The organism is Streptomyces corynorhini (genome assembly GCF_003346515.1).
GTDB lineage: Bacteria > Actinomycetota > Actinomycetes > Streptomycetales > Streptomycetaceae > Streptomyces > Streptomyces corynorhini.
Genome location: NZ_QQNA01000054.1, coordinates 1 through 55,657, shown reverse-complemented (window position 1 = coordinate 55,657; position 55,657 = coordinate 1). Strand labels below are relative to the sequence as shown.

The 55,657-nt window shown below is 72.4% G+C and carries 51 protein-coding genes, 7 tRNA genes and 1 pseudogene (1 of these 59 cut by a window edge); 26 read left to right on the top strand and 33 right to left on the bottom strand.

The genetic code is table 11. The features are described 5' to 3' along the window. Together DVH02_RS08765 and DVH02_RS08760 are read left to right on the top strand one after the other, a co-directional pair. On the top strand, positions 1–264 hold the end of the coding sequence (locus tag DVH02_RS08765) for an elongation factor G-like protein EF-G2 (protein WP_114623159.1). It extends 1,959 nt beyond the left edge of the window; only the last 264 of its 2,223 coding nucleotides appear in the window; its start codon lies off the left edge, out of view; it ends in the stop codon at positions 262–264. Between the two features lie 228 nt (positions 265–492). After that, a complete protein-coding gene (locus tag DVH02_RS08760) occupies positions 493–2,148 on the top strand; it encodes a hypothetical protein (RefSeq protein WP_114623157.1) in 1,656 nt (551 codons plus the stop codon). Between the two features lie 58 nt (positions 2,149–2,206). Here DVH02_RS08760 and DVH02_RS08755 read toward each other — a convergent pair whose 3' ends face one another. Continuing rightward, complete coding sequence (locus DVH02_RS08755; RefSeq protein WP_114623155.1) at positions 2,207–2,770, bottom strand: HIT family protein; 564 nt, start codon at positions 2,768–2,770, stop codon at positions 2,207–2,209. Between the two features lie 65 nt (positions 2,771–2,835). Between DVH02_RS08755 and DVH02_RS08750 the strand changes: the two genes are divergently transcribed. After that, positions 2,836–3,555, top strand: a complete 720-nt coding sequence (locus tag DVH02_RS08750) for a potassium channel family protein (protein ID WP_114623153.1) — start codon at positions 2,836–2,838, stop codon at positions 3,553–3,555. A gap of 39 nt (positions 3,556–3,594) precedes the next feature. Here DVH02_RS08750 and thrS read toward each other — a convergent pair whose 3' ends face one another. Next, on the bottom strand, positions 3,595–5,574 hold the full coding sequence (thrS, locus tag DVH02_RS08745) for a threonine--tRNA ligase (RefSeq protein ID WP_114623151.1): 1,980 nt from the start codon (positions 5,572–5,574) through the stop codon (positions 3,595–3,597). Between the two features lie 223 nt (positions 5,575–5,797). On the opposite strand from thrS, the gene DVH02_RS08740 reads away from it, so the two are divergent. Then, a complete protein-coding gene (locus DVH02_RS08740) occupies positions 5,798–6,544 on the top strand; it encodes a 3'-5' exonuclease family protein (RefSeq protein WP_114623149.1) in 747 nt (248 codons plus the stop codon). Positions 6,545–6,597: 53 nt separating this feature from the next. On the opposite strand, the gene DVH02_RS08735 is transcribed toward DVH02_RS08740, so the two are convergent. Both DVH02_RS08735 and DVH02_RS08730 read right to left on the bottom strand, forming a co-directional pair. Next, positions 6,598–6,669: transfer RNA gene (locus DVH02_RS08735), tRNA-Val, on the bottom strand. A 145-nt stretch (positions 6,670–6,814) separates the two neighbouring features. Then, positions 6,815–6,886, bottom strand: a tRNA-Val gene (locus tag DVH02_RS08730). A 335-nt stretch (positions 6,887–7,221) separates the two neighbouring features. On the opposite strand from DVH02_RS08730, the gene DVH02_RS08725 reads away from it, so the two are divergent. Continuing rightward, positions 7,222–7,635, top strand: a complete 414-nt coding sequence (locus tag DVH02_RS08725; protein ID WP_003959770.1) for an SsgA family sporulation/cell division regulator — start codon at positions 7,222–7,224, stop codon at positions 7,633–7,635. 215 nt (positions 7,636–7,850) lie between these two features. Further along, positions 7,851–8,411 (top strand): CGNR zinc finger domain-containing protein, encoded by a 561-nt coding sequence (locus DVH02_RS08720; protein ID WP_114623147.1) that lies wholly within the window; start codon positions 7,851–7,853, stop codon positions 8,409–8,411. 145 nt (positions 8,412–8,556) lie between these two features. Here DVH02_RS08720 and DVH02_RS35070 read toward each other — a convergent pair whose 3' ends face one another. Together DVH02_RS35070 and DVH02_RS08715 are read right to left on the bottom strand one after the other, a co-directional pair. Further along, the gene (locus DVH02_RS35070; RefSeq protein ID WP_158575851.1) at positions 8,557–8,724 is read right to left on the bottom strand and encodes a hypothetical protein; all 168 of its coding nucleotides are present in this window, start codon (positions 8,722–8,724) and stop codon (positions 8,557–8,559) included. 161 nt (positions 8,725–8,885) lie between these two features. Continuing rightward, positions 8,886–9,338, bottom strand: a complete 453-nt coding sequence (locus DVH02_RS08715; protein ID WP_114623196.1) for a hypothetical protein — start codon at positions 9,336–9,338, stop codon at positions 8,886–8,888. Positions 9,339–9,538: 200 nt separating this feature from the next. Here DVH02_RS08715 and DVH02_RS08710 point away from each other — a divergent pair, with 200 nt between their 5' ends. Then, the gene (locus tag DVH02_RS08710; protein ID WP_114623145.1) at positions 9,539–10,063 is read left to right on the top strand and encodes a DsbA family protein; all 525 of its coding nucleotides are present in this window, start codon (positions 9,539–9,541) and stop codon (positions 10,061–10,063) included. Positions 10,064–10,131: 68 nt separating this feature from the next. Here DVH02_RS08710 and DVH02_RS08705 read toward each other — a convergent pair whose 3' ends face one another. The 3 genes from DVH02_RS08705 to DVH02_RS08695 form a co-directional block, all read right to left on the bottom strand. After that, positions 10,132–10,971, bottom strand: a complete 840-nt coding sequence (locus tag DVH02_RS08705; protein ID WP_114623143.1) for a GNAT family N-acetyltransferase — start codon at positions 10,969–10,971, stop codon at positions 10,132–10,134. 65 nt (positions 10,972–11,036) lie between these two features. Further along, positions 11,037–11,858 (bottom strand): aminotransferase class IV, encoded by an 822-nt coding sequence (locus DVH02_RS08700; RefSeq protein WP_114623141.1) that lies wholly within the window; start codon positions 11,856–11,858, stop codon positions 11,037–11,039. Further along, entirely contained in the window at positions 11,855–12,952 is a 1,098-nt protein-coding gene (locus tag DVH02_RS08695) for a chorismate-binding protein (RefSeq protein WP_114623139.1), read from the bottom strand. Before DVH02_RS08695 ends, DVH02_RS08700 begins: the two co-directional genes overlap by 4 nt. Positions 12,953–13,109: 157 nt before the next feature. Between DVH02_RS08695 and DVH02_RS08690 the strand changes: the two genes are divergently transcribed. From DVH02_RS08690 to DVH02_RS08670, 5 genes are all read left to right on the top strand, one after another. Then, positions 13,110–13,182, top strand: a tRNA-Gly gene (locus DVH02_RS08690). 37 nt (positions 13,183–13,219) lie between these two features. Beyond that, positions 13,220–13,290, top strand: a tRNA-Cys gene (locus DVH02_RS08685). Positions 13,291–13,294: 4 nt separating this feature from the next. Beyond that, positions 13,295–13,366: transfer RNA gene (locus DVH02_RS08680), tRNA-Val, on the top strand. A gap of 19 nt (positions 13,367–13,385) precedes the next feature. Further along, positions 13,386–13,457, top strand: a tRNA-Val gene (locus DVH02_RS08675). Positions 13,458–13,493: 36 nt separating this feature from the next. Next, a tRNA-Val gene (locus DVH02_RS08670) sits at positions 13,494–13,565 on the top strand. 195 nt (positions 13,566–13,760) lie between these two features. Here the strand turns inward: DVH02_RS08670 and DVH02_RS08665 are convergent. Continuing rightward, the gene (locus DVH02_RS08665; RefSeq protein ID WP_114623137.1) at positions 13,761–13,967 is read right to left on the bottom strand and encodes a hypothetical protein; all 207 of its coding nucleotides are present in this window, start codon (positions 13,965–13,967) and stop codon (positions 13,761–13,763) included. Between the two features lie 582 nt (positions 13,968–14,549). Between DVH02_RS08665 and DVH02_RS08660 the strand changes: the two genes are divergently transcribed. After that, positions 14,550–15,821, top strand: a complete 1,272-nt coding sequence (locus DVH02_RS08660) for a serine/threonine-protein kinase (RefSeq protein ID WP_199566209.1) — start codon at positions 14,550–14,552, stop codon at positions 15,819–15,821. A gap of 52 nt (positions 15,822–15,873) precedes the next feature. Here the strand turns inward: DVH02_RS08660 and DVH02_RS08655 are convergent, their stop codons facing one another. The 10 genes from DVH02_RS08655 to DVH02_RS08610 all read right to left on the bottom strand — a co-directional run bounded on the left by DVH02_RS08655 (position 15,874) and on the right by DVH02_RS08610 (position 28,914). Further along, the gene (locus tag DVH02_RS08655; RefSeq protein WP_114623133.1) at positions 15,874–16,719 is read right to left on the bottom strand and encodes a TrmH family RNA methyltransferase; all 846 of its coding nucleotides are present in this window, start codon (positions 16,717–16,719) and stop codon (positions 15,874–15,876) included. 119 nt (positions 16,720–16,838) lie between these two features. After that, on the bottom strand, positions 16,839–18,068 hold the full coding sequence (gene cobA, locus DVH02_RS08650; RefSeq protein WP_114623132.1) for a uroporphyrinogen-III C-methyltransferase: 1,230 nt from the start codon (positions 18,066–18,068) through the stop codon (positions 16,839–16,841). Between the two features lie 220 nt (positions 18,069–18,288). Beyond that, entirely contained in the window at positions 18,289–21,852 is a 3,564-nt protein-coding gene (gene cobT / locus DVH02_RS08645) for a nicotinate-nucleotide--dimethylbenzimidazole phosphoribosyltransferase (protein WP_114623130.1), read from the bottom strand. Positions 21,853–22,133: 281 nt separating this feature from the next. Next, positions 22,134–23,354 (bottom strand): precorrin-6y C5,15-methyltransferase (decarboxylating) subunit CbiE, encoded by a 1,221-nt coding sequence (cbiE, locus tag DVH02_RS08640; protein WP_114623128.1) that lies wholly within the window; start codon positions 23,352–23,354, stop codon positions 22,134–22,136. A 115-nt stretch (positions 23,355–23,469) separates the two neighbouring features. Then, positions 23,470–24,108, bottom strand: coding sequence for a GNAT family N-acetyltransferase (locus DVH02_RS08635; protein ID WP_114623126.1), 639 nt, complete (start codon positions 24,106–24,108; stop codon positions 23,470–23,472). A gap of 146 nt (positions 24,109–24,254) precedes the next feature. Then, complete coding sequence (locus DVH02_RS08630) at positions 24,255–25,079, bottom strand: MetQ/NlpA family ABC transporter substrate-binding protein (protein ID WP_114623124.1); 825 nt, start codon at positions 25,077–25,079, stop codon at positions 24,255–24,257. Positions 25,080–25,113: 34 nt separating this feature from the next. Continuing rightward, positions 25,114–25,947: a MetQ/NlpA family ABC transporter substrate-binding protein gene (locus DVH02_RS08625; protein WP_114623123.1), complete on the bottom strand. Its 834-nt coding sequence runs from the start codon at positions 25,945–25,947 to the stop codon at positions 25,114–25,116. Positions 25,948–26,042: 95 nt separating this feature from the next. Continuing rightward, positions 26,043–26,780, bottom strand: a complete 738-nt coding sequence (locus DVH02_RS08620; protein ID WP_114623122.1) for a methionine ABC transporter permease — start codon at positions 26,778–26,780, stop codon at positions 26,043–26,045. Further along, positions 26,777–27,820, bottom strand: a complete 1,044-nt coding sequence (locus tag DVH02_RS08615; protein ID WP_114623121.1) for a methionine ABC transporter ATP-binding protein — start codon at positions 27,818–27,820, stop codon at positions 26,777–26,779. Before DVH02_RS08615 ends, DVH02_RS08620 begins: the two co-directional genes overlap by 4 nt. A gap of 446 nt (positions 27,821–28,266) precedes the next feature. Further along, the gene (locus DVH02_RS08610) at positions 28,267–28,914 is read right to left on the bottom strand and encodes an HAD family hydrolase (RefSeq protein ID WP_114623120.1); all 648 of its coding nucleotides are present in this window, start codon (positions 28,912–28,914) and stop codon (positions 28,267–28,269) included. An 83-nt stretch (positions 28,915–28,997) separates the two neighbouring features. On the opposite strand from DVH02_RS08610, the gene DVH02_RS08605 reads away from it, so the two are divergent. Then, the gene (locus tag DVH02_RS08605; protein WP_114623119.1) at positions 28,998–29,357 is read left to right on the top strand and encodes a hypothetical protein; all 360 of its coding nucleotides are present in this window, start codon (positions 28,998–29,000) and stop codon (positions 29,355–29,357) included. A gap of 4 nt (positions 29,358–29,361) precedes the next feature. Beyond that, a complete protein-coding gene (locus tag DVH02_RS08600; protein ID WP_407697605.1) occupies positions 29,362–29,814 on the top strand; it encodes a hypothetical protein in 453 nt (150 codons plus the stop codon). Between the two features lie 150 nt (positions 29,815–29,964). On the opposite strand, the gene DVH02_RS08595 is transcribed toward DVH02_RS08600, so the two are convergent. The 3 genes from DVH02_RS08595 to DVH02_RS08585 form a co-directional block, all read right to left on the bottom strand. Then, the gene (locus tag DVH02_RS08595; RefSeq protein ID WP_114623118.1) at positions 29,965–30,468 is read right to left on the bottom strand and encodes a GNAT family N-acetyltransferase; all 504 of its coding nucleotides are present in this window, start codon (positions 30,466–30,468) and stop codon (positions 29,965–29,967) included. A gap of 36 nt (positions 30,469–30,504) precedes the next feature. Then, positions 30,505–31,095: a sigma-70 family RNA polymerase sigma factor gene (locus DVH02_RS08590; RefSeq protein WP_114623117.1), complete on the bottom strand. Its 591-nt coding sequence runs from the start codon at positions 31,093–31,095 to the stop codon at positions 30,505–30,507. 74 nt (positions 31,096–31,169) lie between these two features. Then, a complete protein-coding gene (locus DVH02_RS08585; protein ID WP_114623116.1) occupies positions 31,170–32,333 on the bottom strand; it encodes a glycerophosphodiester phosphodiesterase in 1,164 nt (387 codons plus the stop codon). Between the two features lie 171 nt (positions 32,334–32,504). On the opposite strand from DVH02_RS08585, the gene DVH02_RS08580 reads away from it, so the two are divergent. Continuing rightward, positions 32,505–33,242, top strand: a complete 738-nt coding sequence (locus DVH02_RS08580; RefSeq protein ID WP_199566208.1) for a lysophospholipid acyltransferase family protein — start codon at positions 32,505–32,507, stop codon at positions 33,240–33,242. A 124-nt stretch (positions 33,243–33,366) separates the two neighbouring features. Here DVH02_RS08580 and DVH02_RS08575 read toward each other — a convergent pair whose 3' ends face one another. The 3 genes from DVH02_RS08575 to argH form a co-directional block, all read right to left on the bottom strand. Further along, the gene (locus DVH02_RS08575) at positions 33,367–34,920 is read right to left on the bottom strand and encodes an MFS transporter (protein WP_114623114.1); all 1,554 of its coding nucleotides are present in this window, start codon (positions 34,918–34,920) and stop codon (positions 33,367–33,369) included. Beyond that, positions 34,917–35,465, bottom strand: coding sequence for a TetR/AcrR family transcriptional regulator (locus tag DVH02_RS08570; RefSeq protein ID WP_114623113.1), 549 nt, complete (start codon positions 35,463–35,465; stop codon positions 34,917–34,919). Before DVH02_RS08570 ends, DVH02_RS08575 begins: the two co-directional genes overlap by 4 nt. Before the next feature lie 86 nt (positions 35,466–35,551). Then, positions 35,552–36,979 (bottom strand): argininosuccinate lyase, encoded by a 1,428-nt coding sequence (argH, locus tag DVH02_RS08565; RefSeq protein ID WP_114623112.1) that lies wholly within the window; start codon positions 36,977–36,979, stop codon positions 35,552–35,554. Positions 36,980–37,418: 439 nt separating this feature from the next. Between argH and DVH02_RS08560 the strand changes: the two genes are divergently transcribed. From DVH02_RS08560 to DVH02_RS08535, 6 genes are all read left to right on the top strand, one after another. Further along, entirely contained in the window at positions 37,419–38,273 is an 855-nt protein-coding gene (locus tag DVH02_RS08560; protein WP_114623111.1) for a hypothetical protein, read from the top strand. 74 nt (positions 38,274–38,347) lie between these two features. Then, entirely contained in the window at positions 38,348–38,929 is a 582-nt protein-coding gene (locus DVH02_RS08555; RefSeq protein WP_114623110.1) for a pyridoxamine 5'-phosphate oxidase family protein, read from the top strand. 156 nt (positions 38,930–39,085) lie between these two features. Then, the gene (locus tag DVH02_RS08550; RefSeq protein WP_233518102.1) at positions 39,086–39,856 is read left to right on the top strand and encodes a L,D-transpeptidase family protein; all 771 of its coding nucleotides are present in this window, start codon (positions 39,086–39,088) and stop codon (positions 39,854–39,856) included. A 147-nt stretch (positions 39,857–40,003) separates the two neighbouring features. Next, positions 40,004–41,371, top strand: coding sequence for a ferredoxin reductase family protein (locus tag DVH02_RS08545; protein WP_233518104.1), 1,368 nt, complete (start codon positions 40,004–40,006; stop codon positions 41,369–41,371). 8 nt (positions 41,372–41,379) lie between these two features. Further along, on the top strand, positions 41,380–42,339 hold the full coding sequence (locus tag DVH02_RS08540) for an FMN-binding protein (RefSeq protein WP_114623109.1): 960 nt from the start codon (positions 41,380–41,382) through the stop codon (positions 42,337–42,339). Next, a complete protein-coding gene (locus DVH02_RS08535; protein WP_233518101.1) occupies positions 42,339–43,118 on the top strand; it encodes an FAD:protein FMN transferase in 780 nt (259 codons plus the stop codon). The genes DVH02_RS08540 and DVH02_RS08535 overlap by 1 nt, the downstream gene beginning before the upstream one ends. A gap of 209 nt (positions 43,119–43,327) precedes the next feature. On the opposite strand, the gene DVH02_RS08530 is transcribed toward DVH02_RS08535, so the two are convergent. From DVH02_RS08530 to DVH02_RS08505, 6 genes and pseudogenes are all read right to left on the bottom strand, one after another. After that, complete coding sequence (locus DVH02_RS08530; protein WP_114623108.1) at positions 43,328–43,864, bottom strand: arginine repressor; 537 nt, start codon at positions 43,862–43,864, stop codon at positions 43,328–43,330. 7 nt (positions 43,865–43,871) lie between these two features. Next, complete coding sequence (locus DVH02_RS08525) at positions 43,872–45,029, bottom strand: acetylornithine transaminase (protein WP_233518103.1); 1,158 nt, start codon at positions 45,027–45,029, stop codon at positions 43,872–43,874. Positions 45,030–45,067: 38 nt separating this feature from the next. Further along, complete coding sequence (argB, locus tag DVH02_RS08520) at positions 45,068–45,973, bottom strand: acetylglutamate kinase (protein ID WP_114623106.1); 906 nt, start codon at positions 45,971–45,973, stop codon at positions 45,068–45,070. After that, entirely contained in the window at positions 45,970–47,136 is a 1,167-nt protein-coding gene (gene argJ / locus DVH02_RS08515) for a bifunctional glutamate N-acetyltransferase/amino-acid acetyltransferase ArgJ (protein ID WP_114623105.1), read from the bottom strand. Before argJ ends, argB begins: the two co-directional genes overlap by 4 nt. Continuing rightward, positions 47,133–48,170: an N-acetyl-gamma-glutamyl-phosphate reductase gene (gene argC / locus DVH02_RS08510; RefSeq protein WP_114623104.1), complete on the bottom strand. Its 1,038-nt coding sequence runs from the start codon at positions 48,168–48,170 to the stop codon at positions 47,133–47,135. The genes argJ and argC overlap by 4 nt, the downstream gene beginning before the upstream one ends. Before the next feature lie 254 nt (positions 48,171–48,424). Then, a pseudogene (locus tag DVH02_RS08505) lies at positions 48,425–48,646 on the bottom strand (CGNR zinc finger domain-containing protein); the annotation flags it as partial. Positions 48,647–48,778: 132 nt separating this feature from the next. On the opposite strand from DVH02_RS08505, the gene DVH02_RS08500 reads away from it, so the two are divergent. Both DVH02_RS08500 and gap read left to right on the top strand, forming a co-directional pair. After that, positions 48,779–49,735, top strand: coding sequence for a GlxA family transcriptional regulator (locus DVH02_RS08500; RefSeq protein ID WP_114623103.1), 957 nt, complete (start codon positions 48,779–48,781; stop codon positions 49,733–49,735). Positions 49,736–49,847: 112 nt separating this feature from the next. Then, positions 49,848–50,846 carry a type I glyceraldehyde-3-phosphate dehydrogenase gene (gap, locus tag DVH02_RS08495; protein WP_114623102.1) on the top strand — a complete coding sequence of 333 codons (999 nt, stop codon included), beginning with the start codon at positions 49,848–49,850 and terminating at the stop codon, positions 50,844–50,846. Between the two features lie 97 nt (positions 50,847–50,943). On the opposite strand, the gene DVH02_RS08490 is transcribed toward gap, so the two are convergent. Further along, complete coding sequence (locus tag DVH02_RS08490; protein ID WP_114623101.1) at positions 50,944–51,747, bottom strand: alpha/beta fold hydrolase; 804 nt, start codon at positions 51,745–51,747, stop codon at positions 50,944–50,946. A 269-nt stretch (positions 51,748–52,016) separates the two neighbouring features. Here DVH02_RS08490 and DVH02_RS08485 point away from each other — a divergent pair, with 269 nt between their 5' ends. Beyond that, positions 52,017–53,507, top strand: coding sequence for an FAD-dependent monooxygenase (locus DVH02_RS08485; RefSeq protein WP_114623188.1), 1,491 nt, complete (start codon positions 52,017–52,019; stop codon positions 53,505–53,507). 166 nt (positions 53,508–53,673) lie between these two features. Further along, positions 53,674–55,656: a DNA helicase RecQ gene (recQ, locus tag DVH02_RS08480; RefSeq protein WP_114623100.1), complete on the top strand. Its 1,983-nt coding sequence runs from the start codon at positions 53,674–53,676 to the stop codon at positions 55,654–55,656. Position 55,657 lies beyond the last annotated feature (1 nt).

The following is a 55,657-nucleotide window of genomic DNA, read 5'->3' as shown; positions in this document are numbered from 1 at the left end:
GAGTTCGTGGGGCCGGTGATGAGCGATCTGTCGGTACGGCGCGGCCGGGTGGTGGGCACCGAACAGGCCGGGGCGGGACGGACCTTGGTCAGGGCCGAGGTGCCGGAGCTGGAGATCGGCCGGTACGCGGTGGATCTGCGGTCCGTCTCGCACGGCACCGGGCGGTTCGGCCGTTCGTACGCGCGTCACGAACCGATGCCGCGAGGGGTGGCGGAGCGGCTGCCGGTGGAGCGGCGCCAGGGTGATCAACGTATCGGCGCCTGACCGGATCCTGAGGGGATAACGCCTGGTCGGCCGGGCCGCCCCGGGCGCCCTCCCGATTCCGGGCGGCTCCGGGGCACAGGTCGTGGACATGTGGCGTAGACCCGCCGACTCCCCTGACGCGGACGGCATCGCACGGTTACTCTGGGGTGCCCAGCTCCGGTAGGTGTGCGGGGCACGCGGGCCGGGAAGTGACCGCGGCAGCGGAACCGTGCGGTGAGGGGGCGGCAAGTGGCCAACGACGTATTCGACTTCAGCCCGGGGGCGCAGATCCCGCTCCAGGGTTCGGCGGGGCAGACGGCGGCCACTCAGGCCCTCGCCTCGGCGGCGTATCGGGACAGCCCGATGGAGGAGATCCTCAAGGCCGACAACGACTGGCACAAATCGACGGTCTCGAAGGGGAAGTTCAGCCTCTTCGAGCCGAATCTCGGCGAGGCGTTCTCCCGCGCCGTGCAGCTGCGGACGCTGGGCGGCGGCCGGGGCGCCCTCATCCAGTCCTTCGGGATGGCGCCGCAGACGGTCGTCGAGCACTGTCTGGCGGCGATCCACATCCGCAAGGAGCGGGACACCCGACTCACGGTGGTGACGCTGGTGGCCGGGGTGCTCTTCCTGCCGGGGCTGCTGGTCTGGCTCGGCGTGTTCCAGCTGCGCCGCACGCTGGCCGGGGCGAAGGACCGGCGGGCCGGCGCGATCGGCACGGCGCTGCTGGCGGCGGTCGCCGTGCTGGCGGTGCTCATGCTGATCAAGCTGCCGCTCCACGGAGTGCTGAACTGGTATCTGCGCGGGATGATCGTCGTCCCGGTCATCGGCTGGTGGCTCGCCAAGCGCACCTGCGAGGCGGCGGCACAGGATCTGCGCGACCGCTGGAACTCCCTGCTCTCGGGCGGCGGCACCGGCGCCAAGATCCCCGAGGCGGTCCCGGGCAATCCCGGCGACTCGACCCGTGAGGAGCTGCGCCTCGGTCTGGAGAAGCTCAGCGCCGAGCAGCAGTCCAATGTGGTCTTCTACGCGGGTCCCAAGGGCATATTGGGCATGGGGACGCGCTGGGGCAGCTGGCAGCTCGCCGAGGAGCTGATCCCCAAGGACCCCGGCAAGGAGATCCACCAGTTCCGCAGCTATGACGTGATACGGGCGATCCACGACCAGATGAAGCTGCTGGAGCGCGGCCCGCTCAACTCCGGTGGGTTCCCGACCCCTTCGGTCAAGCACTGGATCGTCGTACCGGTCGGTGAGGGCGCCGGGTCCGTCTCGCGGCCGGACGGCGCGGAGGTCGAGGCGTACCAGGTCAAGAGCCACGAGATCCAGCGGATCTGCAACCACCAGCAGTTCGGAAGCGGTAACCGCCACTATCTCGGGGTGCAGTTCACGCTCTGGGACAGCCAGTTGGTCATCACGATGATGATCTCGGTGACCGTGCTGCACGAGACGCTGCGCATCGAGGTCTCGGGCTACGCCCTGGGGCCGGTGCACTCGTTGTTCTTCTCGAAGCCCTCGCCCAAGAGCGTCACGCGCGCCAAGACGGTCCGTTTCTGGGAGACCACTTCCCGGAATCTGCCGCTGGTGGAGCCCCGCGAGGCGGTCCGGCTCGCGGTGCGCGCGCCCTTCACCTGGTATCCGCCGATCCTCGACTTCCTCGGCGGCAAGATGTCGCTGCCCGAGCCGTTCGGTATGCGGCACGCCTGGGCCGAGCAGCCCTGGCGTCACCGCTTCATGGCCGACGACGCGATGCGGGCGGCCACCCCGGTGCTGCGGGTCGCGCACAACGCGGCCATGCGGGTGCTGGACGAGCACGGGGTGAGCACGGCCGGCTTCAGCAGCCGCTCGTCCTCGCTGATAGGAGCCGTGCAGGACCCCTCACCGAAGAAGATCGACGCCTACGACGCGTAGCGCGCGACGCGCGGGCGGCGGCGGCGGTGACCGCTGCCGCCGCCGCACCGACCGGCTGTCACGGCTGGTGCGGCCAGGCGTCGGCGAGCATCGCGCGGGTGTCCGCGAGGAGTTGCGGCAGCACCTTCGTATGGCCCACGACCGGCATGAAGTTGGTGTCGCCGCCCCAGCGCGGCACCACGTGCTGGTGCAGATGCGCGGCGATACCGGCACCCGCCACCGAGCCCTGGTTCATCCCGATGTTGAAGCCGTGCGCCCCGGACGCCTTGCGGAGCGCGGTCATGGCGTGCTTGGTCAGCAGCCCCAGCTCGGCGGTCTCCGCGTCGTCCAGCTCCGTGTAGTCGGCGACGTGCCGGAAGGGCACGACCATGAGGTGCCCGCCGTTGTACGGGTACAGGTTCAGCACCGCGTACACCCGCTCGCCGCGGGCGATGACCAGTCCGTCCTCGTCGGACTTGGCCGGGATGGAGCAGAAGGGACAGCCGTCGCCCTCGCCCGGCCCGGTGGGCTTGTTCTCGCCCTGGATGTAGGCCATCCGGTGAGGCGTCCACAGGCGCTGGAACGCGTCCTGGGTGCCCACTCCGATCTGCTGCTCCGGCTCACTCGTCATGCTGAGCAGCATATGACTTGCCTCCCCCGGAGCGTGTCGGCGGCCCGGTCCCGGTGCCCCACCACGATGCTGGGGCGATGCATGTCCGCAACGGCCCCGCCCGGCAGCGTGCGTGGGAGCGGCGCCTGGAGCTGCCGCTGCTCATCGCCTCGCCCCTGTTCCTCGCCTGCTACGCGGTCCTCGTGCTGGTCCACCGCGCCGACCCCGTATGGCACGACGTCGCGCTGGCCTGGCTGCTGCTGATCTGGACCCTCTTCACGGTGGACTACGGCGTGCGGCTGCTGCTGAGCGGGCAAGGCCCCCGCTTCGTACGGACGCACTGGCTGGACACGATCGTCCTGGTGCTGCCGCTGCTGCGCCCGCTGCGGATCGTCAACACCTACGTGGCCCTGCAACGGCGGCGCGGTCGCCCCCGGCTCAGTCTCTACGGGCGGGTGATGGCGTACGCCGGGGTGACGGCCGCGCTGCTCACCTTCGCCGCCGCCCTCGCCGTACTCCAGCAGGAGCGGGACGCGCCGGGCGCCACCATCCGTACCTTCGGCGACTCCGTCTGGTGGGCCTGCTCGGCGATCACCACCGTCGGCTACGGGGACGTGACGCCGGTGACGCCGTGGGGGAGGACGTTCGCGGTGGCGCTGATGATCTGCGGGCTGGCGCTGCTCGGGGCGGTGACGGGTTCGTTCTCGTCCTGGCTGATCCAGGTCTTCGGCCGGGAGGACCAGGAGCGGGCCCCGGACACCGGGAAGGGGTCCCCGGGGAGCGAGAACTCCCCGGGAACCCCTTCGCGCAGGCCCTGAGCGCCCGTGGGACCGCGAGGTCCCACGGCGGCGGGCCCGTCAGACCTGGACGCGGTCCTCGACGGCCTTCGCGATCTTCGCGACGGCGTCGTCGACCGGGATGCCGTTCTCCTGCGAGCCGTCGCGGTAGCGGAAGGAGACGGCGCCGTTGGCCATGTCCTCGTCACCCGCGATGATCATGAAGGGGACCTTCTGCTTCTGCTGGTTCCTGATCTTCTTCTGCATCCGGTCCGACGACGCGTCCACCTCGACCCGCAGCCCCTGCTTCCTGGCCTTGGCGGCGAAGTCCTGGAGGTAGGGGATGTGCGTGTCACCGATCGGGATGCCGACGGCCTGGACCGGCGCCAGCCAGACCGGGAAGGCTCCCGCGTAGTGCTCGAGCAGCACGGCGAAGAACCGCTCGATGGAGCCGAACAGCGCGCGGTGGATCATGACGGGCTGCTGCTTGGAGCCGTCGGCCGCCGTGTACTCCAGACCGAACCGCTTGGGCTGCTGGAAGTCGACCTGGATGGTCGACATCTGCCAGGAGCGGCCGATGGCGTCGCGGGCCTGTACGGAGATCTTCGGGCCGTAGTAGGCGGCGCCGCCCGGGTCGGGGACCAGCGGAAGGCCCTGCTTCTGGGCGGCCTCGCGCAGCGTCTCGGTGGCCTCCTCCCACTCCGCGTCCTCGCCGATGAACTTGTCGGACTCGGGGTCGCGGGTGGACAGCTCCAGCTCGAAGTCGGTCAGACCGTAGTCGCGCAGCAGATCCAGTACGAAGGTGAGCAGCGAGTCCAGCTCGTCCGCCATCTGCTCCTTGGTGCAGTAGATGTGCGAGTCGTCCTGGGTGAAGCCGCGGGCACGGGTCAGACCGTGCACGACACCGGACTTCTCGTACCGGTAGACCGTGCCGAACTCGAAGAGCCGCAGGGGCAGCTCACGGTAGGACCGGCCGCGCGCCTTGAAGATCAGGTTGTGCATGGGGCAGTTCATCGCCTTGAGGCGGTAGTTCTGCCCGTCGAACTCCAGGGGCGGGAACATCCCCTCGGCGTAGTTGGGCAGGTGCCCCGAGGTCTCGAACAGCCCCTCCTTGGAGATGTGCGGGGTGTTCACGAACTCGTAGTCGGCGTCCTCGTGGCGGTGGCGCGAGTAGGTCTCCATCTCCCGGCGGATGATGCCGCCCTTGGGGTGGAAGACCGCGAGGCCCGAGCCGATCTCCTCGGGGAAGGAGAAGAGGTCCAGCTCGTTGCCGAGCTTGCGGTGGTCGCGCTTCTCGGCCTCGGCGAGGAACTCCAGGTGCGCCTTCAGCTCGTCCTTGGTGGGCCAGGCGGTGCCGTAGACGCGCTGGAGCTGCTTGTTCTTCTCGCTGCCGCGCCAGTAGGCGGAGGCGTTGCGCATCAGCTTGAACGCCGGGATGTTGCGGGTGGTGGGCAGGTGCGGGCCCCGGCAGAGGTCCTTCCAGCACAGGTCGCCGGTCTTCGCGTCGAGGTTGTCGTAGATGGTCAGCTCGCCGCCGCCCACCTCGACGTCCGCGCCGTCGTCCGACGAGGCGGATCCCTTGAGGCCGATCAGCTCCAGCTTGTACGGCTCGTCGGCCAGCTCCTCGCGGGCCGCCTCGTCCGTGACGACGCGGCGTGAGAAGCGCTGTCCGCGCTTCTGGATCTCCTGCATCTTCTTCTCGATGGCCTTGAGGTCATCGGGGGTGAAGGGGGTCGCCACGTCGAAGTCGTAGTAGAAGCCGTCCTTGACCGGCGGGCCGATGCCCAGCTTGGCCTCGGGGTGCAGCTCCTGCACGGCCTGCGCCATGACGTGCGCGGTGGAGTGGCGCAGGATGTCCAGGCCGTCCGGGGAGGAGATCTCGACGGGCTCGACGACCTCGCCCTCGGCGACGCCGTACGCGAGGTCCCGCAGTTCGCCGTCGACGCGCGCGGCGACGACGGTGCGCTCGCCGGGGAAGAGGTCGGCCGCCGTAGTGCCCGTCGTCACCACGCGCTCTTCCCGCTCGGAATCGCGTTGGATGATCACACGGACGTCTGACACCGGTCTCTCCTGACCTACGGGGCGCGACAGCGGATACTGCGCGTGCTGAATCGTACCGAGCCCGCGGGACCGCTCGCGAAACGGTTTCCCGGCGTCCGGCCGCCGGGACGTCACACACGGGGCGTACTCCACCGTAAACGACGCATACCGTACGACCTGTCCGGGTAGCACCGATTCGGGCAGGGGGAGCGCCATCTGCCGCCGACGCACGAGGAGTTCGCGGATGACGTGTTGGTTCGAAGGGCCGCTGGCCGCGTTCGGGACCGGGGCGACGGGGACGGACGTCGAGGAGGACCGGATCCTCTCGGGCGCCCTGGTCGTGCAGGAGACGGCGGGGGCGCGGCCCCGGGTGACGCGCTGGCTGGTGGACCCGGGGGTGCCGGTGCCCGAGGCGGCCATCGCCGCGCACGGCCTCACCGAGGACCTGCTGCACCGCAACGGGCGCTGGCCGGCCCCCGTGATGGCGGAGATGGCGGGAGCGCTCGGCAGACAGTGCGCGTCGGGCCGTCCGCTCGTGGTGATGGACGCGCCGTTCGGTCTGACGCTCCTCGACCGCGAGCTGCGCCGCCACCGGGCCTCGTCCCTCCCCGCACACCTGGAGGGGGCCCCGCTGTGCGTGCTGGACCCGCGGGTCCTCGACGGGCAGCTGGACCGCTACCGCAAGGGCCCGCGCGCCCTCCGGGACCTGCGGGACCACTACAAGGCCGAGGCGGCGGGCCCGGACGATGTGGACGGCGTCGAGCCGACGGCGCTGTCTGCGCTGGCGGCCCTGGAGGTGGTGCGCGCGGTCGGCCGCAGGTTCTCCGCGCGGCTGGAGCGGCTCAGCGCGCGGGAGCTGCACGGGCTCCAGACCCGCTGGCACGCGGAGCTGGCGCGCGGGCAGCAGTCCTGGTTCTCGCGGCCCGCGGAGAGCGGACCCGAGGCGGCCGCGTGGCCGCTGCGGCCACCGCGCTCCGCGGCGGCGGCCTGACGGCCGGAACACACGAAAGCCGGTCCGTCGACGACGGACCGGCCTCTCCCGGGTGGGCGATACTGGGTTCGAACCAGTGACCTCTTCGGTGTGAACGAAGCGCTCTCCCACTGAGCTAATCGCCCGGGAACGCCTGAACCATACAGGCCCCGGCACGTTTCCTTCAAACCCGTTCCCGGGCGGAACACCCGGGCGGGAGACGGGGAACGAACGGCGCAACGGGCGGGGCCCCGAAAACCTGTCGGTAGGTCTTCGGGGCCCCGGTCCGGGTGGGCGATACTGGGTTCGAACCAGTGACCTCTTCGGTGTGAACGAAGCGCTCTCCCACTGAGCTAATCGCCCGGACGCACCGCATACGTTACCCCATGTCAGCGGGTACCCCGTCACCCGCCGGTCACCGGCCGGTCACCCGCGGGGACCCGCGCTCGGCGACCCGGCGCGGATGGATGGAAGACGCGCGGACGGCGGGCGGACCGCGGGCGGACGACAGGCGCGGAACGCGACGTTCCGCCGCATCACCTCAATGGCGGTACAACCCGAAGTAACACACCGCCATACGAGTTACCCGAAGGGCCACAAAACAGACAGAGGGGTTTACAACGGCACCGTAGGTGGCATCTCGATTTCGCCGACGTGCGAATCCCCGAGCGCACACTGAGCGAAAGGCCCTGGCGCTTATGAACACCACGGTCAGCTGCGAGCTGCACCTGCGCCTCGTTGTATCGAGCGAGTCCTCACTGCCTGTACCCGCGGGCCTCCGGTATGACACGGCCGACCCCTACGCCGTGCACGCCACCTTCCACACGGGAGCCGAAGAGACGGTCGAGTGGGTCTTCGCCCGCGACCTGCTCGCCGAGGGGCTGCACCGGCCCACCGGCACCGGCGACGTCCGGGTCTGGCCGTCCCGCAGCCACGGTCAGGGCGTCGTCTGCATCGCCCTCAGTTCACCGGAGGGCGAAGCTCTGCTGGAGGCCCCGGCGCGGGCCCTGGAGTCGTTCCTCAAGCGGACCGACGCCGCGGTGCCACCAGGCACCGAGCATCGTCACTTCGATCTCGACACGGAGCTGTCGCACATCCTGGCCGAGAGCTGAGCCAGGCAGAGACTGCACGGCGCCGTCCGACTCGGGGAGACGGCGCCGCGCGGACAATCGCATACGGAGGACACCGTCGCCGTCACCGCGGACCCACCGCGGCGACGGCGACGGCGCGTTCCGCCCCGGCACGGCGGACCCCCGCCGCCCGGCCAGCGGCTAAAGTCGGCGGGATTCTGCGGGCACCGGCCCGTGGGCAGTCCAGGGAGCGGACCGTGCTGATTCCACACGACACCCGGATCGCCCTCGACACCGTCGTCGATCTGGTCAACACCGCGCCGGAGGCCGGCGGCGCGACCGACCGGCTCGCGGGTGTCGAGGCGCTGTACGACTTCGTACGGGACCACAACATCAGCGGGGTGCGGGAGCTGGGCGCGCGGGATCTGCGGGCCCTGCTGGACGTGCGCGACCGCTTCACGGAGGTCTTCGCGACAGCTGACCCGCGGGCGGCAGCCGACCTGATCAACCGGCTGGTGGCGGGCGCGGGGACGACTCCGCAGCTCACCGACCACGACGGCTACGACTGGCACGTCCACTACTTCGCGCCGGGTGCCTCCGTCGCCGACCACCTCGCGGCCGACTGCGGCATGGCGCTGGCCTTCATGGTCGTGGCGGGCGAGCAGGAGCGGCTGCGGCGCTGCGAGGCCCCGGACTGCGGGCACGCGTTCGTCGATCTGTCGCGCAACCGCTCCCGCCGCTACTGCTCCAGCCGCACCTGCGGCAACCGGCTGCATGTGGCCGCGTACCGGGCACGCCGCAAGGAAGCGGGCGGTTAGGGCCTCTCCTGTGGCTCTCGCCCGGCCCGGGGGCCGGTACGCGGGACCCGCACGTCCGGATCCGGTATGCCCGGATCCCGTACGCCCGGGGCCGGTACGCGGGGCCGGTACGCAGACGCGGGGCCGGTACGCGGACGCGGGGCCGTCACAGCAGGAACAGATCGTGCAGCGCCGCCATCAGCAGCAGGGCACCGATCACGGTCAGGAAGATCATCAACGGCGGCTGGGAGAGCGCGTACAAACAGCCGCGCGGCTCCTCGGTGGGTGCGGGGGTCTCCCCCTGGGAGGTCTCGAACATCTCGGAGCCGATCATGGCGCACCCCGAAGGCCGCTCCCGACCAACCAGGGCGATCAGCCCCGGAGTTCATCATTTCCCGTGGTTTGGATCCCGGAAAGCCAGCCGAATCAGGGCTGACCTGGGATGCTGCCGCACCTCCGGAACACGGGCACCGCCCGTCCCCCGGAGCGCCGGGATCAGATCCCGTGCTTCTTCAGAATGGCCTCGATGTCGCTGAAGTCGTCCCCGGGACGCTCCTCGCGCGGCTTGCCCTCGGGCCGCGCCACCGGCCGGGCGCCGGCACCGAGCGCGGGCCCGGAGGCCGCGGGCTCGACCGGGCCACCGCCCTCCCGCGCCGCCCTGGCGGCCGCCTTGCGCTCCTTGCGCGAGCCACCGCCGCGCCGCTCCACCGCGCGCGTCGTCATGAAGAGCAGCCAGGCCACCCCGAGGACCGCGAACCCCGCCCAGGCCGTCGGGCTGAAGGCCGTGTTGGCGAGCCACTTCACCGCGCCCACCATCACCAGCCCGACCGGGACCAGCGCGTACGCCGCGATCCTGGTGGCGGCGAGGAAACGCTTGCGGTACGCGGTGATGGCGGCGATACCCAGGCCCGCTGCTGACACCGCTGCGCACATGGTCTCGGCAATCATCAGGTCCTCCAGGCAGAGCGCGTCATCGGCCGAACACATCTTCCCCTCCATCCTGCACCTGACCACCCCGTCGGGGCCACGGTGCGGGGCCGTGGCGGGCGGATCTGGGGGAGATCTCGGGGACGGGGTCCTCCCCAGGTCCCGGTCCGCGCGGCGGAGCAGGGGGCATCCGGGGGCCGCCGTCCTGGGAGACTGGTCCCATGAGCGACTCCACCACCACGCGCCCCGTCGTCCTCGACGTCTGGTGCGAACTCCAGTGCCCCGACTGCCGCACCGCCCTGGACGACGTACGCGCGCTGCGCGCCCGCTACGGCGACCTGCTCGAACCGCGGCTGCGCCACTTCCCGCTGGAGAAGCACCGGCACGCCTACGCCGCCGCGCAGGCCGCCGAGGAGGCGGCCGAGCAGGGCGCGGGATGGCCGTACGTGGAGGCCGTCCTGGCCTCCACCGAGGAACTCGCCGCCAGGGGCGAGCCGTTCCTCGTCGAGACGGCGCGCGCTCTGGGCCTGGACGCCGAGGAGTTCGACACCGCCCTGATCGACGGCCGGCACTTCCTGACCGTCGACGCCGATCAGGCCGAGGGCAAGGCCATCGGCGTGACCGGCACCCCGACCTATGTGATCGACGGCGAGCGGTTCGACGGCGGCAAGAGCCAGGAAGGGCTGCGCGAGCGCGTCGAGGCCGTCGTGGACCGGCTGCTGGGCCGGGCCCCGTCTTCGAAGTAGTCCCGCCCGCCCGCGAGGCGAGTGGGACTATGGAGACAGGGCCCAGCCCAGGGCGCGGCCGGAGCGGGTCAGAGCAGCCGTTTGACGAAGTTGCGGTGGACCGTGACGTACCGGAGCGACTCGTAGAGCCGGACCGCGGGGGTGTTGTCCGTGAAGACGTGCAGCCCGAGCAGGTCCGAGCCGGACGCGTGGGCGACTTGCTCGGCGAGCAGCATGAGGGCGCGCCCGAACCCCCTGCCGCGCATCTCCTCGGTCACGGCCACGTCGTACACGTACGAGCCCCAGCGGCCGGGACGGACCTCGTGACGCGACACCCAGAGATGGCCGACGGCGCTTCCGTCGTGGACGAGGACGCGGAACGTGACGCCGGGGGTGGCCAGGCCGTCGGGGAGGTTCTCCCGGTGGCTGCGCTCCGACTTGGCGCGGGCGGTCCCGGGCGGGGTGCCGCGGTCGATCCACTCGCGGGCGAAGGCGTCGATGCCGTCCGCCAGCCAGGTCGCGTACTCGGCGTCGCTCATGGGACGGGCCTCGACGCCCTCGGGGAGGGACGGCGGTTCGGGCGCCAGCTCCTTGTCCATGGTGCGGCTGCGCTCGGTGTAGCCGAGGGATGCCAGCAGGCGCGTCGCGCCGCTCGCGCCGGGCTCCACGGAGGCCAGCGCCTGTTCGCAGCCCCAGTCGCGCAGCACCTCCTCGGCGGCGAGTACGGCGACGGTGGCGCGGCCCCTGCGCCGGTCGGGCTCCGCGACGCGCAGCCCCTGGAGGATCCCGGCCCGGTGGCCGAAGGCGGCGTCGGTGGCTATGTCCAGCGCGCCGACGGGGCGGCTGTTCACGCAGACCTCGTAGGAACGTGACTTTCCGCCGTCGGCGGTCTGCTGAAGCGGTCCCGTGGGCCGCAGGGTGGTGGTCATCAGAGGAGTTGTACCCGCGACGCGGCGCCCGGTCATCCGTTTTACGGGTCGCGGGCGGCGCCGGTTTACGGGTCGCGGGCGGCGCCGGAACGCTCGTCGAAGACGCGCATGGTCTTGGCGGTGACGGGGCCGGGGGCGGTCGGCAGCGCGCGCCCGTCCATCCGGTGGACGGCCTGGACGTCGCGCAGGGTCGAGGTCAGGAAGATCTCGTCGGCGCGGTCCAGGATGTCGAACGGCAGCTCGGTCTCGCGGGCGCCGCTCCACTCGGTGACCAGGGCGCGGGTGATGCCGGCGAGGCAGCCGGAGGCGAGCGGCGGGGTGTGGAGTTCGCCGTCGAGGACGACGAAGACGTTGGAGCCGGTGCCCTCGCAGAGCGCGCCGACGGTGTTGGCGAACAGCGCCTCGGTGGCGCCTTGTCCGGTCGCGCGGGCGAGCGCGACGACGTTCTCCGCGTACGAGGTGGTCTTGATCCCGGTCATCGCGCCGCGCTCGTTGCGGGGCCAGGGGACGGTGACGGCGGCCGTGCTGTCGGGGCGGCGGGTGGTGGCGCCGAGGGCGACGACGAGGGTGGGTGGTGCGTCGCCGCGGTCGGAGCCGAGCGGGGAGAGCCCGCCGGTGAAGGTGATCCGCAGCCGGGCCAGGTCCGCCGGGTTGGCGTCGAGGACGGCCGCGCAGGCCCGCCGTATCTCGTCGGCATCCGGCTCGGCCAGGCCGAGGCCGCGGGCGGAGCGGGCCAGCCGGTCCAGGTGGCGGGTGAGGGCGAAGGGCCGTCCCCGTACGGCCTTGACCGTCTCGAAGACGCCGTCGCCCACGGTCAGCCCGTGGTCGAGCACGGAGACCAGGGCGGTCTCGGCCGTGCGCAGTCCGCCGTCGACCCAGATTCTCATCGCGTGATCCCTCCGTTCACCGACCGGGCTTCCGCCGGTTCCCGGCCGGGCGTCCCGTGCGCCGCCGACGCGATCGCCAGCAGCCTGGACGCCTTCAGTTCGGTCTCCCGCCACTCCCCCTCCGGGTCGGAGCCCCAGGTGATACCGGCGCCGGCGCCGAAGCGCAGCAGGGGGCGGGCGGGTGTGGTGCGGTCGATCCAGAACGTACGGATGCCGACGGCGAGTTCGGCCGTGCCCCGGTCGGCGTCGACCCAGCCGAGGCCGCCGCAGTAGGGGCCGCGCGGCGCGGTCTCCAGCTCCTCGATGATCGTCAAAGCGCTGGCCTTGGGGGCGCCGGTGACCGAGCCGGGCGGGAACGTCGCGCTCAGCAGCTCCGGCCAGCCGGAGGCGGCGTCGAGTTCGCCCCGTACCGTCGAGACGAGGTGGACCAGGCCGGGGTGCGGTTCCAGGGCGCAGAGCGCGGGGACGGTGACGGTCCCGGGGGCGCAGACCCGGCCGAGGTCGTTGCGGACCAGGTCCACGATCATCACGTTCTCCGCGTGGTCCTTGGCCAGCAGCTCCCCGGCGGTGCGGGCGGTGCCCTTGATCGGCCCCGACTCGACGGTGCGGCCCGTGCGGCGCAGATACAGCTCGGGAGAGGCGGTGGCGATCTCCACGCCGTGCGCGGGCAGCCGGATCGTCCCCGCGTACGGCGCCGGGTTGCCCAGGGCGAGCAGCGCGGTCAGGGCGTCGACGTCGGTGGCGGCGGGGTCGGGGTCGGGCAGCGGCGCGGAGAGCACCCGGCAGAGGTTGACCTGGTAGACGTCGCCGGAGGCGATGTACGCGCGGATCCGCCGTACCCCCTCGGTGTAGGCGGCGCGGTCGAGCGAGGAGGTCCACTCCCCCGGTCCTGGCCCCACCCAGCGGCCCGGCACGGGCGCCGGGACCGGCTCGGTGCGTACGTCCTCGAAGCGGGCGCAGGTCAGACGGCCCTCGAAGTCCGCGGCGACGGCCCAGAACCCGGCGGAGCCGAGCGCCTCGGGATCATGGGTGACATCCCGCAGACCGGAGGCGACGAGGCCGCCGAAGCGGGCCAGCGCAGGCAAGTCGTACACGTTTGCGAGTCTAGAACAGACCCCTGTCCACCGCGTCGCGCCGAACGGACGGCGAACGCACCGCAGCACGCTGCGGAAACGCGTTTTTGTGCTGGCCCCGGAATCCGCTAGAGTTCAACACGTCGCCAGGGCCGCCACAGACGGCCGGAAACGATATGCGGACGTAGCTCAGTTGGTAGAGCGCAACCTTGCCAAGGTTGAGGTCGCCAGTTCGAACCTGGTCGTCCGCTCGATTGTGGGGGATATCTTCCCGGCCCCCGCACTCCTGGTGGAGTGGCCGAGAGGCGAGGCAACGGCCTGCAAAGCCGTCTACACGGGTTCAAATCCCGTCTCCACCTCTGCGGACGATTAGCTCAGCGGGAGAGCGCTTCCCTGACACGGAAGAGGTCACTGGTTCAATCCCAGTATCGTCCACTGGACCCCAGAGGTTCCCGCGCGATTAGCTCAGCGGGAGAGCGCTTCCCTGACACGGAAGAGGTCACTGGTTCAATCCCAGTATCGCGCACGCAGTACGAGTACGCGGAAAACGCGGGTCCCACCCGCGCGATTAGCTCAGCGGGAGAGCGCTTCCCTGACACGGAAGAGGTCACTGGTTCAATCCCAGTATCGCGCACTGCCTCAAGCCCCCGGTCGCTTCGGTGACCGGGGGCTTTTCCGTGGTGCGGGCACCGTACCCGGACAGCGCGATGGCCGGTCAGCTCCCCAGCTGACCGGCCAAACGCTGCCGTCCGCCGCACCCCCGTCCCCACGGGGTTGTTGGCCGGATGTCCCCGACCCGGGCCGCTCTCCCGGGTCCGGGGCGCCATGTTCAGCGCCCCAGCATCACGCCCACGGACGACGCCTGTGTGACCACCGCTTCCCAGCCGCCGAAGACGACGACCAGCAGGGCCGCGAGGGGAAGGACCATGGCCGTCGCCACCAGCGGGTGGCGCGTCCCGGGCCGGGGAGCGCCGAAAGCGGCGATCGCCTTGCGTCCCTGGGCGCGGATCGCTGCTCGCGATGCCGTCTCCGCCATGGTCCCTCTCCTGTCATGTCCGACAGCGGCGAGTGTCTGACCTCGGGGGACGAGTGCTGCACTCGCCGCTTGACCTCAACACTAGGGACGGGACGACACCTGGTCGTCATGCCCGCGTACCCATTGCCGGGCCTCCCGGAGGATGAGCGCGCGGGGGCGGCGTACTCCCCTGGGTGGAGAGCCGGGCCCCGGGGGTCTGAGGGTCTTCCCGGAGAGCGCGCGGGAGGGGACCGGCCGCGAGCCGGTCACGGGTGACTTCGCTCACTTCCGTATCACCGGCAGGTGGCCGCCCTGCCCCCGTTGACCTGCCGGGACGGCGCCGGGAGTACGGGTGCGCGCCGGGGCGGCGCCGGGCCGGGCCGCTGTCTCCGGGTGACCCCCCATCGACCAATCCCCCATCGGCGAGGGAGCTTTGGGATCAGGCCGGAGTCCGGCCGCGGGCGGAGCCGTTCACCCTGACCACTCCTCAAGTTTGCTGCCCGGCCCGGAGAATCGGTCCGTTCGCGAGGGCGCGGCCTATGAGCGCACCGGGGCCCGGGTACGTAAGCTGTGCCACGGCACACGGACGACCGGGCAGCGGGGATGGACATGGCGATGATGCGGCTCCGGCGGGAGGACCCGCGTGTCGTCGGTTCGTTCAGGCTCCACCGGCGGCTGGGCGCGGGCGGGATGGGCGTCGTCTATCTGGGCTCGGACCGGCGTGGCCAGCGGGTGGCCCTGAAGGTGATCCGTCCCGATCTCGCCGAGGACCAGGAGTTCCGGTCCCGGTTCGCCCGCGAGGTCTCGGCCGCGCGCCGCATCCGCGGCGGCTGTACGGCGCGGCTGGTGGCCGCCGATCTCGACGCGGACCGGCCGTGGTTCGCCACCCAGTACGTGCCGGGGCCCTCGCTGCACGACAAGGTGAACGAAGAGGGGCCGCTGTCGGCCGCCGAGGTCGCCTCGGTCGGCGCGGCGCTCTCCGAGGGGCTGGTGGCGGTGCACGAGGCCGGGGTGGTGCACCGCGATCTCAAACCGTCCAACATCCTGCTCTCCCCCAAGGGCCCGCGCATCATCGACTTCGGCATCGCCTGGGCGACCGGCGCGAGCACCCTGACCCATGTCGGCACGGCGGTCGGGTCGCCCGGCTTCCTCGCCCCGGAACAGGTACGCGGGGTCGCGGTCACCCCCGCCACGGACGTGTTCTCGCTCGGCGCCACGCTGGCGTACGCGGCGACCGCCGACTCGCCGTTCGGGCACGGCAGTTCCGAGGTCATGCTCTACCGGGTGGTCCACGAGGAGGCGCAGCTGTACGGGATGCCCGACGCGCTGGCGCCGCTCGTACGGGCCTGCCTCGCCAAGGACCCCGAGGACCGTCCCAGCACGCTCCAGCTGTCGATGCGGCTCAAGGAGATCGCCGCCCGGGAGGCCCAGGGCCTGATCGACAGCCGGCCGCCCGCGCAGCGGACCCGCGGCGGGCAGGAGATCTCCACGGGGCGGCTCACCGAGCGGTACACGGAGCGCGACGCGGTACGCGACACCGCACGCGACGCGGCGCGCACGGTCGGCGGCCCCGGCTCCCCGGGCCGTACGCCGGGCACGGCGGGCGGGCCGGGACCCGGTCCCCGGCCGGGCCGGATGCGGCCGGGGACCGGCTCCTCGTCCCGTACCGGAGGCGGGTCGCCGCGCACCGGCGGCTCCCGCCCCCCACGGTCCCGCGACGCCGCGCGGACGGGCGGCCGGCCGAAGCCGGGCCCGCGCACCACCCCGGGGAAGCTGCGCCCCGCCAATCCGCGGCTGCTGCGGCAGCGGCTCATCGTCTTCGTCGTCGTGACGCTCATCGTGGCGCTCGGGATCGCCGCCGCACAGCAGCTCTGAACGCCTCGGCGGTACGGGCGACGCCCGTGGTGTGCCGGGCCGGCTCGGGCGCTCAGCTCGGCCGGGGGCGCGTCGCGTAGAAAGCCACCGCCGACGCCGCCGCCACATTGAGCGAGTCGACACCCGCGTCCATCGGAATACGGACGTGCGCGTCGGCGGCGTCGAGGATCCCCGGTGTGAGCCCGGCGCCCTCGGTGCCGAAGACCAGGGCCAGCCGCTCGTCGTCCCGCGCGGCCAGTTCGTCCAGGGTGATCGCCCGGTCGCTCAGACAGAGCGCGGCCACCGTGAACCCCGCGGCGCGCAGCGTCGCGACCTCGCCGGGCCAGGACTCCAGACGGGTCCACGGCACCTGGAACACCGCGCCCATCGAGACCTTCACGGACCGCCGGTAGAACGGATCGGCGCAACGCGGGCTGAGGAGTACGGCGTCCACGCCCAGGGCCGCGGCGTTCCTGAAGGCGGCGCCCAGGTTGGCGTGGTCGACGATGTCCTCGAACAGCGCGACGCGCCGCACCGCGGGCTCCTCCCCCGCCCCGCCCCGCCACGCCGTGCGCAGCACCTCGTCCACCGGGGGCAGCGGCTTGCGCGCCATCGACGCGAGGGCGCCGCGGTGCACGTGGTAGCCGGTGACGCGCTCCGCCAGCTCCGGGTCGACCACGTACACCGGGGCGCTCGCCGCGTCGATGACGTCGCGCAGCGGGCCGACCCATTTCGCCGAGAGCAGCATCGACCGCATCGCGTAACCCGCCTGCTCCGCGCGGCGGATGACCTTCTCGCCCTCGGCGATGAACAGCCCCTCGGCGGGCTCCCGCCTGCGCCGCAGCTCGACATCCGTCAGTCCGGTGTAGTCGCGCAGGCGCGGGTCCTCGGGGTCGTCGACGGTGATGGGTTCGGCCACGGGTCTGCCCTGTTCGGTGGAGGGTGGGGGTCGCGTGCGGTGCGGTGTCGGGTTCAGTGCGGTGCGGTGTCGCGTGCGGTGCGGTGTCGGGTGCGGTGGGTGGTGCGGTGTCCGGTGCGCTATCCGCCGTCGCCGAGCGCCACCACGTCGCCGATCACGATGACCGCCGGGGGCCGTACCTCCTGCGCCCGTACCACCTCCGCGACCGTCGCGAGCGTCGCGTCCACCCGGCGCTGAGCCGCCGTGGTGCCCTCCTGGATCAGGGCGAGAGGGGTCTCGGGCGCCTTGCCGTGCTCCATCAGCGCGCGGGCGATGGAGCCGATCTTGTCCACGCCCATCAGCACGACGATCGTGCCGCGCAGCTTGGCGAGCGCCGCCCAGTCGACCAGCGAGCGCGCGTCCTCGGGCGCCACATGGCCGCTGACCACGGTGAACTCATGGGCCACCCCCCGGTGTGTCACCGGGATCCCGGCGGCGCCCGGCACACTGATCGAGCTGGAGATGCCCGGTACGACCGTGCACGCGATGCCCGCCGCCGCGAGCGCGTGGACCTCCTCCATCCCCCGCCCGAACACGAACGGGTCGCCGCCCTTGAGGCGCACCACGGCCTTGCCCGCCCTCGCGTGCTCGATCAGCGCGTCGTTGATCGCCTCCTGCGCCATCGCGCGGCCGTACGGGATCTTGGCCGCGTCGATCAACTCGACGTGCGGCGGCAGCTCGTTCAGCAGGTCGCGCGGGCCCAGGCGGTCGGCGATCACCACGTCCGCCTCGGCGAGCAGCCTGCGGCCGCGCACCGTGATCAGGTCCGGGTCGCCGGGCCCGCCGCCGACGAGCGCGACTCCGGGCGTACGGGCGCGGCTGCGGTGGTGCGGCGCGGCGAGCGTGCCGTCGCGCAGCCCCTCCACGACGGCGTCCCGCACGGCGGCGGAGCGGCGCGGGTCCCGGCCGGTGAGCACGGCGACGGTGACGCCCTCGCTGCGACCGGTCGCGGGCGTCCACGCGGTGGCGGCCTCGGCGTCGTCGCTGCGTACGCACCAGATCCTGGAGCGTTCGGCCTCGGCGGACGCGGTGCGGTTGGCGTCGGGGTCGCTGGACGCGATCAGCGCGTACCAGGCGTCCTGGAGGTCGCCCTCCCGGTACCCGCGGCGCTCCCAGCGGATCTCCCCGGCCGTCGCCATGGCCTCGACGGACGCCTTCGCCGACGGTGAGACCAGCACCACGTCGGCGCCCGCCGCGACGAGCGCGGGCAGCCTGCGCTGGGCGACCTGACCGCCACCGACGACGACAACGCGCCGCCCGGAAAGGCGGAGTCCGACGGGGTAGGCGTGGTGCTCGACGTGCTGGGCCATGTCGGTGGGGACTCCTTGGGGCGGTGGGACGGGGTTCTGGGTCCCGTGCCCACTTTACGTGGGTCAGGGGCGGGGGGTGCGGTGCGGTGGGGCATCCGGCGACGGCCCGCGCACGGGCACCGGCCCACGCCGGCAACACACCCCGGCCCGCCCCGGCGGCGCCCCGCACCCGACACCCGGCCCAGCCAGAAACGCGCCCCGCCGTCGCCGGACGGCGCCGCTACTTCTCCGTTACCCCCGCCGAGTCGAACGTCGCCACCTCGTGCATCGCGCGCGCCGCGCTCTGGATCACCGGGAGCGCCAGGAGCGCCCCGGTGCCCTCGCCCAGGCGCAGGTCGAGGTCGACGAGCGGGCGCAGACCGAGCTTGTTGAGGGCGGCCACGTGGCCGGGCTCGGCGCTGCGGTGGCCCGCGATGCAGGCGGCGAGCGCCTCGGGGGCGACCGCGCGGGCGACCAGTGCCGCCGCGCCCGCGCTCACGCCGTCGAGCAGGACCGGCGTACGCATGGACGCGCCGCCCAGCAGGAAGCCCACCAGGGCGGCGTGTTCGAGGCCGCCGACCGCCGCGAGCACGCCGATGGGGTCGGCGGGGTCGGGCCGGTGGAAGTCGAGGGCGCGGCGTACGACGTCGACCTTGCGGGCGTGCGTCTCGTCGTTGATGCCCGTACCACGTCCGGTGACCTCCGCCGGGTCCTGGCCGGTGTAGACGGAGATCAGCGCGGCCGACACGGTGGTGTTGGCGATGCCCATCTCACCGGTGAGCAGGGCCTTGTTACCGGCGGCCACCAGGTCGCGCGCCGTCTCGATGCCGACCTCGATCGCCGCGAGGACGTCCTCGCGGGTCATGGCGGGGCCCGTCGTGAAGTCGGCGGTTCCGGCGCGGACCTTGCGGGGCAGCAGGCCCGGGGTGGCGGGGAGGTCGCTCGCGACGCCGACGTCCACGACGCAGACCTCGGCGCCCACCTGGTTGGCGAACGCGTTGCACACCGCGCCGCCGCCCAGGATGTTCGCGACCATCTGGCCGGTGACCTCGCGCGGCCACGGGGTGACGCCCTGGGCGTGCACGCCGTGGTCACCCGCGAAGATCGCGACGGCGGCGGGCTCGGGGATCGGCGGCGGGCACATGCGTGACAACCCGCTGAGCTGCGCGGAGATGATCTCCAGCATGCCGAGCGCGCCGGCGGGTTTCGTCATGCGCTTCTGACGTTCCCACGCCTCGCCCAGCGCCTTGGCGTCCAGCGGACGGATCCCGGCGACGGTCTCCTGGAGCAGGTCGTGCGGCTCCTCGCCCGGCAGGGCCCGGCGGCCGTACGTCTCCTCGTGGACGACCCAGGAGAGCGGGCGGCGCTTCGCCCAGCCCGCCTGCATCAGCTCGGGCTCCTCGGGGAATTCGTCGACGTATCCGACGCAGAGGTACGACACGACTTCGAGGTGTTCGGGCAGCCCCAGCGCGCGGACCATCTCGCGCTCGTCGAAGAAGCTGACCCAGCCGACGCCGAGTCCCTCGGCGCGGGCGGCGAGCCAGAGGTTCTCGACGGCGAGCGCGGAGGAGTACGGCGCCATCTGCGGCTGGGTGTGCCGGCCGAGGGTGTGCCGGCCCCCGCGCGTGGGGTCGGCGGTGACGACGATGTTGACCGGGGTGTCGAGGATGGCCTCGATCTTCAGTTCCTTGAACTGCTTGGCCCGCCCCTTGGGCAGCGACGTGGCGTACGCGTCGCGCTGCCGCTGGGCCAGTTCGTGCATGGCCCGCCGAGTCTCGGCGGAGCGGATGACGACGAAGTCCCAGGGCTGCGAGTGGCCCACGCTGGGCGCCGTGTGCGCGGCCTCCAGGACGCGCAGCAGCACCTCGTGCGGGATCGGGTCGGAGCGGAAGCCGTTACGGATGTCCCGGCGCTCGCGCATCACACGGAGGACGGCGTCGCGCTCGGCGTCGTCGTACCCGGAGGCGGCGGCCGTGCCCTCGGCGGGCGGCTCGGCCTCGGCCTCGGCGACGGCCTGCTCGGGGACCACCTGCTCGGGATCCGCGCTCTGCTCCGGGGCGGCGGTCTGCTCCGGGGCCACTGCCTGGTCGGGGGCCACTGCCTGGTCGGGCTCGGGAGCGGCCTGTGCCGACGCGGCGGGGGCGGGGGCGGGCTCGGGTTCCGCTACGGCTTCCGGTACAGGTTCCGGTACGGGCGCGTCCTGTGCGGCTAGGGGCTCGGGCGACGGCTCCGCCGGGGCCTGTGCCTCGGCCACCGGCTCGACGGTGGAGGGAGCATCGGCGGCCACCGGCGCCGGGGCGGGCTCGGGCTGAGGCGCGGCCTCGGGCTCCACGGCGGCCTCGGGCGCTGCCTCCTGCCCGGGGTGCGGGAGTTCCGCCACGACGACGAATTCTGCGGCGGGTTCGGCGACAAGTTCCGGTGCTGACCCGGTTTCGGGTTCCGGGGCGATCGGCTCGGCCTGGACCTCGGCCTGGACCTCGGCCTCCGGTTCCGGCGCGGGCTCCGGCTCGGGGGCGGGTGCCTGCGCCACCGGGGCCTCCTCGGGAGCGGTCGGGGCCTCCGCCTCTGGCTCGGCTTCCCGCGCCACCGCCACCGGCTCCGCTTCGGCCTCCGCTTCCGGGGCGTCCTCCGGCGCCGGGGCGACCGTTTCTGCTGAGGGTTCCGGGGCGGCGGCCGCCTCGGGCACGGCCGCCTCGGGCACCGACTCCGGCTCCGGCTCCGGCACAACGGGCTCCGACACGACCGCCTCGGGCATGACCGTCTCCGACACGACCGCCTCGGGCACGGCTTCCGGCTCCGGCGCGGCCTCCTCGGCCGTCATCTCGGCCTCGGCCTCGGCCACCGGCTCCGGCTGAGCCGGGAGGTCGGGGATCTCACCGAGCTGCGGGCCCGGCAGAACGGCCGGGTCCTCGACCGGGGCCTCCGCCGCCTGCGGCTCGGCGGCCACGGGCGGAGCCTCCGTCCGGACCTGCGGCTGGACCTGAACCTGCGGCTGCGTACGGACGGCCTGGGTCCGCGCGCCCGCAGGACCCCGGTCGGCCAGCGAGCGCACCACGCCGCCCGTCGGGTCGGGCACCGGCGGGCCCATGTGCAGCGGTCTGCGCGGCGGAGCGGGCGCGGCGGCGGGGGCCGTGGCCTGCGGCCGCGCGGCGGCCTGGGCGGGGGGTGGGATACGGACGCCGTTGAGGTCCACCGAACCGGTGTCGCGGCCCCCGGCCTCGTGCGCGCCCGGCTGGTGCGGGGCCCGCTCCGGGTCGGCGGGGGCGGCCTGCTGCTGCTCCGCGGCGACCGCCACCGGCTCGGCCACGGCCTCGGCGACGGGCTCGGGCGGCGCCTCGTACACGTCCGGCGCCTGCGGCTGGACCTCCGCCTGGGCCGGCGGGACCGGCTCCGCCGTCGGCGCCGGCTGTTCTATGGGCGGTGCCTGCGGCACCTGGGGCCGCACACCGGGCTGTTCGGGGGCCGCGTACGCCTCGGCGACGGGTGCCGCGTAACCCTCTGGGGCCTGTGCGTACCCCTCGGGGGCCGGGTAGCCCTCGGGCGCCGCGTACCCCTCGGGGGCCGGGTAACCGTCCGGCACGGCGTATCCGGCGGGTGCGGCGTAGGCCGCCGTCTCGGCGGGGATCACCTGCGGGTTGTTCCAGCCACCCTGCACGCTCGGCATCAGCAGGATGCCCTCGTCCTCGGGGACGGGCTCGACGGAGTCCAGGTAGGTGTACGCGCCGGGAGCCGGGGTGTCCGGCCGCTCCACCATGCCTGCGTTCTCCGGCAGTCCCTCGCCCGGGACCTGGCCGGTGTCAGTCATGCGTACCCCTCGCCCATGTGAATCTGCTCCTTCGGCCCATCAACCGGGGCGCCCGATCCGCGACGCTTCGGGCGTCCGTCATCAACAACGAGCGTGGGCGCCGTGCGGCACGCACGACAGCCTGCTGTGGGCTGCGCCACGTCGCGCGTCCCCCCGGTTACCGCCGTACCACATCAGCACCCAAAACGGGCCCCTTTTCCGGACATTGACGAACGAAGCGACGAACGCCCGGCTGCGGTACAACGATCGGCCAGCCTACCTCGCGCGGCCCGGCGGCGGGGTCAGGGGGCGTTCTCGGGTCGCCGTCCCGAGACCAGGAAGACGACGGAACGCTCGCGTTCCGACCAGGCTCCGGTGTCCAGTTCGACGGACTGGAGCAGGGTGCACTCCACCGCGTAACCGCCCTCCGCGAGGGCCCGTCCGACAGCTTCCGCCTCGTCCCTGGTCGCCGCGTGGGTGACGATGCGTTCCGGCCTGCGGTCGGCGCAGGCGACGACGACGTCGATACCGCCGCCGCCGATCCGTACGACGTCGGGTTCCGGCAGCCGTTCCAGCACGTGCGGGGCGCGGCCCTGGACCACCTGGAGCTGGACGCCGGCGCGGCGGGCGGCGGCGGCCGTGCTGGCGCAGGCGCCCGCCTCGCCGTCCACGGCGATCACGGCGGCGCCGAAGCGGGCGGCCTCGGCGGCGAGGGCACCGCTGCCGGAGCCGATGTCCCAGATGAGGTCGCCGGTCCTGGCGCCGATCCTGGCGAGCTGGGCGGCGCGCAGCCAGGTCGACTCGCCCTCGTCCAGGTCGATGCCGTACTCCGCGGTCGGCAGCGCCCAGCCGCGCACGGCCGGCGGATAGCCGGGGTCGCGCCCGGCGATCCAGCCCCCGGACGGGGAGACGGCGGCGCCGATGCCGCCGATGACGATCACGACGTTGGGGTCGCGCCAGACGTGGTCGGCGGCCTTGTCCGAGGTCAGGACGGTGACCTGTTCGCGGTCGGTGCCGGGCTCCTCGCAGATGACGAAGGTGCGGTGGACTCCTTCGAGGAGCAGCGCGAGTTCGGCGGGCCCGGCGCCCGGCGAGGTGAGGACGGCGACCTTGGTGTGCGCCCGGCAGACGTTGACGGCGCGGCGCAGCGTACGGCGGTGGGCGACGACGACCTGGGCGTCGTCCCAGGCCATCCCGGCGCGGGCGAAGGCGCTCGCCACGGCGGAGACGGCGGGCACGACTTCGACCTCCAGGCCGTGTTCGGGGGCGCGCAGGGTGCGTACGACGCCGAAGAAGCCCGGGTCGCCGTCGGCCAGGACCACGGCGCTGCCCCGGTGTCCGGCGATCCTGCGGGCGGCCAGGTCGATGGAGCCGAGCCGGATGCGTTCGGCGTCGGCGGGTACCTCGGGGAGAGCGAGATGGTGGGCGGCTCCGGCCACCAGGGTCGCCGCCCCGAGGGCGGACCTGGCGGCGGCGGTCAGGGGCGAGCCGTCCCAGCCGATCACCGTGACGCGGTCGGCCATCGTCGTCAGTCTCCTGGAGTTGTCGTGGTCGGGCGGGGCGTGACCGGCGCGTGGTGGGGCGGGGCGCTGGGAGGGGCAGGGTGAGAGTACCGGTCCCGGCTGTGGGTGGCTGCCGTCAGTTCCAGTCGGTGAAGGACGCGTAGCCGCCGGCGTCCGCCATCTGTTCGGCGACGCCTTCGAGGTCCTCGGGCAGCAGGCTCCAGACGAGGAGGTCGGTGCGGATGTCGGTCCAGCCGCCGTCCTCGGTCTGGGTCCGCGCTATCCACGCGTTGCGCAGGACGCCCTCGCTGATGCAGCCGATCTTCTGGGCGACCTGCTGGGAGGCGGTGTTGTCGGCGGGAGTGCGCACTTCGATGCGCTCGAACTTCTGGTCGCGGAAGAGCCATTGGGCGACGGCGAGGGCCGATTCGGTGGCGTATCCCTCGCCGCGGGCCCAGGGGGCGGTGACGTAGGCGGCCTCGGTGGCGAGCGCGTGCCAGTTGGTGCGGCGCAGCCGGACGACGCCGACCAGCCGCTGGGTGAGGAACTCGATGACGGCGAAGGCGATTCCGTGTCCCTGGAGCCGCTCGGCGGGGGCGATGGAGCCGACCCACCGCTCGGCGTCCTCGCGGGTGTAGGGGTGCGGCACGGAGGTCCAGGCGGTGACCATCTCGTCGTTCATCATCTCGATGTGCGCCGGAATGTCGGCCGGTTCGAAGGGGCGCAGCACCAACCGCTCCGTGCTGATGGAGATGTTGGGGAAGGTGCTGACCATGCGCCGCTCCGTAACCTCGGGAACCGTCGGGCCCGGGTGAACCTTCGGGCCTGCTGAACTGCCCAGCATGGCAGCAAGGCAGGGCCGGTCACACCACGGGGTCCGCACCGGGTGGCGGCGCGGACCTCGTGGAGCGGCCTGGGCGGTCAGCCCGAAGTGACGGGCAGGACCGAGCCCTTGTACGTGGTCTCGATGAATTTCACGACCTCGGGCGAGGTGAGGAGCTTGGCGAGCTTCTCGATCCGGGGGTCGTGCTCGTCGCCCTTCTTGACGGCCAGGACGTTCGCGTAGGGGTTGTTCTGCGCGGACTCGACGAGGATGGCGTTCTCGGCGGGGCTGAGCCCGGCGTCCTGGGCGTAGTTGTTGTTGATGACGGCGATGTCGACGTCGTCCAGGGAGCGCGGAAGCTGGGCGGGCTCCAGCTCCTTGAACTTCAGGTGCTTCGGGTTCTTCGCCACGTCCGCGGGGGAGGCGGTCGTTCCCGCGCCCTCCTTGAGCGTGATGATCCCCTTGGCGGCGAGGAGTTTGAGGGCTCGTCCCTCGTTGGTGGTCTCGTTGGGCACGGCGACGGTGGCGCCGTCCGCGAGCCGGGCGATGTCCGTGATCTTCTTCGAGTACACGCCCATGGGCGGCAGGTACGCCTGGACCACCGGCACCAGGTCGGTGCCCTTGGAGGCGTTGAACTCGTCGAGGAAGGGCTTGTTCTGGTAGAGGTTCGCGTCGAGCGAGCCCTCCTGGAGCGCGGTGTTCGGCAGGACGTAGTCCGTGAACTCCTTGATCTCCAGCTTGAGGCCGGCCTTGGCGGCGAGGTTCTTCTCGATGTACGAGAGGACCTCGCCCGCCGGTACGGCGGTGGCGCCGACGACCAGGGTGTCGGTGTCACCGCCGCCGGTGTCCTGGCCCGAACCGCACGCGGTCAGGCCGAGGCCGAGGGTCAGCGCGGCGGCTGCCGCCGGGATGACGCTACGCATCGTGGGCGTTCCTCCGAGGTCGGCTGAGGCGGGGTCAGAAGGAGGGGATGACGGAGCCGGCGTACTTGTCCTCGATGAACTTCTTGACCTCGGGCGAGGTGAGGAGCTTGGCGAGCTTCTCGACGCGCGGGTCCTTCTCGTTGCCTTCCTTGACGGCGAGGAAGTTGCCGTACGGGTTGTTCTTCGCGGACTCCAGGACGAGGGCGTCCTTCGAGGGCTTGAGGTCGGAGGAGATGGCGTAGTTGCCGTTGATCACGGCGGCGTCCACGTCGTCCAGGGAGCGCGGGGTCTGGGCCGCCTCCAGCTCCTTGAACTTGAGCTTCTTGTCGTTCTTCGCGATGTCCTTGATGGTCGCGTCGTTGCCCGCGCCGTCCTTGAGGGTGATGAGGCCGTTGGTGGCGAGGAGCTTGAGCGCCCGCGCCTCGTTGACCGTGTCGTTCGGGACGGCGACGGTGGCGCCGCTCTTGAGTTCGTCGACGCTCTTGATCTTGTGGGAGTAGAGGCCGAGCGGCTCCAGGTGCACCGTGACGACGGGCACGATGTGGGTGCCGTTCTTCTTGTTGAAGTCGTCCAGGTAGGGCTGGTTCTGGAAGTAGTTGGCGCCCACCGACCCGTCCTCGGTCGCCGTGTTCGGCGTGACGTAGTCGGTGAACTCCTTGACCTCCAGGTCGAGTCCGGCCTTCTTGGCCAGCTTGTCCTTGACGAAGTCGAGGATCTCGGCGTGCGGGGTGGGGCTCGCGGCGACGATGAGCGGGCCGCCGCTGTCGGAGGCGGAGTCGGAGTCCTTGTCCGAGCCGCAGGCGGTGAGGCCGAAGGTGAGGGCGCCGGCGGCGAGGACGGCGGTGGTGACCTTGGTGACGTTACGCACGAAAAGTGCCTTTCCTGAAGGTGTCTCGACCCCGCGAACGGCAGGGTCCGGCGCGACGCGCCGTCGTATGGGGTGGTGAGGGGGCGGGGTGGCGGTCAGGCGGCCTGGTCCGCTTCGGCCTTCGCGGGCTTCCCGGCCTTGAGCAGCCGGAGCTTCGGCGCCGCCCCTGAGTGGCCGCCGCGCCGGCGCAGCCGCCGGGCGCTGTAGTCCCCGGCGAACTGGATGAGGGAGATGACCACGGCGAGGATCGCCACGGTGATCCACATCATTCCGGTCTCGAATCGCTGGTAGCCGTAGCGGATGGCGATGTCGCCGAGGCCACCGGCGCCGACGGTGCCCGCCATGGCCGAGTAGCCGATGAGAGCGACGACGGTGGTGGTCGCGGAGGAGATCAGCGACGGCAGCGATTCGGGTACGAGGACCTTGCGGACGATGGTCCAGGTGCTGCCGCCCATCGACTGCACGGCTTCGACCAGTCCGCCGTCCACTTCGTGGACGGCCGTCTCGACGAGGCGGGCGAAGAAGGGGATGGCGCCGACGGCGAGGGGGACGATGGCGGCCTCGCGGCCGATCGTCGTCCCGGTGATCATCCGTGTGAAGCCCATCAGCGCGACCATCAGGATGATGAACGGCATGGAGCGGGCGACGTTCACGATCTGTCCGATCACCCTGTTCGCCACGGTGTTCTGGAGCAGTCCGCCGCGGTCGGTGAGGACGAGCAGGATGCCGAGCGGCAGACCGCCGACGATCGCGATGAGGGTGGACCAGCCGACCATGTAGAGCGTGTCCCAACACGCCTGTGCGAGCAGTGGCTGCATCTCGGACCAGGTCACTTGGCACCGTCCTTCGCCGGTTCGGGCTCCTGGCCCAGGACTTCGATCCGGAGCCCCTGCTCGCGCAGGAATCCGATGGGCACGACGTTCTCCTCGTAGCGGCCGGGCAGCTCGATGCGCATCCGGCCGACCTGCTTGCCGCCGACGGTGTCCATCGCGGCGCCGAGGATCGAGATGTCGATGTTGTAGACGCGGGCGAGCCGCGAGATGACGGGCCGGGTCGCGGCGTCGCCGTGGAAGGTCACGTCGACGAGGGTGCGGTCGTCGCCCGAGGCGTCGCCGCTGACCGGGAAGAGCGCCGCGGCGAGCGCGGAGCCGGGGGTGGCGAGGACCTCGGCGACCGTGCCGGACTCGACGATACGGCCCTTCTCCATGAGCGCCGCCGAGTCGCAGATCGTCTTGACGACCTCCATCTCGTGCGTGATGAGCAGCACCGTCAGCCCGAGCTGCCGGTTGAGGTCGCGCAGGAGCTGGAGGATGGAGCGGGTGGTCTCGGGGTCGAGCGCGCTGGTCGCCTCGTCGGAGAGCAGCACCTTGGGGTTGCCCGCCAGGGCGCGTGCGATGCCGACGCGCTGCTTCTGGCCGCCGGAGAGCTGGGCCGGGTACGCCTTGGCCTTGTCGCCGAGACCGACCAGGTCCAGCAGTTCGAGGGCGCGGCGGGAGCGGTCCTGGCCGCTGACGCCGAGGATCTCCAGCGGGAGTTCGACGTTGTCCTTGACCGTGCGGGAGGACAGCAGGTTGAAGTGCTGGAAGACCATGCCGATCGAGCTGCGCGCCCGGCGCAGCTCCGTGCCCGCCCGGCGGCCCCGTCCCGCGAGGGCGGTGAGGTCCTGGCCCGCCACGGTCACGGTGCCCGAGGTGGGGCGTTCGAGGAGGTTGACGCAGCGGATGAGGGAGGATTTCCCGGCGCCGCTCTGTCCCACGACACCGAAGACCTCGCCCTCCCGGACGTGCAGGTCGACGCCGTCGAGCGCGGTGACCTCACGGCCTCGCGACTGGCTGGACCGGTAAACCTTCGTCAGGCCCGTAGTGGTGATCACAGAGGGGTATCCGTCACTGTCGAGTGCGCGGCGGGGGGTACGCCGGCACGGGGCATTCATCATGGCCGCGCAGCACGTCGGCGTCGCGGTGGGTGACCGGTGAGCCGGCGGGTGCGCGGGGGCGGTCCTGGCCGGGCGCCGTCGACGTCCCTGGCTGACGGCAGGGGCTTCATGGCGTACGGAAGGGGGGCGGCCGCGCGGGGCTGTCGGGTCTCGCTTCGGGGCGCGAGGCTCAGGCAGGGGCCCTCAGATGGCGCACATTCGACACAGACAACGAGCACCGGGCGTGGTGATCGCCTCGGTCGCGGGGGCGCGGTGGCTCGTCGTGGTCATGCGGTAAGTAAAACAGACCGAAGGGGGGCGCGATCGAGGTTGTCCGCATAGCGGGACGATTCATTACGTCATATGGACACCCCGGCCCGGGGCACCGGGCCGGGAGGCCGCCTTCAGGCTGCGCCGCGGATCTCCACGCCCCCTGCGGTGACCTGCACGGACAGGGCGGAGAGATCGGGTACGACCAGGTCGGCGTCCAGCTCGGATCGGTCGTGCGTTGTGGTCAAGGCCACGGTCCGCATTCCGGCGGCGCGCGCGGATTCGAGCCCCGCGGGAGCGTCCTCGAAGACCACGCAGCGCGCCGGGTCCACCCCGAGGCGCGCGGCCCCGAGCAGATAGGGCTCCGGGTCGGGCTTCCCCCGGGTGATGTCGTCCGCGACGACCATCGTCTTGGGCCGCAGGCCCACCGCGCCGAGCCGCGCCTCGGCCAGCCGCCGGGTCGCCGAGGTCACCACGGCCCAGCGCTCGGCGGGCAGGGCCGCGAGCAGCTCGGCGGTGCCGGGCAGGAGCACGACGCCCCCGGCGACGTCGTCGACCTCCAGCTGCTCGATGCGGGCCACGGCTTCGTCGACCCGGTCGGCGGGCAGCAGGTCGGCGGCTATCTCGGCGGCGGGGCGGCCGTGCAGCCCGACCCGGGCGAACTCCTCGGCCGTGATGCCGTACTCCTGCGCCCATCGGGTCCAGCAGCGGGTCACCGAGGCCAGGGAGGAGACGAGGGTTCCGTCGTTGTCGAACAGCAGGGCTTCGGCGTGGATCGTCATTGGACCGACCCTACGTGGCGGCGGGAGGCGGCCGTGCGGGGGTGCGCGCTTCGCGCGCCTTACCCCGTAATACGCTCAGGGCCATGCTCGTCGCCCTGACGGTCGCCCTCTCCGTGGCCGCTCTCGCTCTCGCCGCCTGGTGCGCGCACGCCGCCTACCGGGACCAGCCCACGAAGGACTGGCACTTCATCGGCATGGCCGTGGTGACGGTGCTGGCACTGGCCCAGCTGGTGGTCGGGGTCGTGCGGCTGGCTCGCGGCGAGCAGGCGCACGACGGCTCGGTGATCTTCGTCTCGTACCTGATCGGCGCGCTCTTCGCCGTGCCGGCCGCCGGCTTCCTCTCGCTCACCGAGCGGACCCGCTGGGGCTCGGTGACGGTCGCGGCGGGTGCGGTCGTGCTGGCGGTGCTGGAGGTGCGGCTCCATGACATCTGGAAAGGCTGACGACATGACGACCGAGGTGCCCGGGTCCGACTCCGAGTCCGGGACAGGGCCGGGTCCGGGGCCGGGTGTCCGGCTGGTCAAGGGGCCGGGGCTGCTGCTGCTGTGGCTGTACGGGGTGATGTCGGTCGGCGCGGTCTCGCGGTCCGCCTACCAGATCGCCACCGAGTTCGACCGCGCTCCGCTGGCCTACGCGCTCTCCGGGGTGGCCGCCGTCGTCTACGCGTTCATCACGTACACCCTCGTCCGGGGCGGCGAGACGGCGCGCAGGATCGCGCTGGCGTGCTGCGCCGCCGAGCTGGCGGGGGTGCTGATCGTCGGCACCTGGACGCTCGTGGCGCCCTCGGCGTTCCCCGACGCGACGGTCTGGTCGGACTACGGCATGGGCTATCTCTTCATCCCGGTGCTGCTGCCCGTCACCGGCATCCTGTGGCTGCGCGGGCGGGCGACGCGTCGGTGACGGGCCCGGGGCGCCGCCGGGAGGTCCGGGTGGTCCCAGGTGGTCCCGGTGATCCGGCTGGTCCCAGGTGGTCCGGCTGGTCCCAGGTGGTCCGGGAGGCGGAATCCCCTGCGCCGTCGTCCGTCCGCGGCCGGGGATTCCGCCCGCGCGTCAGGCGCTGGCCATGTACGCCCCGGCACCGGCCGACTTCTCCAGCGTGACGAGCCGCACCTTGGGCCCTGCCTCCTCGGTCGCGACGGGCGCGTAGCCCCGGCTGCGGTACAGCCGTAGGCCGCCCTCGCCGCGGTGGCCGGTGAACAGCTGGAAGCGCCGGGCGGCCGGCTCGGCCGCGAAGTGCGTCTCGATGGCGTCCAGGAGCCGCCCGCCGAGGCCGTGCCGGCGCAGCCTCGGATGGACGATCAGTTTGGCGATACGGGCGGTGCCCGTCGCGTCGACGGAGCCGCGCACCGAGGCCACCACCTCGTCGCCCAGGCGCGCCACCAGGCCGTGGCCGCGGTCGAGTTCGGCCCGCAGGTCGTCGAGGGTCTGGGTGAGCGGCTCGATGGTGTAGTCGCCGTACAGCTCCGCCTCGTTCTGGTAGCACAGGTACTGGAGCTTCAGGATCTGTTCCGCGTCCTGCGCACTCGCCGCTGAGATGGTCACGCTCATGCCCATGTGTGCATGCCTCCCGCTCACTTGTCCGCCGATTGTCTATCGCTCCTTTCCCCCGAGTTCAGCGGCCGCAATCTCGGCGGCGAGCATTCGGCGGAGGCATCCCAGACATCTGGAGCGCAAGGGGCCCAAACTTCCCTGTGACATACCCAACTCCCCGGCGATCTCACGGTAGGTGGGGTCCGCGGGCGACAGCATCGCCGTCAGGACGAGCGGGCAGCGGCCCGGGGTGCGGCCGACGGCCGCGCGCAGCGTCCGCTGCCGGTCGGTGCGCAGCGCGGCCCGCTCCGGGTCGGACTCGTCACCGGTCGCGGGCTCGTCGTGGCGGCGGTAGCGGTGTTCGCGGGCTGCGGTGCGCCTGGCCCGGCGCGCCTGCGCGCGTACGGCGTCCCGCACCCACCGGGCCGGGTCGCCCGGCGTACCCGCGTCGGCCGGCCGCTCCAGCAGCTTTACCCAGACGCCCTGTTCGAGGTCGCCCGGGTCCATCCCGGCCGACGGGGCCTCGGCCGCCGCCTCCGCGCGCACGAGCGGAAGCAGCGCGCGGACGAGTTCGGCCACGGTGTGGGGCGCGGGGGCGGCGGTGGGCTCCGGCGTCGCCGGACGGGGCGGGGTGGCTCGTACTGGCGTCATGCCCGGCGGGACGACGCGGACGGGCCGACGGTTGCGCCCCGGCCGGGCACATCACCCGACCGGGGCACGCGCGGTCAGCGGCTGACGAAGTCCGCCCGCGCCAGCACACCGGTGTCGGGGTTGTCGGTGAAGATGCCGTCGATGCCCTGTTCGAAGTAGGCGCGGAAGGCGCCGAAGACGTCACCGTACGCGTTGGGGTCGCTGCCGCGCCGGAAGTCGGCGGGCAGGAACGCGTTCTCGTTGCGCATCGTGTACGGGTGCAGGATCAGCCGCTTCGCGTGGGCGTCGCGTACCAGCGTGGTGGGCTCGGCCAGCCTGCCCCGCGCGTCCCTCGGGATGATCAGGTCCAGCGTCGGGCCGATCCCCTGCGCGAAGGACGCGATCCACTTCAGCCCCTCGGGCGTGACGAGGTCGGCGACCGTGCGCGGGTCGCCGCTCGTCAGGAGGTCCCACGGGCGGGTGTCCGCCCCGGAGAGCAGGACGACGCGGGGCGAGGAGACCAGTTTCGCCATCCGCCGCATGCTGGTCGGCTCGAAGGACTGGAGGAAGATCGCGGAGTCGGCGCGGTCCCGGCCGTACGCGCGCAGCAGCTTCGCGAAGGGCTCCTCCAGGCCGAGGCCGATGCTCCGGAAGTAGGTGGGGTGCTTGGTCTCGGTGTAGAGCCAGACCCGGCGGCCCCTGCGGCGGCCCTGCTCGTCGGCCCAGCGCAGCACCTCTTCGAAGGTGGGGACGGTCCAGCGGCCGTCGTAGAGGGTGTTGTTCGGCCGGTTGCCCGGGATGCGCTCCGTGGCGCGCAGCGTCTTCAGCTCGGCGAGCGTGAAGTCCTCGGTGAACCAGCCGGTGAGGCGGGTGCCGTCGATGCTCTTGGTGGTCCTGCGGTGGGCGAACTCGGGGTGGTCGGCGACGTCCGTGGTGGAGCTGATGTCGTTCTCGTGCCGGCACACCAGGTGGCCGTCCTTGGTGGGCACCAGGTCCTGTTCGACGCAGTCCGCGCCGAGGTCGAGGGCGAGTTGGTACGAGCCGAGGGTGTGCTCGGGACGGTAGCCGCCGGCCCCCCGGTGACCGACGATCGTGGGCACCGGCAGGTCCCCGCCCGGCGCGGAGCCCGTGCCGCGGCCGTGCGCCGCCGGGCCGTCCGCGGCCCGTGCCGGGGTGGTCAGGGCCAGGGCCGCCGAGCCGAGCACCGCCGCTCCCAGTACGCTCCGCCGGCCGGGCGTGTTCCGCGCACCCTGTGTCATGAACGCTCCTTCGTCGGGGGCCCGCGTCCGGTCCTTCGTCGCCGGACGCGGGCCGAGCGTAGGGGTCCGTGCCTGCCGTACGGGAGACCCTGTCCGAACGTGGCGCGAACACACGTCAACAGCGCGTATCCAGTCCGTGAACCGGATGTGCGCCCACCACGGCCCGGGAGTATCGTCCTCAGGCGCAGGGATTTAGTAGGCCGTCCAACAACCGCCCCACCGACGCCGGAGGACCCGTTGTCCCGCTTCACGCTCATCAAGGCAGTGCTCGGACCGGTCTTGCGCCTGGTGTTCCGTGCCCGGGTGGAGGGAGCCGAGAACATTCCGGCGAGCGGTCCTGTGATCCTCGCGGGGAACCATCTGACGTTCATCGACTCGGTGGTCCTGCCGGTGGTCTGCGACCGCCAGGTCTTCTTCATCGGCAAGGACGAGTACGTCACGGGCAAGGGGCTCAAGGGCCGTCTGATGGCCTGGTTCTTCACGGGCGTCGGCATGATCCCGGTGGCGCGGGACGGCGGCAGGGGTGGCGTCGCCGCGCTGATGACCGGCCGCCGGGTGCTGGAGCAGGGCAACGTCTTCGGCATCTACCCGGAGGGCACCCGCTCCCCCGACGGCAGGCTCTACCGGGGGCGTACGGGCATCGCGCGGCTGACGCTGATGACGGGCGCGCCGGTGGTGCCGTTCGCGATCATCGGTACGGACAAGCTCCAGCCGAGCGGCTCTGGCATGCCGCGCTTCGGCAAGGTGACGGTGCGGTTCGGCGAGCCGCTGGAGTTCTCCCGCTACGAGGGCATGGACCGTGACCGGTATGTGCTGCGGGCGGTGACGGACTCGGTGATGACCGAGGTCATGGAGCTGTCAGGACAGGAGTACGTGGACATGTACGCGACCAAGGCGAAGGCCGCGTAGCCGGTTCGCGGGCCCGGCCCGCGGCGGACCGCGGCGGGCACGCTCAGTGCTCCCCGCGCTCCCCGTACCCCCCGCGCTGTCCGTGCTGTCCGTGCTCTCCGTACCCCCCGCGCTCTCCGCGCTCTTAGTGCGTCGCCGCCTCCACCGGTCCGTCCTCCAGCTTCTGCCCGCGCAGCAGGAACCAGGCGGCCACCGCCGTGGCGAGCAGCACCACCGCGCCCACGCCCGAGGCGAGCCGCAGACCGTCGACGAACGAGTCCCGCGCCGACGCCAGCAGCTCGGCGCCCAGGGTGCCGGGGAGCGCTCCGGCCGCGTCGACCGCGCCGCCCAGCGACTCGTGCGCGGCGGACGCGGTGGCCGCCGGGACGCCGGGCGGGGTGGGGAAGTCCCGGTAGACGCCGGTGACGATGGAGCCCAGCAGCGCGATCCCGAGCGCCGCGCCCAGCTCGTACGCCGTCTCGGAGACGGCCGAGGCCGAGCCCGCGTGTTCGCTGGGGACGCTGGAGAGGATCACATCGGCGGTGACGGTGAAGGAGAGGCCCGCGCCGACGCCGACGATCAGCAGCACGGCGCCGAACATCGGGTAGCCGGTGGTCTGGCTGATGCCCGTGAGCGCCGCGAGGCAGACCCCGATGGCGCCGAGGCCGCCCGCCACCACCGACCGTACGGAGTAACGGCGCGCGGCCTTCCCGGCCAGCAGTCCCGCCGTCACCGCGCCCACCGCGGCGGGCAGTTCGGCGAGGCCGGACTCCAGTGGCCCCCGGCCCTGGACGAGTTGCAGGTACTGGGAGAGAAAGAAGACAAGGCCGGAGAGGCCGAGGATCGTCAGCAGATCGGCCAGGACCGCGCCGGAGAAGCCCCGGTGGTGGAAGAGCCGCATGTCCAGCAGGGGCGAGGGAAGGGTGAGCTGGCGTCGCACGAACCAGCACAGCGCGGCGGCACCGGCCACGCCCACCACGGGCACGTCCCACGCGAAGCCGTGCGACGCGGCCTCCTTGACGGCGTAGACGACACCGATGATGCCGACGAGCGAGAGTCCCACGCTGAGCAGGTCCCAGGGGCCCGGGTCGGGGTTCTTCGACTCGGGGAGCGTTCTGACGCCGACGATCACCAGGACGGCCATCACGGGCAGGTTGATCAGGAAGACCGAGCCCCACCAGAAGTGCTCCAGCAGGAAGCCGCCGACCACCGGGCCCACGGCGGCGCCCGCCGAGGCCATGGCGCCCCAGATGCCGATGGCGAGGCTGCGCTCCCTGGGGTCGTGGAAGATGTTGCGGATCAGCGCGAGGGTGGCGGGCATCAGCGTCGCCCCGGCGACGCCCAGCAGCGCCCTGGCCACGATCATCATGCCCGGGGTGGTGGCGTAGGCGTTGAGGACGGAGATCCCGCCGAACGCGACCGCGCCCGTCAGCAGCAGCTTCTTGCGGCCGATGCGGTCGCCGAGGCTGCCCATCGAGACCAGCAGGCCGGCGAGGACGAAGGAGTAGATGTCGCCGATCCACAGCAGCTCGTTACCGGTCGGCTTGAGGTCCTCGCTGAGGAAGGGGGTGGCGAGCCCGAGCACGGTCGCGTCGACCGCCACCAGCAGGACGGCGAGGACGAGCACGGAGAGCGCCAGCCACCGCCCGGGGCGGGGACTGTGCGCGCTCCGCGCCCCGGTCCGGTGCGGGCTCGTCATGGCTTCACACTCCGTCGTGCTCCGCCGAGCAGCAACTCGACGATCAGGTAGTGGAAGTCCTTGCGCGCGACCCGGCCCTCGTGGATGGACCAGGCGCAGGCGCTGATGAGCCCGTACAGGGCCTCGGTCAGCCAGACGTGACTGAGGTCGATCCGGAAGGTGCCCTCTTCCTGGCCGCGCCGGAACAGCTCGGCGAACCGGGCGTCCAGCCGGTTCCAGCCGTCGTGGATGTCCCCCGCGAACAGCTGGTTCTCGGTGAGGAGGAAGGAGAGCAGCCCGGCCGCGGGCTCGATCCCGGCGACGAGCCTGCGCAGCGCCTCGTCCGCCGGGCCCTCGGCGAGCCCGGCGCCGTCGAGCGCCGCCTCCAGCTCCTGTATCCCCAGCTCCTCCAGCGCCCTGACCAGCGCGTCCCGTCCGGCGAAGTGCCGGTGCAGGGTGGCACGCCCCATACCGGCGGCCCGCGCCACCTCGTCCATGGTGGCGGTCGGCTTACGGGTGAGCAGCGCGGCGGCGGTGCGCAACACCTGGTCACGGTCGACTGTCATGAGGCGACCTTAACCCGGATGAGACATCAATGTCTCATCCGGGCGTACTGTGTACTACTTCCCGCGTACTGCCTCTTGACCGCGTACTACTTCTTGGCCGAGGCCCACGCGTGCTGTATCACCAGATCCGCCTTGACCTCGGAGAGCTGGACGGCGACGGCCGAGGGGGCCGTACCGCCCCGGCCGCTGCGCGAGGCCAGGGCGCCGGGGACGTTGAGGACCGAGCGGACGTCGGGGGTGAGGTGCTCGGAGATCTTGGCGAACTGGTCGTCCGACAGCTCGTTCAGCTCGATGCCCAGCACCTCGCACTCCTTGACGCACTCCCCCGCGACCTCGTGCGCGACCCGGAACGGCACGCCCTGCTTGACCAGCCACTCGGCGATGTCGGTGGCGAGCGAGAAGCCGGCCGGGGCCAGGGCCTCCATCCGCTCCCGGTGGACGGTCAGGGTCGCCATCATGCCGGTGAAGGCGGGCAGCAGGACCTCCAGCTGGTCGCAGGAGTCGAAGACCGGCTCCTTGTCCTCCTGCAGGTCCCGGTTGTACGCGAGCGGCAGGGCCTTCAGCGTGGCCAGCAGCCCGGTCAGGTTGCCGATCAGCCGGCCGGATTTGCCGCGCGCCAGCTCGGCGATGTCCGGGTTCTTCTTCTGCGGCATGATCGAGGAGCCGGTGGAGAAGGCGTCGTGCAGGGTGACGAAGGAGAACTCCTTCGTGTTCCAGAGGATGATCTCCTCGGCGATCCGCGAGAGGTTGACGCCGATCATGGCCGTGACGAAGGCGAACTCGGCGACGAAGTCGCGCGAGGCGGTCCCGTCGATGGAGTTGCCCACCGAACCGCGCTCGAAGCCGAGGTCGGCGGCGACCGCCTCGGGGTCGAGTCCGAGCGAGGAGCCGGCCAGCGCACCGGAACCGTACGGGGAGACCGCGGTGCGCTTGTCCCACTGCCGCAGCCGCTCCGCGTCCCGGGACAGCGACTGGACGTGCGCCAGCATGTGGTGCGCGAACAGCACGGGCTGCGCGTGCTGGAGGTGTGTACGGCCCGGCATCGCGGCATCGGGGTGCGCCTCGGCCAGCCCGACCAGCGCGTCCTGGAGGTCGGCGATCAGACCGCCGACGATCCTGGCGTGGTCGCGCAGGTACATCCGGAAGAGCGTGGCGACCTGGTCGTTGCGGGACCGGCCGGCCCGGAGCTTGCCGCCGAGGTCGGCGCCGAGCCGCTCCAGCAGCCCGCGCTCCAGGGCCGTGTGGACATCCTCGTCGGCGATCGTCCCGGTGAAGGAGCCGTCGGCCACGTCCGCTTCGAGCTGGTCGAGACCGGCCACCATACGGGTCAGCTCGTCGGCGGTGAGCAGCCCGGCCTTGTGGAGCACCCGGGCGTGCGCGCGGGAACCGGCGATGTCGTACGGCGCGAGCCGCCAGTCGAAGTGGACCGACGCCGACAGGGCCGCCAGCGCGTCCGAGGGCCCGTCCGCGAAGCGGCCGCCCCAGAGCCGGACATCACCGTTGTTGCTGCTCACTGCTGCGCTCCTTGGAGAGGTCGGGGGAGAGTGCGGCCGCCCGTCCCCACCACGGGGGACCAACGAGGCGGCCGTCGTGAGGACGGGGCCGAAAGCCGGTTCCGACGAGGCCGCGGCGTGCCGCCGTCCTCGACGGTGACCTGCCGGCCGGCCTCCTCGAAGCGCCCGTGGTGGTCGCCCTCGCCGACGCGTACGACGCGCTCGGTCACGGGTCACTCCTCATGATGCGCTCACCGATGGGCATAACTATGCATTGCTCCGTATGATTCGTCAATCTCGGGGAAGTTTCGGAGATCTTCCGGACCCGGTTGAACGAAGAGCCGGGCCGCCTCGTACCTCCCACCGAACGCAGGCGCCGCGTTGGTCAACCGAGGGAGAGCCGTCCGGTCACCGCCGGAGGCCCCCTCGCTCCTCCCCTTGATCCGAGTGAGGTTTCCGCATGTCCAGGGCTCTTCCGAAGTACAACAAGCGCCGCGTCGTGATCGCGGGCGGCGCCGCCGCGGTCGTGCTGTCCGGAGCGGTGATCGTCGGCAACGCCATGGCCGGTGAGGGCAAGAGCGCCGAGACGAAGGCCGCCTCGCCGGGGACGGTCAGCTGCCCGGCCGTGGCGCCCAGCCTGCCCGCGATCCCCGCCTCGGCCCAGGCCGAGGTGGACCGTAACCTCGCCCTGCTGGAGACGCAGATCGCCGAGGCCGACCAGCGGCTCGTCGACACCGTCGGCCAGGGCGGCCCCAACTTCGCGCAGAACGCGATCATCGGCCCGCTGAAGGACAAGCGCGTCGCGACGATCGAGCGGATCGCCCTCTCGATCGGCCGCACCGCCGCCAAGCCCACCGGCCTCGAATCCCTGGCCGCCTGCACCCTGAGCACGGCGGGCGGCGGCGAGCAGGCGCCGAACGACCCGGCCACGACCCCGCCGGCCGCGGGCGAGGGGAACGGCGCGGGCGACAACGGCGAGGCGGGCAACGCCGGTGGCGGCGGCGCGAATACCGGCGCGGCGGGCACCGTCAACTGCCCCGCCGTCGCCCCGAGCCTGCCCACGATCCCCGCCTCGGCCCAGGACGAGATCAACCGCAACCTCGCCCTGCTGGACACCCAGATCGCCGAGGCCGACCAGCGCCTCGTCGACACCGTCGGCCAGGGCGGCCCCAACTTCGTCCAGAACGCGATCCTCGGCCCGCTGAAGGACAAGCGCGTCGCCACCATCAACCGCATGGCGACCGCGATCGGCCGCACCGCGGCCAAGCCCGAGCTGCCGGTCGACTCGCTCGCGACCTGCTCGCTGAACGGCTGATCCCCCCCGGCGAGCGCCCGCCGGTCGTCTCCCGGATCTCCCGGGGACGACCGGCATCGCCGACAATCTCCCTCATGGGGAAATGCTACGAACGGATCGACGGCAGGATCAGGACCTTCATCGAGGACCAGCCCGTTTTCTTCACCGCCACCGCGCCGCTGGCCCGGGACGGCCATGTGAATGTCTCGCCCAAGGGCCGCGCGGGCACACTCGTCGTGATCGACGACCTGACGCTCGCCTATCTCGACTTCGGCGGCAGCGGCGCCGAGACCATCGCCCATCTGCGGGAGAACGGCCGCATCACCCTGATGTGGTGCGCGTTCAGCGGTCCGCCCAAGGTGCTGCGGGTGCACGGCAGGGGCGAGCCGGTCTTCCGGGACGACCCGCGCTGGGCCGGATACCTCGCGTACTTCGAGGACGCCGACGGGCCCGGGGCCCGCGCCGTCGTCGTGGTCCACGCGGAGCGGGTGAGCGACGCCTGCGGTTTCGCGGTTCCCTTCATGGACTACCGCGAGGAACGCACGCAGCACGCCGAGCACTTCGGCCGGAAGTCCGACGAGGAGTTCGCCGCCTACTGCGCGAAGAAGGACCATGTGGGGGTGAGCCTGGACGGACTCCCCGCGCTGCCGCTGCCGCTCCCGGCGCGTACGGACTGATCGAGGCGCGTACGGACCGACCCCGGCGCGTACGGACCGACCCCGGCGCGTACGGACCGGTCCGTGCGCGCCGACCGGCTGAACGCGGGCCGCGTTCGGCGCAGTGCGGGCGCCGCCGGGAGGCCGGGGCCTGACCCGCCGCATACGGTCCTGCCCATGCGCACCGCTCTCGCACTCGCCGCCGCCGCACTGCTCACCGCCGTCACGGGACCGACCGCCGTCGCCGGACCGTCGGTCGGCCACACCACCGCCGCGCCGCGCCCCGCTCCCGGGGACTCCACCCAGCTGATCACCGCGGAGGCCCCCGACGCCGCCGCGACCACCGGCCGGCTGACCTGGTGGGACCGGCGCGACGGCCACTGGGTGGCGGCGGGTTCGGCCCCGGCCCGGTTCGGCGCGGGCGGGCTGGTCGACGGCGAGCACCGTACCCAGGGCACCTCGACCACCCCGACCGGGGTGTACGACCTGCCGTACGCCTTCGGGATCGCGCCCGAGCCCGCCGGGACGCGGTACGGCTACCGCCCGGTGACCGAGAACTCCTGGTGGTGCCAGGACAACGCGTCCCGCGCCTACAACCGCTGGGTGGAGGGCCTGCCCGGGGACTGCCGGGCAGGCGAGGCCGAACACCTCGCCGACTACACCGCCCAGTACGACCACGCACTGGTGATCGGCTTCAACTACGACCGCCCGGTGCGCGGCCGGGGCGCCGGGATCTTCCTGCACGTCAACGGCGCGGGCGCGACCGCCGGCTGTGTCTCCGTCCCCGCCGAGGCGATGCGCTCCGTCCTGGCCTGGGCCGACCCCGCCCGGCACCCGCGCATCGCCATCTCCGTACGGGAACCGGCCGCGACACGGGAGAGTGCCACAGCGCGGGAGAGTGCCGGGGCAGGGGAGAGTGCCGCGGCACGGGTGAGCGCCACTCCGTAGCGCGCGGGCGCCGCCCGCCCTCCGTACTCCCGCGAACACGGTCCTCCGCGAACACACCGAGTATTCGGACGCCTTTTTTGAACCCACCGTCACTCAAATCCGTATCGCCGGACACGGAGGAAGAGTTGAGGTGCAGTTCCCGTGGCGATGATGCACAACGGCAGGGCCGCCCGACGGCAGACCATGCGCGCGATCCGCCCGCAGCGGTCGGGCGCGCTGCCCCTGCTGGTGGCGGGCTGGGCAGGAGCGGCGGCCGTGATGGCGCTGTGGTGGCAGAACACCCTGGTCGTACGGATGGACCTGGCCGAGTGGCTGACCGGGGCCGGTCGGCTCACCGGGCTGCTCAGCGGCTACGCGATCGCGGTCGTCGTCCTGCTGATGGCCCGCGTCCCGGCGCTGGAGCGGCGGGTGGGCTCCGACCGGGTGGCCCGGTGGCACGCGGTGTGCGGGCGGTACTCGGTGAGTCTGCTGATCGCCCATGTCGGGCTGATCATCGGCGGCTACTCGGTCCAGTCGGGCACGGGGTTCGCCGACCAGACCGTCAGCGTGGTCACCGAGTTCCCCCGGATGATCGAGGCGACCGTCGGGACGGTGCTGTTCCTGGTGGTCGGCTTCGTCTCGGTGGGGGCGGTGCGCCGCCGGGTGCGTTACGAGACCTGGTACTACCTCCATCTGCTCACCTACGCGGCCGTCTACCTGACCTTCTGGCACCAGCTGGCCACCGGCGCCGAGTTCGTCGGCAACGCGACGGCCCGCACGCTCTGGTACGTGCTGTACGGCGCGGCGGGCGCGCTGCTGCTCTGGTACCGCGTGCTGACCCCGATCCGGCTCAACCTGGGCCACCGGATGCGGGTCGAGTCGACCGTGTACGAGGCGCCCGGGGTCGTCTCCGTACTGATCACGGGGCGCAGGCTGCACCGGATCGGCGCGCAGCCGGGCCAGTTCTTCCGCTGGCGCTTCCTCACCGACGGGCTGCGCTGGAGTTCCAACCCGTACTCGCTGTCGGCGCCGCCGAGGCCCGATCTGCTGCGGATCACGGTCAAGGCGAACGGCGAGCACAGCGAGGCGCTGTCCCGTCTTGAGCCGGGCACCCGGATCTGGGCGGAGGGGCCCTACGGGGCGATGACGGCGGCCCGGCGCAGCCAGGAGAAGGTGCTGATGATCGCGGGCGGCGCCGGGATCACCCCGATGCGGGCGCTGTTCGAGACGCTGCCCGGCGAGCCCGGCGACCTGACGCTGCTCTACCGGGCCAGCAAGACCGAGGATCTGGCGCTCTGGCGCGAGCTGCGCGAGATCGCGTCGGCGCGCGGGGCGCGGCTGCTGTACGCGGTGAACGGGCCGGACGGGGTACGGCCCGAGATCACCCCGGCGCGGCTGCGCGAGCTGCTGCCGGACATCGGTGACCACGACGTCTACGTCTGCGGGCCGACCGGACTCGCCCGTCAGTCGTACGAGGCCCTGCGCGAGGCGGGCGTGCCCACGCGCCGTATCCATCACGAGTCCTTCGAAATGTGAGGCAGTCGATGAAGAGGAAGCACCCGCTCCGGCGGATCATGATCGGTGTCGCCGCTACCGCGTCGGGCGTGGTTCTGCTGCTCGCGCTGAAGCAGCCGGGGGGCACCCCGGTGGCCGGTGCCGCCGCCCAGACCGGTACGGGGGTGTCCGCGACGGCGGGCGGCGCGGGCGGGGGCCCGGGAGCGCGGACGGTGCTCGGGGACGTGGTCAGCACCCAGTACGGTCCCGTGCAGGTCCGGCTGACCCTGGACGGCGGCCGGATCACCGAGGCGGAGGCCGTACAGGCACCCGACGGCGACGCCCGCAGCCAGTCCGTCACCGCCGACGCCGTACCCAAACTCAACCAGGCCGCGCTCACGGCGCAGAGCGCCCAGGTCGACGCCGTCTCCGGCGCCAGCTACACCAGCAAGGGCTACCGGGAATCGCTCCAGAGCGCCCTCGACAAGGCGGGTGAGGGGGCCGGGGCGGACGCGGGGACGCGGCCGTCGGCCGAGCCGAGCGGGCCGGGCGAGGGTGAGGCCGCGGACGCGGGGGCGAGTGCGGGCGCGGGCGCGGGGGCGGGCTCCGACGCGGACGCCGGAACCGGTGGCGCGACCGGCGGCTCGACGGGCGGTTCGACGGGGGGCGCGACCGGCGGTTCGACCGGCGGCACAGGTGGCGGCTCCGCCGAGGCAGGCGCGCCGCCCGCGGGCCCGCGGACCGTGCTGGGGGACGCCGTGAACACCCAGTACGGCACGGTGCAGGTCCGCCTCACCGTGGACGGCGGCCGGATCACCGAGGCGGAGGCCGTCCAGGCACCCGACGGCGACGCCCGCAGCCAGTCCGTCACCGCCGACGCCGTACCCAAACTCAACCAGGCCGCACTGACCGCGCAGAGCGCCCAGGTCGACGCCGTCTCCGGCGCCAGCTACACCAGCAAGGGCTACCGCGAATCGCTCCAGAGCGCCCTCGACAAGGCGGGCGTCTGATGGATCCCGAGCCCCTGGACCGGCTGCGTCACGTCGAGGAGTCGATGGGCACGGTCTTCTCGTTCGACATCCGGGGGGTGACGGACCAGGCGCGGGTGCGCGCCGGGCTCCAGGCGGCCGTCGCGTGGCTGCACCGGGCCGACGAGATCTTCTCCACGTACCGCCCCGACAGCCAGATCATGCGGCTGGGCCGGGGCGAGCTGGAGCTGTCCGGGTGTGTCACCGAGGTCTCCGAGGTGCTGGAGCTGTGTGCCGGGGCGGAGCGGGAGAGCGACGGGTGGTTCACCGCCGGGTACGCGGGCGGGCTGGACCCGACGGGCCTGGTGAAGGGCTGGGCGGTGGAGCGGGCCGTCCGGATGATCACGTCCTCCGGGGCGGGCTCTGTCTGTCTCAACGGGGGCGGCGACATCCAGCTGACCGGCGGCCCCTGGCGCGTGGGCATCGCCGATCCGCTGCGCCCCGGGGAGCTGGTGACGGTCGTGGCGGTCCAGGACGGTGGCCTGGGCGTGGCCACCTCCGGCCCTGCCGAGCGCGGCTGCCACATCGTCGACCCGCACACCGGGGTGGCTCCGGCCGAGGCTCTCGCCTCGGTCACCGTGGTCTGCCCGGCCGGGCTGACCTCGGCGGACGTACGGGCGACGGCCGCGTACGCGATGGGCGGGCGGGCCCGTGACTGGCTGGAGGCGCTGCCCGGCACGGAGGGCTTCGCCGTGACGGCCGGTGGCGGATCCTGGACGACGAGCGGCTTCCACCGCTACACGAGCGCGGCGCGCGTATAGGTCCTGTTCTGGCGATCTTCGCCGGGGCCGGAACGCCAGGACGGGATCTGGGCGGGGTGCGCGTACGGACGGACCGGCGGCGCGGCGTCCCCCGACACCCGCAGCCCGACACCCGCAGCCAGGCCCCTGCTGCCCGGACTCCGGCGACCGCGGCCCGCACCACCGCCCGTCTCGGGCGCCGGGCGCCCGCCGCCCGCCGCCCGAGGCGATCAGCGGTCGTTCTGCGCCAGCTTCAGCATGTGGTCCGCGAGCGACTGACCGCCCGCGGGGTCACGGCTGATCAGCATCAGAGTGTCGTCGCCCGCGATGGTGCCGAGGATGTCGCTCAACTCGGCCTGGTCGATGGCCGAGGCGAGGAACTGGGCCGCGCCGGGCGGGGTGCGCAGCACGACGAGGTTGGCCGACGCCTCGGCGGAGATGAGGAGTTCACCGGCCAGTCGGCGCATGCGTTCCTCCTTCGCCGACTCGCCGAGGGGCGCGTGCGGGGTGCGGTAGCCGCCCTCGCTGGGCACCGCGTAGATCAACTCGCCGCCGGTGTTGCGGATCTTCACGGCGCCCAGTTCGTCCAGGTCGCGGGAGAGCGTCGCCTGAGTGACGCTCAGCCCGTCGTCGGCGAGCAGTTTCGCCAGCTGGCTCTGTGAGCGCACCGGCTGCCGGTTCAGGATGTCGACGATCCGGCGGTGGCGGGCGGTTCTGGTCTGCGGCACGGACTGCCCGCCGTGCTCGTTCTCCTGGGCCTCGGTCATCGTCGTCTCATTCCCCTGATCGTCCTTCCGCGTACGCGTCGTCGAGGATGCCGGGCAGCGCCCGGAGCAGCGCGTCCACCTCGCCGTCGCCGATGATCAGTGGCGGCATCAGCCGGACGACATCGGGGGCGGGCGCGTTCACGAGGAACCCGGCACCCTGAGCCGCCTGTTGCGCCTGGGGCGCGAGCGGCTCGGTGAGCACGATACCCAGGAGCAGTCCGGCGCCCCGGACGTGGGAGACCAGGGGGTGGCCGAGGGCCTGGACCTCGTCGCGCACCCGCTCGCCGAGGCGCTTGACCTCGTCGAGGCGCCCGTCGGCCGCGAGGGTGTCGAGTACGGCGAGTCCGGCGGCGCAGGCGACGGGGTTGCCGCCGAACGTCGTGCCGTGCTGGCCGGGCTTGAGGAGATCGGCGGCCGGGCCGAAGGCGAGGGCCGCGCCGAGGGGCAGCCCGCCGCCGAGTCCCTTGGCGAGGGTGACGACATCGGGCTCGACGCTCTGGTGGGCCTGGTGCTCGAACCAGTTGCCCGTCCGGCCGACGCCGGTCTGGACCTCGTCCAGGACGAGCAGGGTGCCCGTCGCGCGGGTGATCTCCCTGGCCGCCTCCAGATAGCCCCTGGGCGGTACGACGACACCGTTCTCGCCCTGGATCGGCTCGATGATCACGAGCGCCGTCTCCTCGGTGACGGCGGCCCGCAGCGCCTCGGTGTCCCCGTACGGCACATGCGTGACGTCGCCGGGCAGCGGCAGGAACGCCTCCCGCTTGCCGGACTGACCGGTGAGGGCGAGCGCGCCCATGGTGCGGCCGTGGAAGCCGCCCGTGGTGGCGACCATGTGGCGGCGGCCGGTGAGCCGGCCGATCTTGAAGGCGGCCTCGTTGGCCTCGGCGCCCGAGTTGCAGAAGAAGACGCGTCCGGGCCGGCCGGCGAGCTGGATCAGCCGCTCGGCCAGCGCGATGGGCGGCTCGGCGAGGAAGAGGTTGGAGACATGGCCGAGGGAGGCGATCTGACCGGAGACGGCCTCGACGACGGCGGGGTGGGCGTGGCCGAGCGCGTTGACCGCGATCCCGCCGACGAAGTCGGTGTACGGGGTGCCGTCGGCGTCCCAGACCCGGGCGCCCTCACCGCGGACGAGGGCCAGACCTGGGGTGCCGTAGTTGTCGGCCATGACGTTCCGCCAGCGCTGCGAAAGCTCCTGGTTGGCGCTCACTTCGTGCTCCCTTCCGGTCCGTCCGGCACGACCATCGTGCCGATTCCCTCGTCGGTGAAGATCTCCAGCAGGATCGAGTGCTGGACGCGTCCGTCGAGTACGCGTGCGGTGGTGACGCCGTTGCGCACGGCGTGCAGACACCCCTCCATCTTCGGCACCATGCCGCTGGACAGCTCGGGCAGCAGCTTCTCCAGCTGGCTGGCGGTGAGCCTGCTGATCACGTCGTCGCTGTTCGGCCAGTCCTCGTACAGCCCCTCGACGTCGGTGAGGACCATCAGCGTCTCGGCGCCCAGGGCGGCGGCGAGCGCGGCGGCGGCCGTGTCGGCGTTGACGTTGTAGACGTGTCCGTCGTCGGCGCTGCGCGCGATGGACGAGATCACCGGGATGCGTCCGTCCGCGAGCAGCGCCTCGATGGCGCCCGTGTCGATCTCGGTGATCTCGCCGACCCGGCCGATGTCGACGGGCTCTCCGTCGATGAGCGGCCGGTGCCGGGTCGCGGTGATGGTGTGCGCGTCCTCGCCGGTCATGCCGACGGCGAGCGGGCCGTGCTGGTTGAGCAGCCCGACCAGTTCGCGCTGGACCTGGCCGGCCAGCACCATCCGTACGACGTCCATGGCCTCGGGCGTGGTGACCCGCAGTCCGGCCTTGAACTCGCTGACCAGGCCGTGCCGGTCGAGCTGGGCGTTGATCTGGGGGCCGCCGCCGTGCACGACGACGGGTTTGAGACCGGCCTGCCGCAGGAAGACGACGTCCTTGGCGAAGGCGGCCTTCAGCTCCTCGTCGACCATGGCGTTGCCGCCGAATTTGATGACGACGGTCTTGCCGTGGTGGCGGGTGAGCCAGGGCAGCGCCTCGATGAGGATCTGCGCCTTGGGCAGCGCGGTGTGCCGACGGGCGGTCATGAGCTGTACGCGCTGTTCTCGTGGACGTAGTCGGCCGTCAGGTCGTTGGCCCAGATGACGGCCGACTCCGTACCGGCCGAGAGGTCGGCGGTGATCCGTACCTCGCGGTAGCGCATGTCGACCAGGTCGCGGTCCTCGCCCACCGAGCCGTTTCGGCAGACCCACACGTCGTTGATGGCGACGTTGAGCCGGTCGGGGTCGAAGGCGGCGGCCGTGGTGCCGATGGCGGACAGGACGCGGCCCCAGTTGGGGTCCTCGCCGTGGACGGCGCACTTGAGGAGGTTGTTGCGGGCGATGGAGCGGCCCACCTCGACGGCGTCGTCCTCGCTCGCGGCGTTGACCACCTCGATGCGGATGTCCTTGGAGGCGCCCTCGGCGTCGCCGATGAGCTGGCGGGCCAGGTCCGCGCAGACGGTACGGACGGCCTCGGCGAACTCGTCGTACGCGGGGGTCGCGCCGGAGGCGCCGGAGGCGAGCAGCAGCACGGTGTCGTTGGTGGACATGCAGCCGTCGGAGTCGACGCGGTCGAAGGTGGTCCTGGTGGCGGCGCGCAGCGCGGTGTCCAGGGCCGGGGTCTCGATGTCGGCGTCGGTGGTGAGGACGACGAGCATGGTGGCGAGGCCGGGGGCGAGCATGCCCGCGCCCTTGGCCATGCCGCCGACGGTCCAGGCGACGCCGTCGCTCTCGCCACCCGCGACGGCGGTCTTGTGGACGGTGTCGGTGGTCTTGATGGCGATCGCGGCCTTCTCGCCGCCGTGCTCGGAGAGTTCGGTGGCGGCCTTCTCGATGCCGGGCAGCAGCTTGTCCATGGGCAGGAGCAGGCCGATCAGCCCGGTGGAGGCGACGGCGATCTCTCCGGCGCTGTGCCCCTCCAGCACGACCGCGGCGTGTTCGGCGGTGGCGTGGGTGTCCTGGAAGCCGCGCGGTCCCGTGCAGGCGTTGGCGCCGCCGGAGTTGAGGACGACGGCGGTGACGGCGCCGCCCTTGAGGACCTGCTCGGACCAGAGGACGGGGGCGGCCTTGACGCGGTTGGAGGTGAAGACGCCCGCGGCGGCGCGGCGCGGACCGTCGTTGACCACGAGGGCGAGGTCGGGTCCGCCGTTCTCCTTGATTCCGGCGGCGATGCCCGCCGCCGTGAATCCCTTCGCTGCGGTGACGCTCAAGGTGCCACTCCGATCGTGGAGAGTCCGGCGTCCTCGGGGAGTCCGAGGGCGATGTTCATGCTCTGCACCGCGCCACCCGCGGTGCCCTTGGTGAGGTTGTCGATGGCGCTGATCGCGATGACGCGGCCGGCGTGCTCGTCGTACGCGACCTGGACCTGTGCGGCGTTGGAGCCGTACACGGACGCGGTGGCGGGCCACTGCCCCTCGGGGAGCAGCCGGACGAACGGCTCGTCGGCGAACGCCTTCTCGTAGGCGTCCCGTACGTCCTGGCCCGTGAAGCCGGAGCGTGCCTTGGCGGAGCAGGTGGCGAGGATGCCGCGCGGCATGGGGGCGAGGGTGGGGGTGAAGGAGACGGTGATCCGCTCCCCCGCCGCCGCGCTGAGGTTCTGGATCATCTCGGGGGTGTGCCGGTGGCCGCCGCCGACGCCGTACGGCGTCATGGAGCCCATCACCTCGGAGCCGAGCAGGTGCGGCTTGGCGGCCTTGCCCGCGCCTGAGGTGCCGGACGCGGCGGTGACGACGGCCTCGGGCTCGGCGAGCCCGGCCGCGTACGCGGGGAAGAGCGCGAGCGAGACGGCCGTGGGGTAGCAGCCGGGCACGGCGATCCGCTTGCTCCCGGCGAGCGCGGCGCGCGCGCCCGGCAGCTCGGGCAGCCCGTACGGCCAGGTCCCGGCGTGCGGGGACCCGTAGAACCGCTCCCAGTCACCGGCGTCCTTCAGCCGGAAGTCGGCCCCCATGTCGACGACGAGCACGTCGTCCCCGAGCTGCTCCGCGACGGCGGCGGACTGCCCGTGCGGCAGCGCGAGGAACACGACGTCGTGTCCGGCGAGCGCCTCGGCGGTGGTCGGCTCCAGCACCCGGTCCGCCAGCGGCGCCAGGTGCGGCTGAAGCCCGCCGAGCGGCCGGCCGACGTTGGAATTGCCGGTGAGGGCTCCGATCTCGATCCCGGGATGGCCGAGCAGCAGCCGCAGCGCTTCCCCGCCCGCATATCCGCTCGCCCCGGCCACGGCGGCGCGTAGAGCACGTACAGCCATCGAAACATCCTCCTCAGTAATGGCATGACTATACGTATGTACGCAGCTTTATGCAACGGTGCGTGCGACGGGAGCCCGTGTACCGGCAGCCGGGCAGCCGGGCAGCCGGGCAGCCGGGCAGCCGGGCAGCCGGATCACAGATACCGGTCGCCCCGCCGGCCGTCGGCGAGAGGTTCATGCGGACGGAACGGCCCGGGGGCAGCGTTCGCGGGGGCAGCCTTCGCGGGGGCCTCTCGGCTGTGCCGAGGTGGCGATCACTCCGCCGATCCGGGATTGTCGCGCCGGTTGGCGAGGAAGCGCGCCTTCTTCTGCCGATTCCCACACGTGTTCATGTCACACCACTTGCGCGTGCGGCTCTGACTGGTGTCGAAGAAGGCGGCCCGGCAGGTCGGTGACGCGCACAGGGCCAGTCTTCCGTCCCGTTCGCCCGCGATGACGCCGATCGCGTCGGCGGCGATCACACCGAGGGCGTCGTCGGTGACGGCCACTTGACGGTACTGGCCGCTCGACGGTGACGGCCGGTCGGTGCTCGGCGCCGCCTCTCCGGTGAGGTCGCGCGCGGTGACGTCGCGCCCGGCGAGGTCGCGCCCCGGCGTAGCCTCGTCCCCGTGCCCGCCCCGTCCCCGCGTCATGTCGCCGTCCTGGTGCTCGACGGTGCGAAACCCCTCGACGTCGGTATTCCCGCGCAGGTGTTCACGACCCGCGCGAGCATGCCGTACGAGGTGCGCGTGTGCGGCGCCCGGTCCGGTCTCGTGACCGGCGGCGACGGTCTGTCCTACTCCGTCGCGCATGGCCTCGACGCACTGGAGTGGGCCGACATCGTCTTCGTCCCCGGCTACCGGTTCCCGGCCCGCGACGACCCGCCGCGGGCCGTCATCGAGGCGCTGACCGGCGCCCACCACCGGGGCGCGCGGCTCGCAGCCATCTCGACGGGTGCCTTCGCGCTCGCCGCCACGGGCCTGCTCGACGGCAGACGCGCCACGACGCACTGGCATTACACGCGGGCGCTCGCGGCGCGGCATCCGCTCGTCCGGGTCGACGCGAACGTCCTGTTCGTCGACGAGGGCAGCGTGCTCACGTCGGCCGGCGCCGCCTCCGGCATCGACCTGTGCCTGCACATCCTGCGCGGCGATCTCGGGGTGGCCGCGTCGAACCACGCGGCCAGGCGTCTGGTGGCGGCCCCCTACCGCAGCGGCGGTCAGGCGCAGTACGTGCCGCGCAGCGTGCCCGAGCCGCTCGGCGAGCGGTTCGCCGCCACCCGGGAGTGGGCGCTGTACCGGCTCGGCGAGCCTCTCACCCTCGAAGCGCTCGCCCGGCACGCGGCGGTCTCGCCACGCACGTTCTCGCGGCGCTTCGTCGAGGAGACGGGCTGCACGCCGATGCAGTGGGTCATGCGCGCCCGCGTCGACGTGGCCCGTGAGCTGCTCGAACGTTCGCAGCGGAGCATCGAGCAGATCGCCGCGGACGTCGGTCTCGGCACCGGTACGAATCTGCGGCTGCACTTCCATCGCGTCCTCGGCACCACGCCGGGCGAGTACCGGCGCACCTTCGCCCACGGCGAGTAGCCCGCCCGCCGCGGCGTGGCACGATCCTTTCGGACCGTGGCGATCACGCCGCTGTCACCGGCGGGCGGCGCGCGCGAACCTGGTGGCGGACCGCACGGAAGGGACACCACCCATGACTCGCATCGCCATCAACGGATTCGGCCGCATCGGGCGCAATGTGCTGCGCGCGCTGCTCGAACGCGACAGCGCTCTTGAGGTCGTCGCCGTCAACGACCTCACGGAGCCCGCCGCCCTCGCGCGGCTGCTGGCCTACGACACGACGGCGGGCCGGCTCGGCCGCCCGGTGAGTGCCGAAGGGGACACCCTCGTCGTCGACGGGCGTCGCATCACCGTGCTCGCCGAGCGTGAACCGGCGCGACTGCCCTGGGCCCGGCTCGGCGTCGACATCGTGCTGGAGGCGACCGGCCGCTTCACATCGGCCACGGCCGCCCGCGCCCACCTCGACGCGGGCGCGAAGAGGGTGCTCGTCAGCGCCCCGGCGGACGGCGCCGATGTCACGCTCGCGTTCGGCGTCAACACCGGCGCGTACGACCCGGCGGCGCACACGATCGTCTCGAACGCCTCGTGCACGACCAACGCGCTCGCGCCGCTGGCCGCGGTGCTCGACGATCTCGCCGGCATCGAGCATGGCTTCATGACGACGGTCCACGCCTACACGCAGGAGCAGAACCTGCAGGACGGCCCGCACCGCGACGCCCGCCGTGCGCGGGCCGCCGCCGTCAACATCGTGCCGACCACGACGGGCGCCGCCAAGGCGATCGGCCTCGTGCTGCCGAACCTCGAAGGCAGGCTGTCGGGCGACTCGATCCGCGTACCGGTTCCGGTGGGCTCGATCGTCGAACTCAACACGACGGTCGCCCGCGACGTGACGCGCGAGGACGTGCTGTCGGCGTACCGCGCCGCGGCGCGGGGGCCGCTCGCCGGCATCCTCGAATACTCGGACGACCCGCTGGTGTCATCCGACATCACGGGCAACCCGGCCTCGGCCGTCTTCGACTCGGCCCTCACCCGTGTCGACGGCCGCCACGTCAAGGTGGTCGCCTGGTACGACAACGAATGGGGCTTCTCCAACCGCGTGATCGACACGCTGGAACTCCTCGCCACCGGCTGACCGGAAGCCGGAGCACCCGGTCCGGCCGGAGCACCCGGAGCGCCCGGTCACCCGTGCCGCCGCGCCGCCGGGCCGGGAGACGGACCCCGGCGCCTCCTCAGGCGGACAGCCCGGCGAGGAAGCGGGAGATCAGGTCGCACACGGCGCCGGGGCGCTCCAGGTGCAGGTCATGACGGGTGCCGGGAACGCTGACGGACATGTCCGGGACGCGGCGGCGCATCAGCTCGTCGACCCGTGACGGCGAGATGAAGCTCGACTCGGCCAGGATGAGCAGAGTGGGGCAGGTGACGCGCTCCCACTCGTGCGCGAAGGAGTGCCGGGCGGCTTCCGCCACGGACCGCACCAGCACATCCCGGTCGAACCGGGGCCACCATCGCCCGCCGCGCTCCTCCAAGCCGTCCGCCCAGCCCCTGCCGATCGCCCCGCCGCCGAAGAACCGGACCGCGGCGTCGTACGAGGGAAAGGAAGCCGGCCATGAGTCGAACCACCGGCGGGCATGGCCCGGCCACTCGGCGTCGGGACCGGCCACGTCGGCTTCGACGACCACCAGCGCGCGGACCGTCTCGGGGTGCCTCGCGGCGGCCAGGATGGCCGCGTGCCCGCCCATCGACTGTCCGACGAGGACGACGCGCTCCAGGCCCAACTGGTCCACCACCGCGACGACATCCTCGACGAAGGCGTCCCTGGAGACGTCGGAGGGGAAGCGGTCGCTGGCGCCTTGGCCGCGCTGGTCGATCGCGACCACCCGATACGCCTCGCTCAGCGGGCCCGCCGACGCGTCCCACTCCCCCGCGTGGCCGGCCAGCCCGTGCAGCAGCACCAGCCCCGGCCCGTCTCCGCCCCGGTCCCGGCAGACGAGCCGCACGCCTTCGCGCTCCACCACACGCTCGGTCCAGGTCACCGCGGCACTCCAGGTCCTGCATTCAGCACATTGACGCGGGTCTTCAGCCCATTGGTACGGGAACGACAAAGGGCAAGGAGAGTACCCAACTCCTTGCCCTTCTCAAGATATAGCGCACTGGGGGGCTTGCGGCAAGGCCCCGGGTGTACAGCAGAATGACCAGCCGAGGCCATGATCTGGGTAAATGCCGGATCCGCGAAGTACATGCGCCTTTGCTGGTATCTCGGCGCGTGGGAGCGCCGAACCCCTCTCGTCGAATGGGCGTTCTGATGATTGACGTGATCGTGGTCGGCGGTGGACCGACCGGCTTGATGCTGGCCGGGGAGCTGCGGCTGCACGGTGTGCGCGTGCTCGTACTGGAGAAGGAGGCGGAGCCGACCACGTTCGTGCGCGCGCTCGGTCTGCATGTGCGCAGCATCGAGGTGCTGGACCAGCGTGGTCTGCTGGAGCGGTTCGTGGCGCACGGCCGGCAGTACCCGGTCGGCGGGTTCTTCGCCGCCATCCACAAACCGGCGCCGGACCGGCTGGACACCGCCCATCCCTATGTCCTGGGCATCCCGCAGCCCACCATCGACCGTCTGCTGGCCGAGCACGCCGCCGAGCTGGGTGCCGAGATCCGGCGCGGCGGCGAGCTGGTGGGGCTGAGCCAGGACGGTCGGGGGGTGAGCGCCGAGCTGGCCGACGGTACGCGGCTGCGCTCGCGCTACCTCGTCGGCTGCGACGGCGGCCGCAGCACGGTGCGCCGACTGCTGGGCATCGGCTTCCCCGGCGAGCCCTCCCGGGTCGACACACTGCTGGGCGAGTTGGAGGTGACCGCGGATCCGGAGACGGTCGCCGCCGTCGTCGCGGAGGTGCGCAGGACGCAGAAACGGTTCGGCGTCGGGCCCTTCGGGGACGGGGTGTACCGCGTCGTCGTGCCCGCCGAGGGAGTGGCCGAGGACCGCTCGGTCCCGCCTTCCCTGGAGGAGGTCAAACAACGGCTGCGGGAGGTCGCGGGCACCGACTTCGGCGCGCACTCCCCGCGCCGGCTGGCCCGGTTCGGCGACGCCACCCGGCAGGCCGACCGCTACCGGGACGGCCGGGTGCTGCTGGCGGGCGACGCGGCGCACATCCATCCGCCGGTGGGCGGGCAGGGGCTCAACCTCGGCGTCCAGGACGCGTTCAACCTCGGCTGGAAACTCGCCGCCGAGGTCAACGGCTGGGCGCCGGAAGCCCTGTTGGACAGCTACCACGACGAACGGCACCCGGTGGCCGCCGACGTACTGGACAACACCCGCGCGCAGATGACACTGCTGTCCACCGAGCCGGGGCCCCGGGCGGTACGTCGGCTGCTCTCGGAGCTGATGGACATCGACGAGGTGAACCGGCGCCTCACGGAGAAGATCATCGCGATCGGCATCCGCTACGACTTCGGTGAAGGGCGTACGGAAACAGAGACAGAAACGGAAAACGATGCGGGGGCTGACGCGGGGGCTGACGCGGGCCACGACCTGCTCGGTCGGCGAATGCGCGACATCGAGCTGAAGCGCGGGCGCCTCTACGAGCTGACGCGTGACGGCCGCGGGCTGCTCCTCGACCAGACCGGTCGGCTCTCCGTGGCGGGCTGGGCGGACCGGGTCGACCACGTCGTCGACGTCAGCGAGGACCTGAACGTGCCCGCGGTGCTGCTGCGGCCGGACGGCCATGTGGCGTGGGCCGGTGAGGACCAGCGGGAACTGCTCGACCCGCTGCGGCGGTGGTTCGGCGCCGCCTCCGCCTGAGCCGCCGCCCCGCCTGAGCCGCTGCCGCGGATCGCGCGGAAGTCGGCGCGCGTGATCCGGCCGTCGCCCATGTCGTCCCTCGTGCGCGAACGCCGCGCGGCCTGTCACCGGCTGTCACTGCCCGGAGGCGGCTCGCGGGACTCACGACGCCTCGTAGACTCGACGGATGAGCGCTCCCGATGCCGACACCCGTCCCGAGACTCGCCCCGAGTACGACGAGCACGAAGAGCCCCCTGAGTACGACGAGTACGAGGAGTACGGCGCGTACGACGAGCCCCGCGAACACCACGAACCCCACCGCGCGGGCGGGGCGGGCGAACTGGGCGACCTGGGCGACGCGCTCTCGGTGCTGCGCCGCGTCTTCGGTTACGACTCGTTCCGCGGCAGCCAGCAGGAGATCATCGAGCACGTGGTCGGCGGCGGCGACGCCCTGGTCCTCATGCCGACCGGCGGCGGGAAGTCGCTCTGCTACCAGATCCCCGCACTCGTGCGGAAGGGCGTCGGTGTCGTCGTCTCCCCGCTCATCGCGCTCATGCAGGACCAGGTGGACGCCCTGCGGGCGCTCGGGGTGCGGGCCGGGTTCCTGAACTCCACCCAGGATCTGGACGAACGGCGCCTCGTGGAGAGCGAGTTCCTCGCGGGCGAGCTGGATCTGCTCTATCTGGCGCCGGAGCGGCTGCGCGTCGAGGCGACCGTACGGCTGCTGGAGCGCGGCACGATCTCGCTCTTCGCGATCGACGAGGCACACTGCGTGGCGCAGTGGGGTCACGACTTCCGTCCCGACTACCTGGCCCTGTCCTCGCTGCACGAGCGCTGGCCCGACGTGCCGCGTATCGCACTGACCGCGACCGCCACCGAGACCACGCACCAGGAGATCGCCTCACGGTTGAAGCTCCAGGAGGCGCGCCACTTCGTGGCGAGCTTCGACCGGCCCAACATCCAGTACCGCATCGCGCCCAAGGACGACCCCAAGCGGCAGCTGCTGCACCTGTTGCGCACCGAGCACCCCGGCGACGCGGGCATCGTCTACTGCCTGTCGCGGGCCTCGGTGGAGAAGACCGCCGAGTTCCTCGTGAAGAACGGGGTCGACGCGCTGCCGTACCACGCGGGGCTCGACGCGCGCGTACGGGCGGCGAACCAGTCGCGCTTCCTGCGGGAGGACGGCATGGTGATGGTCGCGACGATCGCCTTCGGCATGGGCATCGACAAGCCCGACGTACGCTTCGTCGCCCATCTCGACCTGCCGAAGTCCGTCGAGGGCTACTACCAGGAGACCGGCCGCGCGGGGCGCGACGGGCTGCCGTCCACCGCGTGGCTGGCGTACGGGCTCCAGGACGTCGTCCAGCAGCGGAAGATGATCGACACCTCCGAGGGCGACGACGCGCACCGACGGCGGCTGGGCGCGCACGTCGACGCCATGCTGGCGCTGTGCGAGACGGTCGAGTGCCGCCGCGTCCAGCTGCTGGCCTACTTCGGCCAGCAGAGCGAGGCGTGCGGCAACTGCGACACGTGTCTGACCCCCGCCGAGTCGTGGGACGGCACGGTCCCGGCGCAGAAGCTGCTGTCGACGGTGGTCAGGCTGAAGCGCGAGCGCAACCAGAAGTTCGGCGCCGGGCAGGTCACAGACATCCTGCTGGGGAAGAAGACGGCCAAGGTCATCCAGTTCGACCATGACGCGCTCAGTGTGTTCGGTATCGGTACGGAGCTGCGCGAGGCGGAGTGGCGCAGTGTGGCCCGGCAGCTGCTGGCGCAGGGGCTGATCGCGGTCGAGGGCGACTACGGGACGCTGGTCCTGACCGAGGGCAGCGGCGAGGTGCTGGGCGGGCGGCGGCCGGTCGCGCTGCGGCGGGAGCCGGAGCGCGCGGCGAAGCCCGCGCGCGAGAAGACGGCCAAGGCACGCTCGGCGCCGGTCGACCTGCCGGCCGAGGTGGTGCCGGTCTTCGAGGCGCTGCGGGCCTGGCGGGCGGCGTCGGCGAAGGAGCAGGGCGTGCCCGCGTACGTCATCTTCCACGACGCGACGCTGCGCGCGATCGCGGTGCTGGGTCCCTCGACGCTGGCGGAGCTGGGCACGGTGACCGGGGTCGGCGAGAACAAGCTGGCGAAGTACGGGGAGCAGATCCTGGAAACGCTGGGCGCCGGGACGGAGTGAC

What these genes read in the sequence shown, in the direction of transcription:
- DVH02_RS08550 (WP_233518102.1), top strand. Translation starts at nt 39,086, where the DNA reads ATGCGCACCGCTCTCGCACTCGCCGCCGCCGCACTGCTCACCGCCGTC.
- DVH02_RS08715 (WP_114623196.1), bottom strand. Translation starts at nt 9,338, where the DNA reads ATGATTGCCGAGACCATGTGCGCAGCGGTGTCAGCAGCGGGCCTGGGT.
- DVH02_RS08605 (WP_114623119.1), top strand. Translation starts at nt 28,998, where the DNA reads ATGCTCGTCGCCCTGACGGTCGCCCTCTCCGTGGCCGCTCTCGCTCTC.
- argB (WP_114623106.1), bottom strand. Translation starts at nt 45,973, where the DNA reads ATGACCGCCCGTCGGCACACCGCGCTGCCCAAGGCGCAGATCCTCATC.
- DVH02_RS08525 (WP_233518103.1), bottom strand. Translation starts at nt 45,029, where the DNA reads ATGGCCGACAACTACGGCACCCCAGGTCTGGCCCTCGTCCGCGGTGAG.
- DVH02_RS08705 (WP_114623143.1), bottom strand. Translation starts at nt 10,971, where the DNA reads ATGACCACCACCCTGCGGCCCACGGGACCGCTTCAGCAGACCGCCGAC.
- argC (WP_114623104.1), bottom strand. Translation starts at nt 48,170, where the DNA reads ATGGCTGTACGTGCTCTACGCGCCGCCGTGGCCGGGGCGAGCGGATAT.
- recQ (WP_114623100.1), top strand. Translation starts at nt 53,674, where the DNA reads ATGAGCGCTCCCGATGCCGACACCCGTCCCGAGACTCGCCCCGAGTAC.
- DVH02_RS08630 (WP_114623124.1), bottom strand. Translation starts at nt 25,079, where the DNA reads ATGCGTAGCGTCATCCCGGCGGCAGCCGCCGCGCTGACCCTCGGCCTC.
- DVH02_RS08535 (WP_233518101.1), top strand. Translation starts at nt 42,339, where the DNA reads ATGGATCCCGAGCCCCTGGACCGGCTGCGTCACGTCGAGGAGTCGATG.
- DVH02_RS08600 (WP_407697605.1), top strand. Translation starts at nt 29,362, where the DNA reads ATGACGACCGAGGTGCCCGGGTCCGACTCCGAGTCCGGGACAGGGCCG.
- cobA (WP_114623132.1), bottom strand. Translation starts at nt 18,068, where the DNA reads ATGGCCCAGCACGTCGAGCACCACGCCTACCCCGTCGGACTCCGCCTT.
- DVH02_RS08755 (WP_114623155.1), bottom strand. Translation starts at nt 2,770, where the DNA reads ATGCTGCTCAGCATGACGAGTGAGCCGGAGCAGCAGATCGGAGTGGGC.
- DVH02_RS08555 (WP_114623110.1), top strand. Translation starts at nt 38,348, where the DNA reads ATGGGGAAATGCTACGAACGGATCGACGGCAGGATCAGGACCTTCATC.
- DVH02_RS08660 (WP_199566209.1), top strand. Translation starts at nt 14,550, where the DNA reads ATGGACATGGCGATGATGCGGCTCCGGCGGGAGGACCCGCGTGTCGTC.
- DVH02_RS08545 (WP_233518104.1), top strand. Translation starts at nt 40,004, where the DNA reads ATGATGCACAACGGCAGGGCCGCCCGACGGCAGACCATGCGCGCGATC.
- DVH02_RS08700 (WP_114623141.1), bottom strand. Translation starts at nt 11,858, where the DNA reads ATGAGAATCTGGGTCGACGGCGGACTGCGCACGGCCGAGACCGCCCTG.
- DVH02_RS08485 (WP_114623188.1), top strand. Translation starts at nt 52,017, where the DNA reads ATGATTGACGTGATCGTGGTCGGCGGTGGACCGACCGGCTTGATGCTG.
- DVH02_RS08530 (WP_114623108.1), bottom strand. Translation starts at nt 43,864, where the DNA reads ATGACCGAGGCCCAGGAGAACGAGCACGGCGGGCAGTCCGTGCCGCAG.
- DVH02_RS08635 (WP_114623126.1), bottom strand. Translation starts at nt 24,108, where the DNA reads ATGGTCAGCACCTTCCCCAACATCTCCATCAGCACGGAGCGGTTGGTG.
- DVH02_RS08560 (WP_114623111.1), top strand. Translation starts at nt 37,419, where the DNA reads ATGTCCAGGGCTCTTCCGAAGTACAACAAGCGCCGCGTCGTGATCGCG.
- gap (WP_114623102.1), top strand. Translation starts at nt 49,848, where the DNA reads ATGACTCGCATCGCCATCAACGGATTCGGCCGCATCGGGCGCAATGTG.
- DVH02_RS08595 (WP_114623118.1), bottom strand. Translation starts at nt 30,468, where the DNA reads ATGGGCATGAGCGTGACCATCTCAGCGGCGAGTGCGCAGGACGCGGAA.
- DVH02_RS08750 (WP_114623153.1), top strand. Translation starts at nt 2,836, where the DNA reads ATGCATGTCCGCAACGGCCCCGCCCGGCAGCGTGCGTGGGAGCGGCGC.
- DVH02_RS08590 (WP_114623117.1), bottom strand. Translation starts at nt 31,095, where the DNA reads ATGACGCCAGTACGAGCCACCCCGCCCCGTCCGGCGACGCCGGAGCCC.
- cobT (WP_114623130.1), bottom strand. Translation starts at nt 21,852, where the DNA reads ATGACTGACACCGGCCAGGTCCCGGGCGAGGGACTGCCGGAGAACGCA.
- DVH02_RS08665 (WP_114623137.1), bottom strand. Translation starts at nt 13,967, where the DNA reads ATGGCGGAGACGGCATCGCGAGCAGCGATCCGCGCCCAGGGACGCAAG.
- cbiE (WP_114623128.1), bottom strand. Translation starts at nt 23,354, where the DNA reads ATGGCCGACCGCGTCACGGTGATCGGCTGGGACGGCTCGCCCCTGACC.
- DVH02_RS08740 (WP_114623149.1), top strand. Translation starts at nt 5,798, where the DNA reads ATGACGTGTTGGTTCGAAGGGCCGCTGGCCGCGTTCGGGACCGGGGCG.
- DVH02_RS08725 (WP_003959770.1), top strand. Translation starts at nt 7,222, where the DNA reads ATGAACACCACGGTCAGCTGCGAGCTGCACCTGCGCCTCGTTGTATCG.
- DVH02_RS08575 (WP_114623114.1), bottom strand. Translation starts at nt 34,920, where the DNA reads ATGACGAGCCCGCACCGGACCGGGGCGCGGAGCGCGCACAGTCCCCGC.
- DVH02_RS08710 (WP_114623145.1), top strand. Translation starts at nt 9,539, where the DNA reads ATGAGCGACTCCACCACCACGCGCCCCGTCGTCCTCGACGTCTGGTGC.
- DVH02_RS08570 (WP_114623113.1), bottom strand. Translation starts at nt 35,465, where the DNA reads ATGACAGTCGACCGTGACCAGGTGTTGCGCACCGCCGCCGCGCTGCTC.
- DVH02_RS08610 (WP_114623120.1), bottom strand. Translation starts at nt 28,914, where the DNA reads ATGACGATCCACGCCGAAGCCCTGCTGTTCGACAACGACGGAACCCTC.
- DVH02_RS35070 (WP_158575851.1), bottom strand. Translation starts at nt 8,724, where the DNA reads ATGATCGGCTCCGAGATGTTCGAGACCTCCCAGGGGGAGACCCCCGCA.
- DVH02_RS08585 (WP_114623116.1), bottom strand. Translation starts at nt 32,333, where the DNA reads ATGACACAGGGTGCGCGGAACACGCCCGGCCGGCGGAGCGTACTGGGA.
- DVH02_RS08540 (WP_114623109.1), top strand. Translation starts at nt 41,380, where the DNA reads ATGAAGAGGAAGCACCCGCTCCGGCGGATCATGATCGGTGTCGCCGCT.